This window comes from Curtobacterium sp. AC273 (genome assembly GCF_979253735.1).
This window is the reverse complement of the sequence record NZ_CEEDDU010000001.1, coordinates 110,213-165,451: the sequence shown is the minus strand read 5'-3', so window position 1 is coordinate 165,451 and position 55,239 is coordinate 110,213. Positions and strand designations below refer to the sequence as shown.

The window sequence follows — 55,239 nt, the reverse complement described above, 5'->3', positions numbered from 1 at the left end:
CGACGGTCTTGCGCACGGAGGGAGGGCGGGCGGTGATCCGGTGACGGGCGCGGTGCTGTTCGAGCTCGTCGGCACCGACCGGATGCGGGACGAAGGGGACGGAGGAGTGCGTGCGCGCTCGCACCGACCGGAGCGGTGCGGCTCCTGCGCTCGTGACATGGAGGGACGGGGAGCCCCGCTCGCCCGCCAGCGTTCGCGGAACGCCACCATGGCGCACGGCGAGGCGGCGAGGCGTTCCCCTCGCAGACGAAGAGCACGGTCGAGAGGCATCGTGCTCGTGCGGCGGACCCGCCTTCCGAGGCTCGGCGACGCGCGGCGCGGACTCTCGCTGGCCGGGGTCTTCTGCTCGTGCGCGTAGTACATCGACGGGCGGCGCTGCGCGGTGACCCTGATTCGCGACGACGCCGAGCACCCGGAGGTCGAGGGCATGCAGGGTCTCGAACGCGTGCTGCACCTCGCCGTTGGTCACACTGGCCGTCGACGGGGCTGACGAAGAGCACGCCGGACGCGTGTCCTTGCCAGCACGGTCGAGGTCCGTCACCGGCAGGACCGGCGGCGCGTCGATGATGACGTAGTCGTAGTCGACGGCGACGGTCTCCATCATCAGCGCCATGCCGCGCGAGGCCGAGGAGTTCGCTCAGGTTCGGCGGGACCCGGCCGGCGGAGAGCACGTGGAGCCCGTGGTCACCGACGACCTGGATCGCGTCCTCGAGCTCGACCTGGTGGGTGAGGACCGTCGACAGCCAGCCACGGCTCTCGATCCCGAGGGTGTCGCTCGTGGACGGTCGTCGCATGTCGGCGTCGAGGAGCACGGGACACGATGCTCGTTCTGCGCGAGCAGCTCCGGCGCGAGGTTCCACGGCGGTCGACGGCTTGCCCTCGCCCGGCACGCGCACTCGTGACCACGACCGTCTGCGACCCGCCTTCGATGTTCGTGAAGGTGAGGTGCGTGCGGAGCTGCCGGAATGCCTCGGCACGCACCGAGTAGCCGTTGTCGGGTGCGATCAGCGGCGACTGCTGCATGTCCTCGTCGACCGGGATCTCCGCGAGGACGGTGGCGTCGGTGAGCGCCTGCAGCTCCTCGACGGAGCGGATCTTCGTGTCGACCGTCTGGCGGATCAGCGCTGCGGCGATCCCGATCCCGAGTCCGCCGAGGAGCCCGAGCGCGACGTTCACCGGCACGCGAGGCGTCACCGGTGCAGCAGGGACGGATGCCTTCTGGAAGACGCTGAGCTTGACGAGCGTGTCCCCGGCTTCGTCGGTGCGCTCGATGCCGCCGACGACCGAGATCATCGTCTTCGCGACGGCGTCGGCGAGCGCGGCGGCGGCGGTGCGGTCGGCCTGGGTGGCGGTGATCGCGAGGATCACGGTGTCGGCGGTCGGGGTCGCGGGCCGACCGCTGCAGTTCCGTGACGGAGTCGTCGACGTGCGCTGCCCGGGCGGCGGCCCGCAGGACACTCGGACTCGTCGCGAGCTGCGCGTACGAGGCGACCCGCGCTTCCGAGAACGTCCCGCCCTGGCTCAGGTCGTTGACGGTCGAGCTGCCGCTGACCGAGACGAACACGGACGTCTCGGCACGGTACATCGGCGTCTGCACGAGCGAGATCGCGACCGCTGCGGAGACGCCGAGCAGCGTCATGGCGGCGACCCACCATCGGCGTCGCCGGATCACGGCGAAGAACTGCGTGAGCGTCATCGTACCTCCGGGTTGTTGACGTGTGAAATATAGCGTACCATCTTTTCATATCGGTTGAGAGAGAAGCATGACGCTCCTGGGGTTGCTGGCGCTGGCCTGTGCCGGGTACGGCCTGCTCACCCGCCGACCGGTCTTCGTCGCGGTCGCCCTGGGCTTCGGCGCCGGCGTTCCGGCATCCGCCGGGGTCCTCGTCGGCGGACTGGCCGTCCCCGTCTTCACCTGCGTCGCACTGCTCGCGGTCACGGCCGTGGTCGCGGGGGCGGCCCCGGCTCCCGGGCAGCGCCGGTGGCGGGCACCCGTCGCGGTCTCGTTCCTCGTCGCGTTCGCGGTCTGGTCCGTTGCCGTCACCGGGTTGGCACCGTGGGCGTTCGACGGCATCCCGGTGCTGTTAGCCGCGCCTCGGCATCGACGAACAGGTGGGTGCACCGTCCGCGCTGGCCTACTCGATCAGCAACCTCGTGCAGCCCGCCTACCTGTGCAGCGCGCTCGTGGCCGTCGTGTTCCTGGCGCGGACCGGCACGGCGCGCACGGCCCTGGTCGTGGCTGCGTGGACGGGCATCGGCCTGAGCGTCGTCCGCTCGGTGCTCACGATGCTCGGGCTCGACGTCTTCGGCGGTGTGTTCGACACGCTCGGCGTCGACTACAGCTCGGGCGGTGACGGGCGGTGGCGCGGCGTGTTCTCGGAGCCGAGCGAGCTGGCATCGTTCGCGCTGGCCGTGGCCGCACTCGCGATCGCCGGCGCGGTGACGTCGAGCGGTCGCCGGCGGACCGTCCGCATCTGGCTGGCGGTGTTCGCGGCGGTCGCGCTGCTGGCGTCGGCATCCGGCACGGCGGTGGTCGCCAGCGGGATCGCGATCGGGACGGCCGCGCTCGTCGCCGTCGTCCGGTTCCTGCTCAACGGAGGACGCCACGTGCCGTGGTTCGTCCTCGGTGCCATCGGCATCGCGTGCGTCGTCCTGGCCGGCGGCGAGACCCTCAACGGCCCCGATCGCCGACCTCGTCCGCGACAAGCTCGGCAGCCAGTCCTTCGACTCGCGATCGGCCGCCGATGCCATCGGACTGCACGTCTTCACCGACACCTGGGGGTTCGGAGCGGGACTGGGATCGAACCGTTCGTCGTCGTTCGCGGTCTCGCTGCTCGCCACGGTCGGCGCCGCCGGCGTGGTCCTGTTCGTCCTCGCGGTGCTCGCGCTCGTGCGGGACGCTGCCCGTGCACGGGCGACGGTGCCCGCGATGGTCGGGCTCCTCGCTCTCCTCGTCGCCAAGTCGGTCGCCACCCCGGACCTGTCGACGCCGATGCTCTGGCTGCTCGTGAGCGGCTGCGTGGTGATGCGCGAGGTCACGAAGGCGCCCGGCCCGCTCGGGGAACGCGAAGTTGTCCATCACGCCTGACATGCATGTGGAGAACTCCGTGATCCGGGGGATCGTGCGGTTCGCTGAGCCGCATGCACACCACGCACGCGGCCGGCACCTTCCTCGGCGTCCAGGCACTCCGGTTCGTCGCGGCGCTGCTCGTCGTGGCGTTCCACGTGCCGACGTACGTCGCCGATCGGCTGGGCGTCGACCTGCCGGTCGTCCCGACCGGTCAGATCGGCGTCGCGGTGTTCTTCGCGATCGGCGGGTTCGTCGCGGTCCTGGTGACGAGCCGCAGCCCGACGCCGACGTGGCAGGACTTCCTGCGACGCCGCCTGGTCCGGATCGTCCCGCTCGCCTGGCTGCTCACGGCGCTGAAGCTCGGGACGGCACTGCTCGCCCCCGGTGAACTCCAACGCGCGACCCTCGACCCGGGCTACGTCGCGGCGTCGTTCCTCTTCCTGCCGGCACGCGGTGAGGACGGCATCGTGCAACCGCTCTACACGGTCGAGTGGACGCTCGTGTTCGAGTTGGCGTTCTACCTGGTCATCACGATCGCGCTGCTGTGCCGACGGTCGCCGTCCGTCGTCGCCACGGTGGCGCTCGGCGCACTCGCCGTCGCCTCGGTGTTCGACCGGACGACCACCCCGCGTGGCAGTTCTACGCCGACCCGATCGTGCTCTGCTTCCTCGCCGGCATGGTGGTGGCGCACTGGGCGGCCGACCGTCGCACGGGCACCGCGCTGGCACGGCTGGGTGCGCTCGTCGCGTTCTCCGCGGTGGTCGGTTCGCTCGGGGGCGAGCCCGTCGACCGCTGGTACTCTGCCGATCGCCGCGACGACGATCGGCGTGGTCATCGCGGCGGAACCCGCGCTGCGCCGTGTCATCGGTCCGGCGGTGGTCACCCTCGGCGACGCCTCCTACGCGCTCTACCTCACCCACCCGGTGATCGCGCCGGTCACCGTGGCTGCGGTCGGCTTCGTCGTCGACGGCGTCTCCCCCGTCACGGCCGCCCTCGTCGCGGTCGTCGCCGGCTCGGTGGCGGTCGGTGCCGCCGTCGTCGTGTGGTTCGCGGTGGACCGCCCGTTGCTCCGGACCTGAACCGCTCGCCCGGCGGACGGCGGGCTCCTGCCCGGTAGGGTCGACCCGTGCGGTGGAGTCGAGTGAACTGGCCCTCGGTGGGCTACGTGTCCCTCGAGGACTTCGAGGGACACACGGAACACCTCACCCGACTGCTCGAGGACGCTCCCCGTGGATCGCCGCCCTCGCGACCGTCCGGTGGACGGACTCGCGCATCGCCACGTGGCGCGTCGAGGCCAGCAGACGCCACGCCTCGGAGCCGAGTGACGACACCGCAGCGCTTCCCGACCACGGCGAACCCGACCCGGTGGTCCTGCACGCGCAGGTCGTGGTGCGGAACGACGAGGCTCGACACCCCGGAGGGCCTCTGGCGGCGGTGGAACCACGCACGCGTGAGCCTCCGCTTCGCCGACGCCGTACTCGACCCCGCCTCGATCGACCCCGGGTCACTGCTCGCTGGCGACGCCCACGTCCTGCGGGGCGAGGTCGAACACGCCGGTCGACGGCTGGGAGCTCCGGCTGCTGGTCTCCCCCGTCGGCGAGGTCACGATCCGCTTCACGGACGTCAGCGTCGAGGTCCGGAGCGTCGACGAGGACTCCTTCACCACGCTCGACGCGCGCCCGCCCCGCGGCTGGCACGGCCCCGTGCCGGACGGCTGGGTGGAGTGGGCCGACGAGGTGGTCCGAGGCCGCCGCGTACGGCGACCTGGGCGGCCTGCACCTGGCCGACGACGCCAGCGACGTCGACGACCTCGACCCACGGTGGGGTTCGCCCCGCTGCACGCCGCCGCCTGGTTCGACCGCCCAGAGATGCTCGAGGAACTCGTCCGCCGAGGGCGTCCTCGAGCTCCACGACGTGGACGGACGGACGCCCCTGACGCTGGCGATCGACCGCGACGCGCGACGCGCCCTCGCTGTCCTGCTCGGTGCGGGTGCGGACCTGGAGGCGCGTGACAGCGACGGCAACACCCCGATCGTCCGCGCGGCGTGGGGCGGCCACGCGGCGATCGTGCGCGCCCTCGCCGAAGCGGGTGCGGACACCAGGGCACGCGGGTCGCGCGGCGCGACGCTGCTGATCGCGGCGGTCGACTCCGGCGACGTCGACACGGTGCGGGTCGCGCTCACCCTCGACGTCGACGTGTCCGCCGCGGACGACGAGTGGATCGACCGCGACCGACCGCGCGGAACTGCTCCGCGACGGAGCCGTCGCGGAGCAGTTGACGCAGTACCGCGGGGGAGCTGAGCCCCGGCGGTGTCGAGGGCGTTCGCCCGCGCGACGCCGCCGTACCAGTGCGCGGACGGCTTCGGCGTGCGCTCGAACGTCACCGGGTCCACGACACGAGCCCGAACGTCGGACGGAAGCCCGACGCCCACTCGTAGTTGTCGAGCAGCGACCAGTGCTGGTACCCGAGGACCTCGATGCCGTCCTCGATGCAGCGGTGGATGCCCTCGAGGGCGCCCTGCGTGTACGCCTGCCGACGAGTGTCGTCCGCGGTGGCGATGCCGTTCTCGGTGATCATCAGCGGGACGCCGCCGGAGAGCTCCCACGCGCTGCGGAGTCCGTCGGCGGAGGCCTCGGGGTAGAACTCCCAGCCGGTCAGGGTCGTCTCGACGTCGTCGGCGACCGGCAGGGGCCCGTCCGGCCCGATGAAGGTCCGGGTGTAGGCCTGCACACCGAGGAAGTCGTCGCCGGCGGCGTTCTCGAGGTACCAGTCGTCGCGCGGGTACCCGTACTCGCGGAGCATCGCGTCGGCGCCGGGCTCGCCGGTCGACTTGAAGGCCTGGGTCGCGATCGTCCACCCGGACTGGAGGCCCGACACCTGTGACAGGACCTCGCGCGACCGCTTGTGGCTGGCCAGCAGGGCGTCGGCCACGCCGAGGTCCGGGTTCGGCAGCCCGTACGCCACCAGGTTCGCCGCGTCCTCGCCGCCCGCGAGCATCGCCGCGATGTTCAGTTCGTTGATCGTACACAACCCATTTCATCCCACACATTCAACCCCCTTCTAGACGTAGCGGACGCCGTCCTGCACCACGGGGAGCGCAGCCTCGGTGTACCGGGCGAACAGGTCGGCGGCGTCGGGTGCCCGCCAGAAGCCGTCGCGTTCGAACCATCGCGGCACGGTGAAGTGCATGAGCGTGACGATCGGCTCGATGCCGAACTCGTGGCAGGCGTCAACCATGCGGCGGTAGTGGTCGACCTCGGCACGGCTGACGAACCCGCGCTCCGGCTCGATGCGGGCCCACTCGATGCTGAAGCGGTACGAGTTCAGGCCGAGCTCGGCGGCGATGCGGATGTCCTCGCGGTACCGGTGGTAGCTGTCCGCGGCGTCGCCGGAGGGTTCGACGATCGTCGTGTCCGGCTCGTGCTCGTGCACCCACCAGTTCGAGTTGACGTTGTTGCCCTCGATCTGGTGGGCGGCGGTGGCGGCACCCCAGAGGAAGCCGTCGGGGAACTGCAGTGTGCTGATGATGGTGCCTTTCGGTGGGCGGACAAGAACGCGTCGAAGACCTCGACCGTCGCCTGCGGGTTCTCGACCTGGGGGCCGTGGTAGCTCGTCGGGATGACCTCGTACGAGGCCCCGGTGCGCTCGGCCATCTCGCGCTGCCACGGGATCGGCCAGGCCGCGTCCCACTCCCCGTGCGTGACGAGGACCGGCAGGCCGGTGGCGCGGAGCTCGTCGGACGCGTCGGTGTGGTCCTCGAGGATGTGCGCTCCGGCGATGACGCTGAGCGGGCTCGTCGCGTCGAAGCGATCGCGGACCATCCGGACGTCGTCGGGCAGCTCCTCGTCCGGCCGGTACGCCCAGAGCGGGTTGGTCGAGTCGAACAGCTGCCGGTTGTTCCCGCCGGTGTCGCGCATGATCGTCAGCTCGGTGACCTTGCGGTACGGCCAGCCGTACGGCCCGGAGCAGAACTGCACGACGTCGCGGAAGGAGGACGGCGAAGCGATGGCGGCCGCGCGCACGATCACGCCACCGAGCGAGTGCCCGATGAGGTGCACGGGGGCGCCGTCGTCGAGCAGTGCGGCGACCCGGACGACGTCCGCTGCCTCTTCGTCGAGCGAGTAGTCGCGCGGTTCCGTCGGTGCTGCCGAACCGGGCCTGGCCGCGGCGGCTGATCGCGACCGCGGTCCACCCGGCGTCGCGGAGGACGGGCAGGAAGGTCCGCCAGTCCTCCTTCGAGCCGGTGTAGCCGGGGACGATCAGCACCGTGCCCTTCGACGCCCCGGTCGGGACGACGCGGTAGGCGGTGAGCCGCGCCGACCGGCAGGTCGATGCCGACGACGTCGACGCCGTCCGGGGTCGGCAGGTGTCCGAACGCGGGAACGAGGGGGAATTCGTGCAGGGTGGTCACAGTCGTCCTTCCGCCAGTGCCCGCCGCGGGTTCGGCACCGCGTCGAGCAGGTCGATCGTGTACGGGTCCTGCGGGTTCTGCAGCACCTCGGCCGTGCGGCCCCGCTCCACCACGGCGCCGTCGTGCAGCACCATGATGTCGTCGGTGATGAGCCGGGCACTCAGCAGGTCGTGCGTGATGTAGAGGAGCGAGACGCCCCACTGCTCGCGGAGGTCCTCGAGCAGCGCGAGCACGCCGGCTCGCAGGGTCACGTCGAGCATCGAGACCGGCTCGTCGGCGATGATCACCTGCGGGTCGGACGCCAGCGCGCGGGCGATGACCACGCGCTGCCGCTGCCCACCGGACAACTGGTGCGGGAGCTTCTGCGCGAACTGCTCCACCGGGGTCAGGCCCACGGTGTCGAGGAGCTCGAGGACGCGACGGCGGGCGTCACGCCCCGTCAGGCCGGTGTAGTTCACGACAGGCCGGGTGAGCGTGTACTCGACCGTGTGCAGCGGGTTGAGCGCGGCGTACGGGTCCTGGAAGACCATCTGCACCTCGGACCGGAGGTCACGCAGACCGCGTCGGCCGAGTCGCGCCACGTCGAGGTCGCCGAACCGGACGGTGCCCGAGGTCGGCTTCTCGACGCCGGTGAGCATCTTCGCGATGGTCGACTTGCCCGACCCGGACTGTCCGACGAGCGCGAGGGACTGCCCGGGCTCGAGGGTGAACGACACGTCGCGCACCGCACGGACCGGGTCCTCACCGCGGCGCGGCGGGGCGTAGGTCTTCACCAGGTCGTCCACCACGATCGGGTTCTTCGCGGCGGAGCGCTCGCGGGACCCGACGGTGGCGAACGACGACGTCGTCTCCTGACGGGAGACCGAGCGCTGCGAGCGGTCCGGGAAGCCCGGCAGGCTGACCACTTCGGCGCGCGGGTCGGCGTAGTGCGACAGCAGCATCTGCGTGTACTCGTCCTGCGGGTCGCGCAGGATCGACTTCGAGTCGTTGTCCTCGACGATGCGCCCCTCGTGCATGACGAGCACGCGCTCGGTGGCCTCGAGCACGATGCCGAGGTCGTGGCTGATGAGGACTGCGGTGAACCCCTCGGTCCGCTGCAGCTCGATGATGGTGTCCATCACCGCGTGCTGCACGAGGACGTCGAGCGCCGTGGTCGGTTCGTCGAAGACCATGAGACGCGGCTCGAGCGAGAGCGCCAGGGCGATCGACACCCGCTGTCGCATGCCGCCGGAGAGCTCGCCGGGGTAGCGCGCCAGCATCGAGACGGGGAGCTTCACCTTGCCGATGAGCTCCTTCATCCGGGCGTCCCAGCGGTCACGCGGCACGTGGCCGTGGGCCTTGAAGATGTCGATGAAGTGGTTCCGGATGGTCCGCACCGGGTTCAGCGCGTTCATGCCGGACTGCAGCACCATCGCGAAGCCGCCCTGACGCTGCTGCCGCAGCGCCTCGTCGTCGAGGTCGCGGATGTCGTGCCCGGCGAAGACGATGTTGCCGCCGTTGGTGCGCGCCGGCGGCTTCTGCAGCCGGGTGAGCGCGTAGCCGAGGGTCGACTTGCCCGAGCCGGACTCGCCGACCAGGCCGACGAACTCGCCCTTCTTGAGCTGGAAGGACACGTGGTCGACGGCCTGGACGGCCGTCTGACCGGCCGATTCGTACACGACCGACAGGTCGCGGACGTCGAGCAGGACGTCACCGTCTGCAACCTGGAGGCGCGTGGCGGCGCCGTCCCGCGCCTCCAGGCCGTCTGCTGCCTGCGATCGCGAGCCGCTCATGCGGTCTTCTCCTTCTTGCGACGCGCGCCCTCGCGCAGTCGCGGGTTGGACACGGCGTCGACGCCGAAGTTGATGAGGGTCAGGCTCATCGCGAGGAGCGCGATGCAGAGGCCCGGGGCGAACAGCAGGATCCACTGGCCGGTGAGCAGCGCGTTCGAGTTCTGCGCCCAGTAGAGGATCGTGCCCCAGCTGACGATCGACGAGTCGCCGAGTCCGAGGAACTCGAGGCCCGCCTCGGCGAGGATCGCACTCGTCGCCGCACCGAAGAACGACCCGACGATGAGGCTCGTCATGTTGGGCAGGATCTCGCGGAAGACGATGCGGGTCGCGCCCTCACCGGAGAACTGTGCGGCGGTGACGAAGTCCCGACCACGGAGCGACTGCGTCTGGCTGCGCAGGACGCGAGCGCCCCACGCCCAGCCGGTCACGACGATGACCGCGATGATGACCGCGATGCCGCCGTTCTGCAGGTACGCGGCGATGACGATCATGAGCGGCAGGCCCGGGATCACGAGGAAGAGGTTCACGATGAAGCCGATGACCTCGGCGATCCAGCCGCGGACGTAGCCCCAGCTGGAGGCCGATCGCGACGGCGACGAGCGTGGACAGGATGCCGGCGACCGCGCCGACCATGACCGAGATGCGGGCGCCGTAGATGATCTGGGACAGCACGTCCTCGCCGGCGGCGGTGGTGCCCATCCAGTGCGCGCCGGTGGCGTCCTGACTCCTCGGGGAAGCCGTTCTGGCTGGCGCCGTACGGCGCGAGGAGCGGGGCTGCGATCGCGATGAGGACGAACACGGCGAGGATGATGATGCCGATCCGGGCCTTGGTGTTCGACCAGACGACGCCGAGCTGGCGGCCGATGCTGCGCCAGCGGGACGGTGTCTGCTGCTCGGGGGCGTCTTGAGTGCGTACTGCGACTGTGCTCATCGTCGTGTCCTCGAGGTCCAGGACGCCGTAGAGGACGTCCACGATGAAGTTGGCGATGAGCACCGACACGGTGATCATCAGGAAGAGGGCCTGCATGAGCGGGTAGTCCTGCCCGATCACGGCGTTGAACAGCAGGTAGCCGATGCCCGGGTAGCCGAACACCTGCTCGACCAGCACGGAACCGCCGACCACGCCACCGAGCGCCAGCCCGAAGCCGGTCAGGTTCGGCAGGATCGCGTTGCGTGCCGCGTAGCGGATCGCGACGGTGCGCCCCCCGAGGCCGTTCGCCTCGGCGAAGGTCACGTAGTCGTCGCCGAGCGTGTTGATCATCGCGTTGCGCATGCCGATGATCCAGCCGCCGAGGCTCGTCACCAGGATCGTGACGGCCGGCAGGACCGCGTGCTGCGAGGCGTCGCCGATGAACGCGCCACTCAGTCCGGGCGTCGTCGTCGCCGAGTAGGCGCCCGTGGTCGGGAACCAGTGCGCCACGTACCCGAGGAAGAACAGCAGCAGGAGCGCCGTCCAGAAGTACGGGAACGTCGACATGAACGAGCCCGACAGGGTGGGCAGCGAGTCGAGCCAGGTGCCGCGCTTCCACGCCGCCCCGACGCCGATGAGGGTGCCGAGCACGAACGCGAGGATCGTCACGACGCCGACGAGGATCAGCGTGTACGGCAGCGCCCGGGCGACGAGGTCACCGACCGGCTGCGGGTAGAACGTGTAGCTCGTCCCGAAGTCCAGCGTGATGACCTGGTGCAGGTAGCTGACGTACTGGTCCCAGAGGTTGCCGCTCGGTACACCGAGCTGCGCCTCGATGGCCTTCTTGGTGGCGTCGGTGACCGGGCCGTTCTGGCTGAGCTTCGCCAGGGCGGCGTCGGTCGGGCTGCCCGGCATGAGGCGCGGCAGCACGAAGTTCAGCGTGACCGCGGCCCAGAGGGTCAGGACGAAGAGGACGAGTTTCTGGAGGATGTACTTCACTTCTGGTCCTCTTCGGCCGTGATGATCGCCCGGCCGGCTGCGCTGTCACGGAGCCGGAGCTTCGAGAAGATCAGCAGCGGTGCCGAGTCGTAGTTCTGCGGCGCCATGTATGGGTCCTTCGCGCTCGGCCACCCGACGAACTTGCCGGTGTTGAACAGGCCCCAGAGCCCGCCGTAGTACATGCCGATCACGGGCAGGTCGTTGTAGACGACCTCCTGCAGCTGGTCGAGGATCTCCTGCTGCTCCGCCGTGTCCGTGGTGGCCTTGTACTCGTCGAGCAGCTTCTGGGTGTCGGCGTTCTTGTAGCGCTCGTAGTTGTTCACCGTCGACTTGCCGACCGGCTGGTAGAAGTCGGAGCTCAGCAGGGAGTTGAACGCCTGGAAGACGTCGCCGTTGCCCATGCCGCCCATCGCCATGTCGAACGTGCCGTTGTTGATGGCCTGCTGGTAGCCGGCGGGCTGCGGCGCACTGATCGTGACCTTGACGCCGATGGCGGTGAGGTCGCGACGGACCTCCTGCGCGGCGCGGAGCCAGTCGGAGTAGCCGTTCGCCGTGGTGATCGTGATCGACAGCTGCTTGCCGTCCTTCACGATCTTGCCGTCCTGCTCCACCCAGCCGGACTTCGCGAAGGCGGCCTTCGCGGCGGAGACGTCCTGCGTGATGACGCCCTTGTCCGGGATGTCGGGGTTCACGTACTGCTCCTGGTTCGGCAGGATCAGCCCGGTCTGCGCCGCGGCCTTCAGGTTGCCCTCGGTCGCGGTCTCGGCGATGTCGTCACGGTCGAGCGCGAGGGAGATGCCCCGGCGGACGTTGACGTCGTTGTACGGCGCCTTCGTGAGGTTCGGGATGAGGCCGATCACGCCGCCCGGTGGGAACCAGTACGTGTTCGTCTTCGATGCAGCACCCCAGGTGCCCTGCACGTCGGAGATGAAGGAGTACGCCCAGTCGTAGCCGCGCGTGACGGTGTCGAGCTGCGTGTTCGTCGCGGGCAGGATGAGGTGCTTGATGGCGATCTTGTCCGCCTGCCAGTACCGCTTGTTCTTGTCCATCGAGTACTGCTGGTCGGTGTAGTTGCCGAGCACGAACGGGCCCGTGCCGACCGGGTTCGGGTCGCGCCACGTGGTCGGGTCCTTGACCTTGCCCCAGTGCTGCTCGCCGAGGATGTACGTCTGGCCGATGATCGTCAGGCTCGGGACGTCGTCGCTCTTCAGGTGGAAGACGACGTGGTCGCCCTGCCGCTCGATCGTGTCGATGTGCTGCCAGGCACCCTTGACGTCCATGGCCGGGAACTTCTTCAGCAGGTCGAAGGTGAAGACGACGTCCTTCGCGCTGAACGCGTCGCCGTTCGACCACTCGACGCCGCTGCGGATCGTCATGTCGATCGTCTTCGCGTCGGGCTGCGACCACGAGCTCGCGAGCCACGGGTTGCGCTTGCCGTCGAGGGGGTTCACCTCGATGAGGGGCTCGTACATCCACTTCGACGCCGTGCGGGCGTTCGCGATGTACGGGTTGAAGTTGCGGTCGAACAGCGGGTTGCCGTGGTCCGCGTTGATGAGCATCGTGTCCTTGCCGATGCTCGGGTCCGGCTGGGAGCGGACCTGGATGCTGCAGCCGGTGGCCACGAGGGCCACGACCGCCATGCTGGCGATCGCCGCGATGATGCGGCTGCGCCGACCGCGGCGGGTGGCCGGGGTGCGGGTCAAGCTGCCCGCGCGTGCGCTGTGGGGGAAGCGTCATTGCTCGGTCGACCTCCGTGTCGAGTGGGTACCGGGACAATGTATGCGCTACATCGCGTTCTGCAAGCGGGTGTCGGGTCGGGGATTCTTTCCCGGGGCGGCACAAGGAGGGCACGCGGGGAGGGCGGGCGCGGCGAAGTGGCACAACACGCCGCTCACGTCCGGCGAGGTCGCACGAAGTGCCGCCCATCGGCCACGAGCGTGACGCATTGTGCGATCTCGGCGGGGCGTGCGGCGCGGGCGCGACGAAGTGGCGCAACACGCCGCTCACGTCCGGTGAGGTCGCACGAAGTGCCGCCCGCCGGCCACGAACGCGACGCATTGTGCGATCTCGGCGGCCCGCCGGTCGCGGTGCCGGCGCCGTCGGCTAGAGAGACGGCGGGCAGCTCTCGCGGAGGAGCACCTCGACGGGCAGGCGCATCGCGCGCGGAGGACCCTCGCGCCGCTCGAGCCGGTCCACGATCGCCCGGACGGCCGCCCGCCCGAGCGCACCCATCGGCTGGTGCACGGTGGTCAGCGGCGGCGCCGAGAACCGTCCGGCGTCGATGCCGTCGAAGCCGGTGACGACGAGGTCCTCCGGGACGCGCACCCCGCGGGCCCCGGCGGCGTCGAGCACCCCGAGCGCGGACTGGTCGTTCGAGCAGACGATCGCCCGCGGCACCTCGGCACCCTCGAGCAGCTGCGCGGCGAGCTCGCGCGCCCTGACCCGTCCGAAGTCGCCGTGCACGACCCGGACGGAGGACGCGGGCACCCCGTGGTCGTCGAGCGCCTGTCGGAACCCCGCCGACCGCTCCATGTCGTCCGGCGAGTCGATCGGCCCGGCCAGGTACACGAGGGACCGGATGCCGAGCCGCCCGATCACGTGGGCGCCGATCGTGCGCATGCCCGCGGCGTTGTCGACGCTCACGGAGTCGAAGCCGTGCGAGCGCCGGTCGTCCGCGAGCACCACGACGGGGATGCGCCGGGCGACGTGCTCGAGCAGGTCGTCCGGCACGGTCTGCGCGAGGACCGCGAGTCCGTCGACCCGGCCGGCGACGTCGTTGACGATGACGTCGCGGGACGAACCACGACCGGCGGCGACCATGAGCGCCAGGCCGCGCTGCCACGCCTCGGTCTCGGCGCCGCGCAGGACCTCGTCGAAGTACAGGTTGGACGAGAACGGCTGCGTCACGTGACGACGGTCGTCGACGACCCGGACACCACCGTCGGTGACGAGGTCGGGCCGCTCGTCGGGCACGACGTCGAACCCGGGCAGTAGCAGTCCGACCACGCCGGTGCGCTTGCCGGCGAGGGCGCGGGCGTTCCCCGAGGGGACGTAGCCGAGCGTCCGGATCGCCGCCTGCACGCGGTCTCGCGTGCCCTCGCGGACCGCGTCCGGCGTCCGCAGCACGCGCGAGACCGTGGCGATCGACACCCCGGCCGCGGACGCGACGTCGTAGACCGTGGGAGGCGCCGTGCGCTGCTCGGCCAAGCCGTGCCTCCCGTCCGACGCCTGCGTGACGTCCGCTGCCCTCGCGCCGCGAGCCGGCGGCCGCACCATCCTAGGCAGGCGCCGGGGACGACTTCTCCACACCTGGCGGAAACCCCTTGCGTTCTGCGGATGAGCGGCGGGACACTGTGACGACCTCAGTACGTCCCGTGAGGAAGCGCATCGGCGGGCAGCATGCCCGCGTGGATCACGATGCCCACACACGCAGGGAAGGACAGTCCATGTCACAGTCGACACGTTCCGGGAGCAAGCTCTCCCAGCGACAGAACACCGACGAGCAAGAGGTCAAGGACGCACTGCTCGACCACTCCGACGGCAGCACGGCGTGGATCTTCGACCAGATCGACGCCGCTGAGGACGGCGCGTCGAGACCGTAAGTCCGGTCAGCGCTCGGTCGCGCCGACGATCGCCATGCCCGCTCCTCGGAGCCGGCGGCGTTCCTGCGCGATCCAGGCGAGCAACCGGTCGTTCGTCCCCGCGACGTGTGCGGCGAGCAGGTCGGCAGCGCGGTCGCCGTCGCCGGCGCGCATCGCGTCGATGATGGCGCTGTGCTCGTCCCAGGCGGCGTCGCGGGCCTCCGGCGTGCGCACCTCGATCCACCGCGTGCGCTCGAGGCGCGTGAGCGCGTCGGCGATCGCGTCGGTGATGAACCGGTTGCCGCCGAGCGCTGCTAGGTCGAGGTGGAACGTCGAGCCCATCCGGATGCCGGCCTGCTGGTCCGGCGTCGGGCGGAGGGTGTCGAGGTGTGCCCGAACCTCGGCGAGCTGGTCCTCCGACGCGCGCTCGACCGCAAGGCGGGCGGCTGCGGGTTCCAGCACGCCACGGAGTTCGGCGAGCGAGGCGATCTCGTCGAGGTCGATCGGGGTGACCGTCCACGAGCGGCCCTCGTGCAGGATGAGCCCTTCGCGCTCGAGCCGTGAGAGCGCCGCACGGACGGGCGTACGGGACGCGTGGAAGCGCGCCTCGAGACCCCGCTCGGAGATCCGTTCCCCGGGGGCGATCTCGAGCGTCAGGATCGCGGACCGCAGGTTGTCGTAGAGCTGGCTCGTCTGCGACACGGGCGGTTCGTCGGTCGTCTCGCTCACGGCGCACCAGCCTAGTGGCGGACGTCGCGGAATGGTATACCGTTTTGGTATACCAATCAGTTCCGCGACGAAACGACTCCGATGACCACCACGGCTCCACGCGCAACCACCACTCCCCCGATCCCCGGCAGGGCGTGGACGATGCTCGCGCTCGGGGTCGCCGCCCAGGCAGCAGGGACGCTCGTCGTCTCGGCGCCCGCGCTCCTCATCCCGTACCTGCACGCGCAGGGGACTCTCGCTCACGCTCGCGGGCGTCCTCGCCGCAGCACCGACGTTCGGCATGGTCCTGACACTGATCGCCTGGGGTGCGATCACCGACCGCTTCGGCGAGCGCCTCGTGATCGCCGGCGGGCTCGTGCTCACGACCCTCGCGGTCGCCGCCGCGTGGACGGCCGCGGGGAACCCGGTGCTGCTCGGGCTGGCGTTCCTGGCGGGCGGCATGACGAGTGCCTCGACGAACGCCGCGAGCGGGCGCGTCGTGGTGGGCTGGTTCCCGAAGGAGCGCCGCGGCCTGGCGATGGGGATCCGGCAGATGTCGCAGCCGCTCGGGGTGACGCTGGCCGCGGTCACGGTCCCGCAGCTCGCCGAGGCGTCCGGCATCCGGGCGGCGCTCGTCCTGCCGATCGTCCTCTGCGCGGTGCTGGCGGTGTGCTGCGCGATCGGCATCGCCAACCCGCCGCGCCCCCGCACGATCGGCCGCGCCGACTGCGCGGTCACGGACAACCCGTACCGGACGAACGGCTTCCTGTGGCGGGTCCACGCGGTGTCGATCCTGCTGGTCGTGCCGCAGTTCACGCTGTCGACCTACGGGCTGGTGTGGCTCGTCGGGTTGGGGTGGTCGACACCGGCGGCCGGTCTGCTCGTGGGAGCGTCGCAGTTCGTCGGGGCGATCGGTCGGATCCTGGTGGGGGTCTGGAGCGACCGCGCGGGCTCGCGGGTGGGACCGTTGCGGATCGTCGCCGTGAGTGCAGCCGTGGTGATGGGCCTGTTGACGCTCGTCGACGTGACACACCTCGCCGGGGCCGCGGTGTTCCTGGTCATCGCGACGAGCGTGACGGTCGCCGACAACGGCCTGGCCTACATCGTCGGTCGCCGAGGCGGCTGGGCCGTTCTGGTCGGGTCGGGCACTCGGGGCCCAGAACACGGGGCAGTTCATCGCGGCGAGCGCCGTCGGCCCGGGGATCGGTGCACTCCGTCGGGGCCCTCGGCTTCGCGGCGTCGTTCGGGATCGTGGCGGTGCTGCCCGTGCTGGCGCTGCCCCTGGTGCCACGCCACGACCGCTCGCACGACTGACCCGCGGGACCGCGCACGCCGACGCCGAGTGCGCCCGGGGAGCAGGAATCGTCGGGTCGCGAGCTGCGACCCGACGATTCCTGCTCCATGAAGCATGCGGCGGGCGGGCGGACGGACGGACGCACGGACGGGGTGCGCCTCGCATGCGTCTCAGGCCGGGACGGCGGGTCCCACCGGCCACCGCAGCAGCGCCGTCGCGGCAGCACCGCTCGGCAGCGACGCGGCGTTCACCAGGACGAGCTCGGCGTCGGTGAGCACGATCGCCCGGACGAGCGCGCACACGGCCGGCACCTGCCCGAGCACACCGGCACCCGCTGCCTGCTCGGGAGCGGTGGCGACCCACGGCGCGGCGTCGAGCGCGTAGAGCGTCCGGTCGCCGAGCGCCCCGGCGTCGAGGGCGACGACGGCCGCCTGGGCCTGCTGCAGTGCACTGACGACGGCGCCGATCCCGCTGACGCTCTCGTTGTCGCCGCGGCCCTCGTGCGTGCGGATGAGGTCCTGCACGTCGTGGCGCCTGGAGGCCAGGACGCGGGCGAGCGCGAGGTTGACGTGCTGCACGAGCGCCTTCTCGGACGCGTCGTCGGCGCGGGGGTCCACGGCGACCTCGGTCACGAGCGAACGGGTGGACGACGAGAGTTCGCCGCGGAGCAGTTCACGGGCGCGGATGTCCCCGGCGATGACGATCAACCGCGGGGACGTCGCACGGACGGTCTCCTCGAGCGCTGCCGCGACCTCGCCGGCGGTCTGCTTCCAGATCTCCTCGGTGTGCGCCTGCCAGTGCGGCTGCTTCCACCCGGTGCCCGCCTTCGCGTAGTGCAACGTGTCGGTGCGGCCCTGGATGCGCTGTTCGTCCTCGGGGTCACCTGAGGGTGCGTGTCCGAGTCGGTAGCCACGGAACCCCCGCCCTCGCGTCCGACGACGGCCACCAGGAACGGCAGGTCGAACGGCCGGTGGGCGAGCAGCGGCAGGAGGTCGGGGACCGCCCCGGTGCCGATCGACTCCTGGCCGCGGAGGTGCCCGGGCAGGACCTCGCTCAGGACGAGCTCGTCGTCCCGCACGAGCACGTACCGTGCGACCGGCGCCGGGACCCCGGGCTGCTCGACGAGTTCCTCCTCGATGATCTCGATCGCCCGCGCGGACCCACCCTGTTCCTTCAGCCCGTCGGAGACGGACCGGCGCTGGAGCGCGGCGATGCGACGCGGGTCCTCACGGTTGCCCGACGCGTCGACGTACGCCCACGTCCAGGTGCCCGGTTCCTGCAGGGCGCGGACGAGATCGTGCTGCAGTGCCGTGGTCTCACGCGTCGTCTGCGCCATGGTCCACCACCTTCCCCTCGGAGACCTGGTCGGTCTCGGTCGTGTAGACCGGCGTTCCCGCGCCGTCGGCGTCGTCCTCGGCGACGGTGCTCGTGGTGTCGTCCAGCAGCTCACCCTCGACGGCACCGTCGTAGCCCGAGGCCGCGACGGTCTCGGCGTCGTCGGTGTCGTCGGGGACCGGCTCGGACTGTCGGAACTCCTCGACGTGACTGTTGCTGCCGTGCCCCTGGACGATGCTCTGCGCTTCGTGCGCGAGCTGCTCGTCGAGTTCGGGCCGGTGGGTGGTGTTCCCGCGATCGGTCATCGCTTCTCCTCCCGTTCGTGCCGGAGGTGGCGTTCGTCGCCGGTCCGGCTGTCGTGGTCCCCCACCTTCCACCGCCGCTCCGATGCGCGTTCGCAGGTCGGAGCGAACGTTCAGACCGAAGTCGAAACTGCACCAGCGCTCGGTTTTGTGGTTGGGTGTGCTCAACCCCGCTCGACGACGAACCGAGGTGCAGGCAATGACGCCATCGAACCCACGACGACCACTCACGAGACGACAGCTGTTCGGATTCGGGATCGGAGCGGCCGCCACCGGCCTGCTCGCCGGATGCGCGGTCCCCGGCTCGACGAACGTGAACAAGGCGGCGGTCATCCCCGCCGCCGCGAGCGGCCAGAAGGTCACGCTGACCTACTGGGCCTGGCTCAAGGACCTGCAGAAGGTCTGCGACGTCTGGAACGCCTCGCACCCGGACATCCAGGTGAACGCGAACTGGATCCCCGGCGGCAACAGCGGCGGGTACCAGAAGATGTACTCCGCGCTGGCGGCCGGCGGTGGCCCGGACATCGGGCAGGTCGAGCTCCGGCAGATCCCGGAGTTCATGCTCGCGAACGGCCTGGTGGACCTCGCCCGCTACGGCGCGAAGGACGTGCAGGCGAAGTACGACGACGCCGCCTGGGCGCAGGTCTCGTTCGTCGACGGTGTCTACGGTATCCCGCAGGACACCGGCCCGATGGGGTTCTACTACCAGACGGCCCTGCTCGAGCAGGCCGGCGGTGAGCCCCCGGCGACGTGGGACGAGTGGCGCGAGCTCGCCGAGAAGGTCCGCAAGACCGGGCCGCAGAACTACCTCGAGGTGTTCCCGGTCGCCGACGCGTCGCCCTTCGCCGCGTACGCGCAGCAGGCCGGCGCCCGGTGGTTCAAGGTCGACGGCGACGAGTGGGTCGTGGACATGACGGACGACAAGACCCTGATGGTCGCCGAGTTCTTCGACGGCGTCATCGACGACAAGCTCGTCGACACCAGCGCCGGCGCGTACTCGCCCGGTTGGTACGCCTCGGCGGCGAGCGGCAAGATCGCGGCCGTCACGAGCGCGAGCTGGGGTGACGCACTCATCGAGTCGGTGCAGGGCGGCGAGGGCAAGTGGAAGGTCGCGCCGATGCAGAAGTGGGGCGACACCGGCTTCGGCTCGAGTGCGATCGGCGGGTCGACCGCCGCGGTCCTCGCGAACTCGCAGCACCCGAAGGAGGCGCTCGAGTTCATCACGTGGATGACCACCTCGAAGGCGGGCATCGACGCGATGATCAAGTACTGCGGCATCGGCTGGTCGCCCGCGAAGGACTACATCGGCAAGCAACGCGAGAAGCCGAGCCCGTGGTTCTCCGGCCAGAACTACAACGAGGACGTCTTCGTCCCCGCCGCCAAGGAGCAGAACATCGACTGGTCGTGGTCGCCGGTGACGCAGTCGGCCTTCACGAGCCTGCAGAACCAGTTCCGCCGCAAGCTCACCAGCGGGCTCAAGCTCACCGACGCGGTGGAGCTCGCGCAGAAGGAGATCGTCCAGTCCTTCAAGGACAAGGGCCTCAGCGTCAGGACGGCACGATGAGCCAGCAGACCAGCACGAAGCCCGGCCAGTCGACCAGCACGAAGACCGGGTTCCGCACGAGCACGAAGGCCACGGTCGCGCAGAAGCGTGCGCCGTGGATGCTGCTCGCCCCGTTCCTCGCCCTGTTCGTGCTGACGTTCATCATCCCGATCATCAGCGCCCTGTTCCAGTCGTTCACGACCGTCGACCGGCAGGGACTCTTCGGCGAGGACGGCGTCACCGGCCGGTTCGCCGGCTTCGACAACTACGTCACCGCGCTGAACGACAGCGGCTTCGTCGCGTCGATCGGCCGGATGCTGCTGTTCGGCGTCGTGCAGGTGCCCGTGATGATCATCGCGTGCACGATCCTCGCGCTGCTCCTCGAGTCGGCGAGCGCCCGCTGGCCGGGCTTCTTCCGTGCGGTCTACTTCATGCCGTACGGCGTCCCCGGGGTCATCGCGACGATCCTCTGGTCGTTCCTGTACGTGCCGGGGCTGTCGCCGATCGTGTCGATGCTGCAGGCCGTCGGGTTGCAGCCGGACTTCCTCGGCGCGAACAGCGTGCTCTGGTCGATCGCGAACATCGTCACGTGGACGTACACCGGCTACAACATGCTCATCATCGTGGCGCAGTTGAAGTCGATCCCCGGCGAGGTCTACGAGGCCGCGAGGGTGGACGGCGCGAACGCGTTCCAGGTCGCGTGGCGGATCCAGATCCCGCTCATCGCGCCGGCCCTGGTGCTCACGACGGTCTTCTCGATCATCGGCACGCTGCAGCTCTTCGCAGAGCCGCAGATCCTGTCGACGGTCGCGCCCGCCATCGACTCCGAGTACACGCCGAACTACGCCGCCTACACGAACGCGTTCGCGTTCAACGAGTACGGCGTCGCCAGCGCACAGGCCGTCATCATCGCGCTGGCCGCGTTCATCCTGTCGTTCGCGTTCCTCGCGCTGACGAACCGGCCGCCGAAGGACGAACGGGACAACCGTAAGCGGGCACGGCGAGACGGCCTGGAGGCGCAGCGCGCGCTCCAGACGCGCGCGTCGGCCCGACCGGTGGTCACCACCCAAGCCGCACCGGGCCTCCAGGGCCCGTCCGGTCTGCAGAACGGAACGAAGGGAGCGGACGCATGACCAGCGAAGCCATCGAAGCGCCGGCGAGCGCGAAGACCGCCGTCCCCGTCGACACCACGTCGATCAGGTGCGCACCAGCGGCGGAAGCTCGACCGGTCCGGCAAGTCGCAGATCGTGGTGACGGGCATCCTCGTCATCGTCGCGATCTACTTCCTCGTGCCGCTCTACTGGGTCGTCATCGCGGCGACGAAGACCACGGGGGCCCTGTTCGCCACGAACGGGTTCTGGTTCGGCGGCGACTTCGCCCTGTTCAGCAACATCCAGCAGGTGTTCACCTACGACGGCGGGATCTTCGTCCGCTGGATCGCGAACAGCATCCTGTACTCGGGCGTGGGCGCCGTCCTCGCGACGTACTTCGCCGCCGCCGGCGGGTACGCGCTCGCGAAGTACGAGTTCCGGGGCCGGCAGCTCGTGTTCGGCACGATCCTCGGCGGCGTGCTCGTGCCCGGGACCGCGACGGCACTGCCGCTGTTCCTGCTGTTCTCGACCATGGGACTGACGGACACGTACTGGAGCGTGCTCATCCCGAGCCTCGTCTCCCCGTTCGGCCTGTTCCTCTGCCGGGTGTACGCCGCGGCGTCGGTGGACACGGCGCTCCTCGAACAGGCCCGCATCGACGGGGCCGGGGAGCTCCGGATCTTCCACACGATCGTGCTCCGGCAGATGACGCCGGCGCTCGTCACGGTGTTCCTGTTCCAGGTCGTCGGCATCTGGAACAACTTCTTCCTGCCGCTCATCATGCTGGCAGACCAGAAGCTGTACCCGATCACACTGGGACTCAACAACTGGCGGTCCCAGGTGGACCGGCTGCCGGAGTTCTACCAGCTCACCACCGGCGGGGTGCTCGTCTCGGTCATCCCGCTCGTCATCGCCATCATCGTCCTCCAGCGCTTCTGGCGCGGAGGCCTCACGGAAGGATCGGTCAAGGGTTGACCATCGCCGCACTCGTCTCTCCTGCTCCCGGCTCGGACACCCGGCGCGCCCCTCGGGCCTGGTTGCACACCGACGCTCCGTCCCTGTCACTGAACGGGGAGTGGGACTTCCCGGTGGTCCCCCGTCGCGGACGTCCCGCTGCCGGGGCCGGAGGACGAGTGGGGCACCCTCCCGGTGCCGGCGCACTGGGTCCTGCACGGGCACGGCTCGCCGAGCTACACGAACCTGCAGTACCCGTTCCCGATCGACCCGCCGCACCCGCCGGAGGAGAACCCCACCGGCGACTACCGCCGCACCTTCGACCTGCCGAGCACCTTCGACGCGGCGGCCCGGGTGCTGCTGCGCTTCGACGGGGTGGAGTCGCACTTCACGGTCTGGGTGAACGACACGGAGCTGGGCTGGTCGACCGGGTCCCGGCTGGCGACCGAGTTCGACGTCACGTCGCTGCTGCGGCCGGGCGCGAACGAGGTCCGGGTGCGGGTGCACCAGTGGTCGGCGGCGTCCTACCTGGAGGACCAGGACCAGTGGTGGCTGCCGGGCATCTTCCGTGACGTCACGCTGCTCGCCCGGCCGACGGCCCCGCTCGACGACGTGTTCGTCCGGGCGTCGTGGGCGGCATCGCTCGGATCCGCGGCGACGGCGGGCACCGCGGCGTCCGGGCGACCGTCGACGGGTACCGGGACGATCTCGTTCCCGACGCTCGACGCGGCGTTCCCGGTGCGTTTCGTCGTGCCCGACCTGGGCGTCGACGTCGTGTGGCAGTCCGCCGACGACGTCGCGCCGATCGAGGTCGAGGGCGTCGAACCGTGGAGCGCTGAGCTGCCGAAACTGTACGACGCCACGCTGTCCACGGGCACGAAGGCGGGCGGGTCCGCGGGTGGGGAGACCGTCTCGCTGCGGCTCGGGTTCCGGACCGTGGCGATCGACGGCGACCGGTTCACGGTGAACGGCGAGCGCGTGGTGTTCCACGGCGTCAACCGGCACGAGACCCACCCGACGCGCGGCCGTGTCTTCGACGAGGAGCACGCGCGCGCGGACATGGCGCTCATGAAGCGGCACAACGTCAACGCCATCCGCACCTCGCACTACCCGCCGCACCCCCGCGTGCTCGACCTCGCCGACGAGCTCGGGTTCTGGGTGATCCTGGAGTGCGACCTCGAGACGCACGGGTTCGTGTTCCTCGACTGGCAGGGCAACCCGTCCGACGACCCCGCGTGGCGCGAGGCGTACCTCGACCGCATCGCGCGGACCGTCGAGCGGGACAAGAACCACGCGTCGATCGTGATGTGGTCGCTCGGCAACGAGTCCGGCACCGGCCGGAACCTGGCCGCGATGGCGCAGTGGGTGCACGACCGCGACGACGAACGCCCGGTCCACTACGAGGGCGACTACACGGGCGAGTACACCGACGTGTACTCGCGGATGTACCCGAGCCTGCAAGGAGACCGAGTCCATCGGCGGCGGCACGGCCACGCCCCTGCTCGGCTGCGGCCCCGCCGAGGCCGCACGGCAGCGCTCGAAGCCGTTCATCCACTGCGAGTACGTGCACGCGATGGGCAACGGACCCGGCCAGATCGCCGAGTACGAAGCCCTCGTCGACCGCTACCCGCGCCTGCACGGCGGGTTCGTGTGGGAGTGGCGCGACCACGGGCTGCTCGCCCACACGGCGTCCGGCGAGGCGTACTACGCCTACGGCGGCGACTTCCACGAGGTCGTGCACGACGGGAACTTCGTGATGGACGGCCTCGTGCTGCCCGACGACTCCCCGACGCCCGGGCTCGCCGAGTTCGCGGCCGTCGTGGCCCCGATCCGGTTCGCCGTGTCGGACCGCACCGTGCTCGTCGAGAACCGCTTCCACTCCGCGTCGACCGCCGGGCTCCGGTTCCACTGGACGCTCACGCGGAACGGCGTCGTCGAGCAGGAGGGCCGGTTCACGCCCGGCGTCGTCGCGGCCCGCGAGTCGGCGACGATCCCGGTCCCGGACGCCGTGCTCGACGCGGCCGGCGCAGCCCTCGCCCCCGGCGAGGAACTGTGGTTCGACGTCGTCGCGGAACTCGCCGGGCCGACGGCCTGGGCGGACACCGGCCACGTCATCGCTCGCACCCAGACGCTCGTCGCGGGCCGTCCAGCGGAGGCCCCACGGGCCTCCGGTCAGGGCTGGGAGGGCGACCGTCTCGGCGACGGGACCTTCAGCGCCCGCGGGGACCTGGTGTCCTGGAAGGGCCACGAGGTCGCCGGCCCCCGGCTCGAGCTCTGGCGCGCGCCGACCGACAACGACCGTGGAGCATCGCAGGGCGGCTACGAGACCGCTGATCCGGTGCTCACGCACGGTGTCGGGGACCCGGCCGCACCGTCGTCAGCATCGAAGTGGGAGGCCCGCGGGCTCGCCCGGCTGACGCACCGCCTCGTGTCGGTGTCGCGGACGTCGCACGGGCTGGAGCAGCGGGTGCGTGTCGCCGCGGCGAACAGCGGATGGGGTCTCGACGTCACGCACCGCTGGACCCTGACGGACTCCGGGCTGCTGCTGCAGACCGACGCGGTGCCGTTCGGGGCGTGGGACGTCACGTGGCCGCGCATCGGCGTGCGGTTCGACCTGCCGCCTGGGCTGGCGGACGGTGACGCGACGTGGTTCGGCACCGGGCCGCTCGAGTCGTACGCCGACTCGTCGCACGCCGCCCGGGTCGGTCGGTTCACTGCGCCGGTCCGGTCGCTCGGCGTGGACTACTCGATGCCGCAGGAGACCGGGCACCGGCCCGCGCTGCGCTCGTTGTCGGTCGCGGACCTGACGGTGAGAACCGTGGGGTCGCACCGCGCCGGGTTCACCCTGTCGCCGTGGACGGCGCAGCAGATCGGCCGTGCCGGACACCCGTACGAGCTGCCGGCGTCGGAGCACCTGTACCTGTACCTCGATGCGGCGCAGCACGGGCTCGGGTCGCGAGCGTGCGGCCTCGACGTCCTGCCCGAGCACCAGCTGTGGCCGCAGGCGTTCTCGTGGAGCGTGGTGCTGGCGTAGGGGCGGGGCGCCACCGCTGTGTGTCGAACCACCGAACCGACGTCGAACCGGGCAATCGTGCTGGTTCGACGTCGGTTCCGTGGTTCGACGCGCCTACGCGCTGAGCGCCGGGATCGCCGCCGGGTCGGACGCGTCGAGGAACTCCGTCAGCCGCTCCGGCTCGCCGGCCTCGCCGATCGCCTCGGCCGCCCGACGCAGCGCGAACAGCGCCCGGAGCACGCCGCGGTTCGGCTCGTGCGACCACGGCACCGGCCCGGCGCCCCGCCACCCCGCCTTGCGCAGGGCGTCGAGCCCGCGGTGGTACCCGACGCGGGCGTAGGCGTAGGACTCGAGCGTCGCGCCGCGCGCCCACGCCTCGTCGGCGAGGAGCGCCCACGCCAGGCTCGACGACGGGTGCGACACGACGACGCTCGCGACGGGGGCGTCGGCCTCGAGCGCAGCGGTCACCTCCGGCTCGGCGGGGAGGAGGGTCTCGGGGTTCGCGGTCGGGTTCGGCAGCAGGTTCTCCGGCATGCCCCCAGCCTGTCACCTCTTGCGCTCGCTCGGCCCCGGCCCTAGCGTGGGAGACCTCCTCGTCGTCATCACGAGGCACCCGGGGCGGGACGACCGACCGGCGGCACGGATGGCGGTCACGGGGACTCCCCGACGGAAGAAGACGGATTGCTGTCGATCACCGGTTCTGCTCAGCCCACGCGCTGACACCGTGATCGCGCGCCCTCCGTCGGGCGCCCCACCGCCCGTGCTCCGTGCCGTGCGTGGTGGATGCGGTGTCGTGCGCCCAGCATCGATCACCGGGGAGGCACCTCCGTGCCCAGCAGTCCATCCGTCGTCCTGAACGACGTCAGCTTCACCTGGCCCGACGGCACCGTCGCGCTCAGTCACCTCACCACCGCCTTCGGTCGGGGCCGGACCGGCCTGGTCGGGAGGAACGGGGCCGGCAAGTCCACGCTCGTCCGGCTGGTGACCGGTCGGCTCCACCCCACGTCGGGCACCGTCACGACGTCGGGTCCCGTCGACCACCTGCCGCAACGCCTGCAGACGGTGAACGACGACACCGTCGCCGACCTGCTCGGCGTCCGTCGGTCGCTCACGGCGCTCCGCGCGGTGCTCGGCGGTGACGCCTCCCCCGGTCACTTCGACGTGATCGGCGACGACTGGGACCTCGAGGAGCGTGCCGCAGCGGCGCTCGACTCGATCGGTCTCGGCCCGACCCTCGGCACCGGCCACGGCGACGTCCACGGCGACGTCCTCGACCGACCGGCGTCGACGCTGTCCGGCGGGCAGGCCGTCCTGGTGGCGGTGGCCGGCATCCGGCTGCGCGGACTGCCGATCGCGTTCCTCGACGAACCGACGAACAACCTCGACCGACGGGGCCGCGGGCTCCTGCTCGACATGGTCGACGACTGGCCGGGCACCCTCGTCGTCGTCAGCCACGACCGCGAGCTCCTCGAGCACGTGGACGAGACCGCCGAGCTCCGCGCGGGCGGCATGACCGTGTTCGGCGGGACGTTCAGCGCGTTCGAGGAGCACCTCGCCGTGCAGCAGGCGGCCGTCGAGCGCGAGGTCCGTGTCGCCGAGCAACGCCACCGCGCCGAGAAACGGCAGCGGATCGAGGCGGAGACGAAGATCGCCCGCCGGGCCAAGGCGGGCGAGAAGGCCGGACGGTCGATGCCGAAGATCCTGGCGAACGAGCAGCGGAAGAAGGCGCAGGAGACCGCCGGACGCCTCCGAGTCGCGCACGGCTCCGCCGAGCAGGAGGCGCTCGCCACCGCCCGCGAGGCCGAACTCCGGCTGCGCGACGACGAGTCCATCCACGTCGCCCTGCCCGACCCGGACGTGCCGGCCGCACGACGGATCGCCACCGTCACCGTCCGTGGCCGCGAGACCGTGGTGCAGGGACCGGAGCGGATCGCCGTCGTCGGGGACAACGGCGTCGGCAAGACGACGTTGCTCGAACAGCTCGTCGGCACGCCGGACGCGCGGGAGCACCCGCTGCCGGACACGCACGCGACACCGCACGTCGACCGGATCGCGTACCTGCCGCAGCGGAAGGACTCGCTCGACGACACCGCGACCGTGCTCGACAACGTGCGACGGGACGCACCGCACGTGGCTCCGGGCGAGGTGCGGAACCGGCTCGCGCGGTTCCTGGTCCGCGGGGACACCGTCGACCGGCCGGCCGGGGCGCTGTCCGGCGGCGAGCGGTTCCGGGTGGCACTCGCCAGCCTGGTGCTCGCCGACCCGCCGCCGCAGCTCCTGGTGCTCGACGAGCCGACGAACGACCTCGACCTGACGAGCGTCGACCAGCTCGTGGACGCGCTCCGGGCCTACCGCGGGGCCCTCGTGGTGGTCAGCCACGACGAGACGTTCCTCGACCGGCTCGACCTCACCACCCGGCTCGACCTCGGGTGAGGGAGGGCCCGGGTCGGGTCAGCGCCGCTTCGTCGGACGGATCGCCAGGGACTCGATCGTGCCGCGCTCCGGCAGGTCGACGACGGTGCGGACGGCGTCCGCCACGTCCTCCGGCGCGAGGTAGTACGCGGTGTCGTAGTCCTCGCCGAGCTTCTCGGTCAGCGCACGCTGCATGTCCGAGTCCGTCCGGCCGGGGTGCACGCTCGACACCCGGACGCCGTTCGCCCGCTCCTCGTCGCGGAGGGCGTCGGCGAACGCCCGGAGCGCGAACTTCGACGCTGCGTACACGCCGCCGCCGGGGCCGGAGTGGAAACCCGAGCCGCTGTTGATCGGCACGACGATGCCCCGGGCGGCCCGGAGCGCGGGGAGGGCGAGCCGGGTGAGCTCTGCGACGGCGAAGAGGTTCGTCGCGAACACCGACTCCCACACGGCGCGCGGGGTGTCGGCGACCGTGGTGCCCTGCTCGACGCCGGCACTGTGCACGAGCACGTCGAGCCGGTCGGGCAGCGCCGGGACGTCACCGGCGCCGAGGTCGCCGACGAACGGCGACGCGTGCGGCAGCAGGGCCACGAGCTCGTCGACGGCGTCGGCGGTCCGACCGCCGACCAGGACGTGGTGCGTGCGGCCGAGGTCGAGGGCGATGGCCCGGCCGATCCCACGGGTCGCGCCCGTCACGAGGGCGGTGGGCAGGACGGGAGGCTGTTCTGTCGTCACGCAGGCCAGCCTACGGAACGCGAGCCGTGCCTCCCGGGCGTCAGGCGGACGTCGACGAGGTGGGCCGACGTCGACGACGCACCGACCAGGTGCCGAAACCGGCCGCGACGACCAGGGCGACCAGCACCACCACGCCCCAGGGCGAGCCGGCGAAGGTGGCCAGGACGGCCCAGAACAGGGCGATGCCGACGGTGGCGTAGATGAACGCCCAGGCCACGCACCCGGGCAGCATCGCGAGCGTGTACCGCCACCACGGCACCCGGGCGATCCCGGCGGCGGCGTTCATGATCGTCTGCAGGCCCACCGTGAGGAAGCTCAGCGTGACGACCGGCAGTCCCCAGCGGTCCAGGAGCGCCGACCCGCGACGGACCGCGGCCGAATCGAGCCAGCGACCCCAGCGTGACCGGGACGCCCCCGCGACCGCCCCGCGCGCCAGCCAGTACGTCGCCTGCGCGCGGCAGAGCACCACGGCGAAGAGCGCGAGGACGAGCCACCAGAACGGGAGCCCCTCGAGGAAGGACGGCACGGGCGCACCGTAGCGGTCCGGGCCGGGAGGAGGCCGTCAGTCGTCGGATCGACCCGCGTTCTGCCGGATCTTGATCCCCTCGAGGACGTCCTTCGCGCGCTGCTCGTCCTGCTTCTCGATCTGCCGGGTGTCACGCTCGGGCAGCTGGATGTCCTCCTCGGCGCGGATGCCCGCCTGGAGCTCCCGCCCGCGTTCCAGCTCGGCGTCGAACTCCGCGCCGAAGAGCAGGGCGTTGTTCGTGATCCAGATCCACAGCAGGAACACGATGACCCCACCGAGCGACCCGTACGTGGCGTTGTAGTTCGAGAAGTTGCCGACGTAGAAGCCGAAGCCGACGCTCGCGATGATCCAGATGCCGATGGCGAGCAGCGCACCGCCGCTCACCCACTTGAACTTCGACTGCTTGACGTTCGGCGCCCAGTAGTACAGCACCGCCACCACGATGATCATGATCGCGAGCAGGATCGGCCACTGCACGATGGACAGCACGAGCGCCGCCACGTCGCCGAGCCCGATCACGTCGCCGAACGCCCGGGCCAGCGGACCGGACACGAGCGCGAGGAGGCCGAGGACGAGCAGCACGACCGTGAACAGGGTCACGCCGAGCATCGTCGGACGGAGCTTCCAGATCGGTCGGCCCTCGCGGACGTTGTAGATGCGGTTCATGGCCCGGCCGAACGCGCCGACGTAGCCGGATGCCGACCACAGCGCACCGACGAGACCGACGATGAACGTGACCGGGGCGGCCGGCGACCGGACGAGTCCCTCGATCGGCTTCTGCAGCAGGTCGGCGACCTGCCCGCCGCCGACGTTGCGGACGACGTCGAGCAGGGTGTCGATGGTCTTCGCCGGGTCCGAGACGAGCCCGAGGATCGACACGACGGCGAGCAGCCCGGGGAAGAGGGCGAGCACCGTGTAGTACGTCAGGCTCGCGGCGAGGTCGGTGCACTGGTCGCTCGAGAACTCGCGCAGCGTCTTCTTGAGCGTGTAGACGAACGTGGGCTTCGTGAGGTCGGCGGGGCTGTCCGGCTTCCGGGCGTCGTCCGGTGCCGGCTTCTGCTGGTCCTGTGCCACGGGTCTACCCCCTCGCCTTCACGGCCTGCTTCGATCGCTTGACCGCTTGCTTGCGGTTCTTGTCCGCCCGGCGCTGCACCGCGGCGATGCCGACCTGCTGCTTCACGCGGGCCTTGTGCATCGGGTCACGCTCGAGGGCGTCCTCGGCGGCCTGCTTCCGGGCCTTGCGGCCCTTCCGGCCGGACTGGTTCTGCTCCTGCGCGGAGGGGCCGCCGCGCGCACCGAAGGGCAGCAGCGCGGTGAACGCCGAGCTCGCCGGCGGGTCGGCCAGGTGCCCCGCGGGGCTGTTCCGGAGCGCGATGCCGGTGACGATCGCCGCGATCCCGGCGGCCGCGGTGATGCCCATCGCCACGAGCGGCGTCGGGTCACGGTGCCAGCGCTGCCGGGTCTTCGCGATCGCCAGCCGGGTGCGGGCGGGCAGGTCCGCACGACGCCGGATCTCGGTCACGGTGTCGGTGATGTGCTCACGCGTGCGGACGTTCGCGAGTTCGAGCTCGGGGAGACTGTCCTTGGCCATTCCCCATTTCCTACACGTCGACCCCGGAACGCCGCACAGTGTGACGTGGCTACCGTGCGCATCATGCTCTTCCGAGACGTCGCCGAGGGGATCCACCGCCTCGAGATCGCACACACCAACACGTACCTCGTCGAGACCGGCGACCAGCTGCTCGTGGTCGACGCCGGCCTGCCCGCCGCGTGGCCGCACCTGCAGCTCGCCGTCCGGGACCTCGGGTACAGCCACTCCCAGGTGGAGGGGCTCCTGCTCACCCACGGGCACTTCGACCACGTCGGCACCGCCGCCCGCATGCACCGGGAGTGGGGCACGCCCGTGTACGTGCACCCGGGCGACCGGGACCTCGCCGCGCACCCGTACTCGTACCGGCCGCAGACGAACCGGTTCGGCTTCGTGGCGCTGCACCCCGGCGGGCTCGTGCCGCTCGGGCAGATGCTCCTCGCCGGTGCGCTGACCGTCGACGGCATCGCGGACACCCTGCCGATGGAGTCCCGCGCGGACGTCCCCGGCAACCCGTGGATCATCGAGACGCCGGGGCACACCGACGGGCACGTGGCGCTGCACTTCGCCGACCGCGACGCCGTCATCGCCGGCGATGCGCTGGTGACCCTCGACCCGTACACCGGCGGGATCGGGCCGCGGATCGTCGCCCCCGCGGCCACCGCCGACGTGGACACCCGCGGTCGCGTCGCTCGACCGGCTCGTGGACACCGAGGCGAAGCACGTGCTGCCGGGGCACGGCCCGGGGTGGTCGCTCGGCGTGCGGGCCGCTGTGGCGCAGGCGCGGCGGGCGGCCGGCGTCGCCTGACCGGCGGCGCGTCCGTCCGGCTGTGGGGGGCCGGTCGTGCCCCGAGTTTCGCGGTGAGCGACAGTTCTCGCGGGTTCGAGCGCGAGAACTGTCGCTCAGCCCGAAACTCGGCCCGCGCGGCCGCGTCAGGACGGGACGACGACGTCCTCGGGGCGACCCGACGCCGCGGAACGGCCCGCCGCCTCCATGAGCGCGAGGCTCCGCAGGTTGTCGCGGCCGCTCGTCGCCGGGGGCCGGACCGCCGGCGACCGAGCGTGCGAAGGCCTGCAGCCCGCCCTGCCGGTCGGTGTGCTCCAGCGCGGGGAGCTCCACCGCGGCCGCCTCGTCGTCCTGCGTGCGGCGGATCGTGACGCGGTCACCCTCGACGGCGTTCGGCGCACCGCTCCGGCTCGTGAACCAGAGTTCGCCGTCCTCGCCCTGGATGCTCCACTCGCCGGCCCAGGCCGTCCGGGGAGCGCGCGAGAGCCAACTGCCGCGGTAGCTCACGACCAGGCCGTCGTCGAGCTCGATGATCATCGACGCGACCGCTTCGTCCTGGTACTTGCTGTACGACGGGTAGGACGCCTTCGCGAAGACGCGGACGGCCTCGCGACCGGTGACCATCCGCAGCAGGTCGAAGTGGTGGATGGCCATGTCGTTGATCATCGCGTGCGGGAACGCGTAGTGCGGGTACTCCCCCGCGGGCTGGTCGTTGTCCCACTGGCGGAAGTCGATGGTGATCGCCGAGACCTCGCCGACGGTGTCCTTCGCCAGCAGCTCCTGCACGACCCGGGGCGCCGGGTACCAGCGGTAGTTCTGGCTGACCTGCAGCACGAGGCCGAGCTCCTCGGCACGACGCACGGCGGTCACGGCCTCGTCGGTGGTGTTCGCGAACGGCTTCTCGACGAGCACGTGCTTGCCGGCCTCGAGCGCCTCGAGCGCGAGCGGCACGTGCGTCACGGCCGGGGCGGTGATGACGACGGCGTCGGCCTCGACCCCGGCGAGCGCCTCGGTGAGGGACGCGAACGTCGCGGACGCCGGCAGGCCGAGGTCCTTCCGGACGGCCTCGAGCGTGGCCGGCACCGGGTCGACGATCCCCACCACCTCGACTTCGGTGACCTCCGGGATGGCGGTGCGGGCCCAGTTGCCGCCCCACCCTCCGAGACCGACGTGGATGATCCGGACCGTCATGCGTGCACTCCCTCGTGGCTGGTGTCGCACCACGGACGCCGCGGTGCGTCCGTCCAGTCTGTCAGGGACCGACGCCAGCACGCACAGCGCGGCCGCGTCGGCTCAGTGCGTGAAGGCGTACGCGATGAGCGCCATCGTGACAATGAACCCGGCCAGGTAGTTGATCCAGAGGAACCGCTTCCACCCGGCGTTCGCGGCCTCCGCGCCCTGATCCGTGATGTTCCACCACGGCAGCACGTTGAGGGCGTACGGGATCACCACGACGGCGGCGATGGGCCCCGGGAACGCCGAGAACAGCAGCGCGACCCCGGCGACCAGGTACGCCACGAACGCGAGTCGCACGGTCGCCCGCGCCCCGATGACGGTCGCCACGGACCCGATGCCCCCGGCCCGGTCGGCGAGGACGTCCTGCACCGCGCCGAACGCGTGCGAGGCCACGCCCCACAGGAAGAACGCGATGCAGACGGCGACGAGTTGCCCCGTCCAGTGCGGCCCCGCGAGCGCGAGACCGTAGATCGCCGGCGACACGAAGTGCGTCGACGAGGTGAGCGAGTCGAGGAACGGCTTCTCCTTGAACCGCAGCCCCGGCGCGGAGTAGGCGAGCACCGCGAACACGCTGATCGCGAGGACGAGCCACGACCACGGTCCGTTGCCGCTCAGCGCCCCGAGCACGACGAGTGCGACGAGGAACGGCACGTTCGTGACGACGACGGCCCACAGCGTGGCGCGGTGGACGCTCTTGTCGAGCAGGGCGCCCTCGACACCGCCCTTCCGCGGGTTCCGCAGGTCGGACTCGTAGTCGAAGACGTCGTTGATGCCGTACATCGCCAGGTTGTACGGCACGAGGAAGTACACGACCCCGAGCAGGAACGCGACGAGGGAGAACCCGCCGCCACCGTCGACGCCGACCCCGCTGCCGAGCAGGTAGGCGGCGCCGAACGGGTAGGCGGTGTTCACCCAGCTGATCGGGCGCGACGAGACGAAGAGGGCGCGCAGGGTCGACGGCCTGGAGGCGGTGCTCGCGTTCACGGTGTGTCCTCCGGTGGGGCGGTGGTCGGGTCGGGCGCGGGGCGCGAGACGGCCGGGCCGCGCGGGCCCGTCCGGTCGAACAGGACCCACAGGCTCGGCAGCAGCACGATCGCCGCCATCGCGTACGCCAGGTCCTCGACCGGGATCGCTCCGATCTTCGCACCACTGATGAGCGCGGGGTCGTACGCCACGATCCGCAGCGTGACGATGACGTTGTCGAACACGATCGTCATGACGAGCAATGCGATCCCGGCGACCAACGACGTCAGCAGCGCGATCCGGCGCCCGGAGCCCGGTGCACGTCCCGCGCGGCGTGCACGGCGCGCGGCCACGATCCCCGCGATCACGGCGACGACCACCACGACGGCGAAGAACGGCAGCGCGAGCAGGGCGTACGCGCCCGCGCCGGTCATGCGCGCCGCCGCTCGGAACGCCGGATCCGCCGGGCGACGAGGGGCCGCACGAACCCGGTCAGGTTCATCGTCGTGTAGCAGAGCAGCAGCAGGAAGAAGAGCTCCTCGAGCGGGACGTCCGGTGCGAGCAGCACCCCGGTGAGCAGGTTCTGCGGCCCGATGAAGAAGATGCCGAACGCGACGCCGAGCGCGTCCCACAGCAGGAAGAACGCGACGCCGACCACCATCACGGCGGTCGCACGCCACGGCGCCCGCCAGAAGAACAGCCGGAAGCGCGCGTCGAGCACCGTCATGCCGACGAGCGACACGAGCAGCCCGGCGAGGTACAGCCCGGGCATCAGACCGTGGCGCCCAGCGGCGTCGGCAGCGGCTCGGTGCTGGTGTCGCCGTGGATCCGCTTGAGCAGGACCTCGGCGCTGATGAGGCACATCGGCAACCCGATGCCCGGGATCGTCGAGGCACCGACGTAGTACAGGCCGTCGACCTTGGCGGACGCGTTCTTCTCGCGGAAGAACGCGCTCTGCTGCAGGGTGTGCGCCGGGCCGAGCATCGACCCGTTCCAGGCGTTGAGGTCGTCGGCGAAGTCGCGCGGTCCGATCGTGCGGCGGACCCGGATGCGGTCGCGGAGGTCGGGGATCCCCGCACGCTCGGCGACGACGTCGATCGCGCGGTCGGCGATCTGCTCCACCTGGTAGTCGCCGGCGCCGTCGATGCCGCCCTTGCCGATGGACAGGTCGGCCGGCAGCGGCACCAGGATGAACAGGTTGCTCGAACCCCGGGGCGCGACCGACGGGTCGGTCTCCGAGGGTGCGCAGACGTAGATCGAGGCGGGGTCCGGCACGTGCCGGTCCTTCCCGAAGATGGCGCCGAAGTTCGCCTTCCAGTCCTCGGTGAACACGAGGGTGTGGTGCAGGAGGCCCGGCGTGGGGCCGTCGACCCCGAGGTACACCAGGACCGCGCTCGGGCCCGGGTCGCGCTTCGTCCAGTGGTCTGCCCCGTGCGTGCGGTGCTCGCGGTCGAGCAGCTGCATCTCGGTGTGCTGCAGGTCGGCCGCGCTGACCACGAGGTCCGCCGGTGCGGTGTGCTGCACGCCGTCGCGGTCGCGGTGCACGACGCCGGTGGCGACGCCGTCCTCGACGACGATGCGCTCGACCTTGGCGCCGGCGATGATCTTCGCGCCCTCGCGTCGGGCGACCCGCTCGACGGCGGAGATGACCTCGGTGATGCCGCCCTTCGGGTAGAGGACCCCGTCGGCGAGGTCGAGGTGGCTCATCAGGTGGTACATGCTCGGCGCCGCGTACGGGCTGGTGCCGAGGAAGACCGCCGGGTACCCGAGGACCTGCCAGAGCCTGCGGTCCCGCACGGCCGAGCTCGCGAACGCGGACAGCGGCTGCAGCAGCAGGCGGGCGAGCTTGGGCAGTCGGCGGAGGACGTCCGGCGCCGCGAGCTTCGTGAGGTCCTGGAAGGTCGTGTAGAGGAACCGTCGCACGGCCATGGCGTAGGTGTCCTCGGCCGAGGCGAGGTACTTCCGCATCCGGTCGCCCGCGCCGGGTTCGACGGACTCGAAGAGCGCGATGTTCGCCTCGCGGTCGGCACGCAGGTCGATCGGGTCGTCGTACCCCTCGCTGTAGACGCGGTAGCCGGGGTCGAGCCGGACGAGGTCGAGCTCGGCGTCGGCCGAGGTGCCGAGCAGCTGGAAGAAGTGGTCGAACACCTCGGGCATGAGGTACCAGGAGGGACCGGTGTCGAAGCGGAAGCCGTCCTGCTCCCACGAGCCGGCACGGCCGCCGAGCTGCGTCCGCTGCTCGAGCACGGTCACCGAGAAGCCGTCCCGCGCGAGCAGGGCGGCGGCCGCGAGGCCGCTGATGCCGCCGCCGATGACGACGGCGCGACGAGCCGGCACCTTGCGTCGGAACGCGGGTGCCTTCGGACCGGAGGCGCGGGGCGGGGTCATGACGTGCCTCCAGGCCGGTGGTGGGTCGCCCGCGAACGCAACGGTGCGCGTCCGGCGAGGACCTGCGCGGCGAGCCGCGCCTTCACCGGGTTCGGCACGCGCACCCGGGTCGTGATGAGGCGGTCCGCCGGCGTCGCCGCGATGCGGTCGTTGAGTTCCTGGAAGAGCCCGTGCGCCAGCCCGACGGCCTTCTGTGCGTCGGCGGGGAGCAGGCGGATGGTCAGTGCGGCACGGTCGAGGTCGGACTGGACGTCGGTGACGAGTCGGTCCTTCGTGGCCTCGTCGAAGGTGCGCACCTCGACGCCCGGGAAGTACGAGCGACCGAGCACCTCGAAGTCGGCGTGCAGGTCGCGCAGGAAGTTGACCTTCTGGAACGCGGCGCCGAGTGCCCGCGCCCCGTCGACGAGGACGGAGTCGTCGAAGGTGGGTCGGCCGGCGCGGTACACGAACGCGCGGAGGCACATCAGGCCCACCACCTCGGCCGAGCCGTACACGTACGCGGTGAACGAGGCCTCGTCGTGCTCGGTCTGCTCGAGGTCCATCCGCATCGACGCGAAGAACGGACGGGTGAGTTCCGGACCGAAGCCGGTGGCCCGGGCCGTGCGGGCGAAGGCGTGCACCACCGGGTTCACGGAGAACCCGAGGGCGATCGCGCGTTCGGTGTCCGCCTCGAGCTCGTCGAGGACCGTGCGGGCCAGCGCGGGATCGAGCCCGGCTTCGGTCGCGGGACCGTCGACGACCTCGTCGGCGACCCGGACGAGCGCGTAGACGTTGCGGATGTGCTCGCGGGTGTCCTTCGCGAGCAGACGGCTGGCCAGCCCGAACGACGTGGAGTAGCGGTCGATGACGACTCCGGAGGCGGCTTCGGCCGTGGCGTCGTAGAGTCCGAGCCGCGTCGTCGTGGGACGTGGCTCGGCCTTGCTGTGCGTCACCGCGCGCTCCACGAGTTCGGTCACGAAGGCCCTCCAGGCGGTCGGCGAGGTCGTACGGCAGTGCGGCGAGCTCGGCACGGGCCAGGGCGGCGTGTTCGGCGACCCGCGACTCCGCGGCCGCACGGGCACCGCAGGACACCAGGGTCGCACGGACCTCGTCCGCACGCTCCTCGGTGAGGTGCGGGTCGCCGAGGTACGGCTCGAGCTCGGGCCAGCAGTCGGTGGTGGCGGCGTGGGCGATGAGCATGGTGCGCTTGCCCTCGCGCAGGTCGCCGAGGACGGACTTGCCCGTCATCGTCTCGTCGCCGAAGACCCCGAGGAGGTCGTCGACGATCTGGTACGCGATCCCGATCTCGCGGCCGAAGTCGCCGAGGGCGGCGACGACCTGTTCGGTGGCGCCGGCGAGCACGGCGCCGGACTGCAGCGGGGCCTCGAACGAGTACACGCTGGTCTTCGCCCGCTCCATCGCGAGGACCTCGTCGACGGTCGGCATCACACCGAGGGCGAGGTCGACGTCGGTCATCTCACCCGCGGCGCTGGCGAACACCGCCTCGTCGAGGATCTCGAGCAGGCGGGAGCGACGGTCGCCGGTGACGCCGGCGGCCTCGATGAAGCGCGGGGCCGCGGCGAGCGCGAGGTCCCCGCGATGACCGCGGCGCTCATGCCGCGGTGCTCGGCCGTCGGCAGGGGCAGACCACCGGTCGTGCCGGTGTCGCGGAAGGACCCGGCGACGTTCGGCTGCCCGCGGCGCGACCAGTCGCGGTCGATGACGTCGTCGTGCACGACGAGGGCGGTGTGCAGGAGTTCGTACGCGGCGGCGACGTGCGCGGCGGCGTGGGCGTCCCGCCCGCCGAGCCCGGCGTACGCGGTGAGGACCATGCGCGGCCGGAAGCGCTTGCCGCCCATGCTCGCCTTGCGGAGCACGCGCCAGAGTTCCTCGGAGGGCCGGCCGTAGCGCTCGGCGCGGGCCGACGACACGGCGAAGAAGCGCTCGAGGCAGTCGTCGACGAGCGCGAGGTCGATGTGCGCCACGGTGGCCGCTTCCTCGCTCATTGGCCTAACCTATCGGTGCAGATGAGCACTTTCCCTGAAACCGTGGTGCTTCTGGCCGACGACCGTACCCCGATCGGCACGGCGGACAAGTTCACGGTGCACACAGACCACACGCCCCTCCACCTGGCGTTCTCCTGCCATGTCCGGAACACCGACGGCGACGTCCTGGTGACCCGGCGTGCGCTGTCGAAGAAGACCTGGCCGGGGGTGTGGACGAACACGTTCTGCGGCCACCCCGGTCCGGACGAGTCCTTCGAGGACGCCATCGCCCGACGGGCCTCCCGCGAGCTCGGCATCACCGTGCGTGACGTCGAGCTCGTGCTGCCGGACTTCCGGTACCGCGCGGTCGACGCGTCCGGCATCGTCGAGAACGAGGTCTGCCCGGTGTACCGCGCGGTGACGGACGACGTGCCGGCCCCCGCCGACGACGAGGTCGCCGAGTACGCCTGGGTGTCCGAGGACGCCCTCCGCGCCTCGGTCGAGGGATCGCCGTTCGCCTGGAGCCCGTGGCTCGGGTGGCAGCTCACCGCACTGGCGTCCGAGGGCCTCCGCATCACCCGCTGACACTCGCCGTCGTCCGGCCCGTCACCGTCCGGCGAGGCGTCCGGCCCGTTGCCAGGGCAGGACATCGACAATGGGCTGCATGACCACCACGGATCGCGATGTCGCGCGCAGCACCACCGCGGACTCCGTGCTCGAAGCGCTCCGCGACGACCCGGTGATCGCCAGCGTGAAGGACGCCTCGGCGCTCGACGAGGTCCTGGCCTCCGACCGGGGCGTCGTGTTCGTCCTGTACGGCAGCGTGCTCGACGTGGCGGACGTCGTCGACCGGGCGAAGGACGCCGGCAAGACGGTCTTCGTGGACGTCGACCTGCTCGACGGGTTCTCCTCGCGTGAGGTCGTGGTGACCTGGATCGCCGAGCACACCCGCGCCGACGGGGTGCTCTCCACCAAGTCGAACCTCGTCCGCGCCGCCAAGCGCGCCGGGCTCGTGGCCGTCCAGCGCTTCTTCCTGGTCGACTCGTTCTCGTACCACCAGCTGCCCCGGGTGGTCGAACAGGCGAAGCCCGACGCGATCGAGGTCCTCCCCGAGGTGCATGCCCCGCGTCATCACCTGGCTGCGCGACGACACCTCCGTACCGGTCATCGCTGGCGGCCTGGTGTGCGACAAGGCCGACGTCGTGGCGGCGCTCGGCGCGGGCGCGATCGCCGTGGCCTCGTCGAACCGCGACGTCTGGGGCATGTGAGCCCTCGCAGGTCCGCGTCGCCACCCTTGGCACGTCCTCGGCGGCTGAGTAGTGTCGGACGTCGGCCACGGGTGTGGCCGAGTCGGCTGCGCGCAGCGGCCGCGACGGACCAGAAGGGCAGGTGAGGCGCGATGTCGGGTGACCATCCTCGATCGGGCCGGCCGCCCCTGACGGTCGTCGCCGTGCCCGTTCGCTGAACCACGCCCTCGCCCCGGATCCGTCCGGGACGGCTTCGCGCCTGCCTGCTCCCGACCGAAGGAGCACAGCATGGCACTGATCGACAACGCGGTCTACATCGACGGACGTCGCGTCGATTCGTCGTCGACCCTGTCGCTCGACGCGCGACGTGACTGCGACCTCGCGTGGATCGGGCTGCTCCGACCCGACCCGTCCGAGCTCGAGGCGGTGGCCGCCGAGTTCGACCTGCACGAGCAGGCCGTCGAGGACGCCCGCAAGGGGCACCAGCGCGCCAAGCTCGAGCGGTACGGGGACACGCTCTTCCTGGTGCTCCGGCCGGCGTGGTTCGACGCTGCGGCCGAGACGGTCGAGTTCGGCGAGGTCCACCTCTTCGTCGGTGACCGCTTCGTGGTGAGCGTCCGGCACGCCGAGCGTCCCGACCTGGCAGCGCTCCGGGCGCAGGTCGAGGCCGACCCGGACTTCCTCGCCCGCGGCTCCGAGGCCGTCACCGCCGCGGTGCTCGACGAGGTGGTGGACGGCTACGCCCCCGTCGTCGAGATCCTGCAGGACCAGGTCGACGCCATCGAGGACCAGCTCTTCGCCGGGCATGTCGACCCGGCCGTCTCGAAGCGCATCTACCAGCTCCTCAGCGAGGTGCTCGGCTTCCAGCGGGCGACGAAGCCGGTGCCGGCGATGGTGAAGGGACTCCTCCGCGGCGCCGACAAGTACGGGGTCGACGACGAGGTGCAGCACCGCCTGCGGAACGTCCTCGACCACGCGCTGCGGGTCACCGAGCGGGTCGACTCGTTCCGGGCGCTGCTCGAGAACGCACTGACCCTGCACGCCACGCTCGTCTCCCAGGAGCAGAACGAGGCGATGCGCCGGATGACCAGTGCGAGCCTCGCGCAGGGCGAGGAGAGCCGCCAGCTCGCCCGTGCCGCCCACCGGCAGGGCGAAGAGGTGAAGAAGATCTCGTCGTGGGCCGCCATCCTGTTCGCGCCGGGACTCATCGCGGGTGTCTACGGGATGAACTTCGACCACATGCCCGAGCTGCACTGGCGGTACGGCTACCCCGTCGCGATCGTCGGGATGCTCGTCCTGATGGGCGTGCTGTGGGCGGTCTTCCGCAAGCGCAACTGGCTGTAGGGGCGACCGCCTGGAGGCCCGGTGCCGGTCTCGTGGACCGGCACCGGGCCTCCAGGCCGTCGCGTCCGACGTCCGCGGCCGTCAGCCGACGATCGCTGCGGTCCGGCGGTACAGGTCGTCGGTGTGGGCGGTGACGTCGGCGTGCACCGCGCGCAGTGCGTCGTAGACCGTCGCGGTCGACGGGTCCGGCGTGAACCGGTCGCGCTCGACGACCATCGCCTCGGCCGCTGCCGCGAACGACGGGTGCACGCCCGTCGCGACGGCCGCGCAGATCGCGGCCCCGCGCCCGGCGGCGCTGTCGCCGACCATCCGGACGGCCGGTGTCTGGAACACGTCCGCCATCACCCGCATCATGAGGTCCGACGACGAACCGCCGCCCGAGACGACCACGCGCTCGTACGGCGTGCCGAGCTCCGCGGCCATCGCGTCGCTGCGGTCGCGCATCGTCATCGCGATGCCCTCGAGGACCGACCGGTAGACGTGCGCTCGGCCCTGCCGTCCGTCGAAGCCGAGGATCGAGCCCTTCCGGAACGCGGCGTCCGCCGGTGCGAGCCAGTCGAGCACGGTGAGGAGCCCGTCCGACCCTGCCGGGACAGCGGCGGCCTCGCGGTTCAGCCGGTCCTCGGCCCGCTCCCCCGCGGACTCGGCCGCTGCGGCGTAGTCCGGTCCGAGCAGGTCGCGGAACCAGCTCACCGTCCACATGCCCCGCCGGATGCCGCCCGACTCGTACAGGTACCGGCCCGGTTCGGCTCCGAAGTTGGTCCAGAAGTCGGTCCCGCCGGCGGTGTTCCGCTCGCCGACGGACATGCCTGCGATGTACGTGCCGAGCGACACGAGCAGGGTGGTCGGGTCGAGGAGCCCGCAGCCGAGGGCCTCCACCGCCTTGTCGTTGGCCGTCGCGATCACCGGCAGGCCGACCGGGAGGCCCGTGGCCGCGGCCGCCGCGTCGGTCACGGTGCCGAGCCGGTCGCCCGGGTCCACGAGTTCGAACAGCTGCTCGGGGCGCATGCCGGTCGCGGTGTACGCGGCGGCGTCGGTGCTCCAGCGCCACGTGCCGGTGTCGATCGGCCACGTGCCCTGGTAGTTCGCGGCGGTGTCCCGGAACGCCCCGGTCAGCCGGTGCGTGACGTACCCGGACGAGGTCGTCACGTAGGCGACGTCGTCGTGCTCGGCGACGAACGGAGCGCCGACCCGGGCGTCCATCCAGCTCATCACGGGCTGGGCGAGCGACCCGTCGGCGCGGAGCACCGCACGGCAGAACCGGATCGTGCAGAGCCCGACGCCGACGATGTCGGACGGGTCCCCGGGGAACGCCGCCATCGCGATCCGGCACGCCGCCGCGACGGAGTCCCAGAGGTCGTCGTCCGGATGCTGCACCACGCCGGGGGCGGGCGTGTGGTTCGGCCGCAGCGGCACACGCCCCTCGGCGACGACGCCGCCCCGCTCGTCGAAGACCGTGACCTTCGACGACTGCGAGCCGTTGTCGATGCCGACGAGGTACCGGGTCATGCGCCCGTGGCTCCGAACCGCGTGTCGGGGTGCTCGGCGGCGGGCTGGATCGCGCCCGGTGCCGGGAAGACCGTGCCCTTGTTCATGATGCCCTTCGGGTCGAACTGCGCCTTGAGCCCCTGCATGATCGCGAACGCGGAGCCGTGCTCCTCCTCGACCCACGGAGTGCGGTACTTGCCGACGCCGTGGTGGTGGACCATCGAGCCGCCGTGGCGCAGGGCCTCTTCCACGATGATCGCGTTGAGGGGGATGTGGTACTTCTCGATCTCCTCCTCCGGGGAGCAGTCGATCCGGTAGTCGTACACGAAGTACATGTTCGTGCCGGTCTGGTAGCTGTGCGACGAGTGGCCGCCGAGCATCGTGAGGTCCCCGGCGTGCGGGTACTCGTCGCGGATGCGCGCGATGACCGCGTCGTACACGTCGCCGACGGCGGACCAGTCGGCGGAGATCTCGGTCGTGTAGCCGAGCTGCTGGTCGCGCAGCATCACGGCCTTCTCGGCGTCGATCTTGTCCTGGCCCCAGTTGAGGTTGTCGAACCAGGCCTCGATGAGCGCCGGGTCGACCTTCTCGTGCTGGTGCTGGTCGAGGACGCGCTGGATCTCCTCGGAGGTGGCGCGGACGATGCCGGCCGGACCCTCGGCGACGAACACCACGACGCACTTGTCCTTCGAGAAGTGCGAGAAGTGCTGGTTGGCGTCCTCCGGCGAGTAGAGGCGGACGACCGACGGGTGGAAGCCGTTCGTGATGACCTCGCGCAGGATCGCGATGCCGGTCCGCATGTCGTCGACGAGCGCGCCGTGGAACTCGTTGTTCTCCGGCTGGTACTTGAACACCTTGACCGTGACCTCGGTGATGACGCAGAGCGCGCCCTCGTTGCCGATCACCACGTGGCGGATGTCCGGGCCGGCGGAGCGGCGAGGCACGGCCTGGATGCGACGGACCGCGCCGCCGGGGAAGACCGCCTCGAGCCCGACGACCATGTCCTCGATCGCACCGTAGAGCGTCGAGAACTGCCCGATCGAACGGGTCGCGACGAGGCCGCCGTACTGGGCGAGCGGCTTGGACTGCGGCGAGTGGCCGGTGGTGAGGCCCTGCAGACGGAGTTCGTCCTCGAGGCGCTGGAGCGGCACGCCCGCCTGCACCGTCACCTGCATGTTCTCCTCGTCGACCTTCAGGACGGCGTCCATCCGCGAGCAGTCGAGCACGATCGTGTCGACGACGCTGGTCTCGAGGCCGCCCTCGGTGCCGGTGCGACCGGTGCGCGGGACGATGTTGACCAGGTTGTCGTTCGCGAAGGCGAGGATCGCGGAGACGTCCTCGGTGGACTCGGCGTGCACGATGGCGACCGGGACGGGCGCGTCGTAGATCCCGTGCACGGACTGGTACTTCTTGAACCGGTCGACGCTGGCGTCCTTCAGGTGCTGGTCGTCCGTGTCGACCTGCTCGGGTCGGACGATCTCGGCGAGGCGCGCGAGGATCTCGGAGCGGTCGAGGGTGGCGATCGAGTCGATCATGCGGAGGGTTGCCTTTCGTTGGAGTGGTTCGGTGCGCTGGTCGGGTGACTAGCGGACGAGGTAGCCGCCGTCGACGGTCAGGGTGTGGCCGTTCACGTAGTCGGAGGCCCGCGATGCGAGGAAGACCGTCGCCCCCATCAGGTCGGCGACGTCGCCCCAGCGCCCGGCCGGGATGTGGTCGAGCACGCGCTGGTTCGTCTCCGGGTTCGACCGGGTCTGCTCGGTGATCTTCGTGGCGAAGTACCCCGGAGCGATCGCGTTCACCTGCACGTTGTGCTGCGCGAGTTCGTCGCAGTACGCCTTCGTGAAGCCGACGATGCCGTGCTTCGTCGCGGCGTAGGCGGGCGACCACTGGCCGCCGAGGAAGGCGAACAGCGACGCGATGTTCACGATCTTCCCCGAGCCCTGCGCGACGAAGTGCTTCGCGACCGCGTGGCCGAGGGCGAACGGCGCGGTGAGGTTGACCGCCACCATCGGGTCCCACTTCGCGCGGTCGAACGCGTCGACCTCGTCGAGCAGGCAGATGCCGGCCGAGTTCACCAGCACGTCGACCCCGCCGAGTCGCTCCACGCAGGCGTCCACGATCCGTGCCGGGGCGTCCGCCGCGGTGAGGTCGACCTCGAGGAACTCGTACCGCCGGCCCTCGCCCTCGACGAGCGCCCGGGTCGTGCCGTCGTCGTCGACCACGCTCGGCACGAAGACGTCGGCGCCGGCCTTGGCGAGGGCCAGCGAGAACGCCTGCCCGAGGCCGGAGTTGCCGCCGGTGACGATCGCCCGCTTGCCGGCGAGGCTGAACAGGTCCATCGAGAAGTCGCGGATGTCCATGGGTGTGGGGTCCTTTCGTGGTGGTTCAGGCGACGACGGCGACGTCGGGCGCCGTGCGGTTCCGGAGGTCTCGCGCGCGGACGCGCATCGTCACGGTGGTGAGCAGGAAGCCGAGGACGGCTGCGCCGAGGAGGACGGCGAACATGGTCGTGTACCCGCCGCCCTGCGAGGGGACGCCGTTCGCCGGGTCACCGACCCACCAGGCGCCGAGGGCGGGCAGGAACGCATCCGGCAGGTAGGCGAGGCCCGAGGCCAGCCCGATCACGCCACCGCGCTGGGCGAGCGGGACCTCGACCTCGCCGATCTGGGCCCAGTAGACGCCGCGCGAGGTGAACACCGCGAGGCACATCACGATCATGAGCGTGACGGCGACCCACACGAGGGCGGGGTCCTGCGGCAGGACCAGGAACCCGACGGCGCTGACCGCCGCGACGACGAACGTCCATCGGAGGAACGCGGGCGAGGACTTCGTCCACCGGTCGACGAGCACGCCCCCGACCGGGCCCCCGACGATCTGGAACACGTACGTGCGGACGACGCCGATCGCGCCGAGGAGCACGACGGGCACCGCGAACCCGTTCTGCAGCAGTGGCGTGAGGTAGCCGAGCAGCGTGTAGAAGCAGTACATCAGCATGATCGAGGAGCCGATGAGCCAGGTGTACTTGTTGCGGGCGGCGGCGCCGAGCTCGCGGAGCGAGACCGTCTGCCGGCCGACCTGGCCCAGGGCGTCGCGGTCGGTGCGGACGACGAGCAGGACGAGGCCGGCGAACACGAGGCAGAGCACGCCGTAGATCCGCATCACCCAGAGCACCCCGCCGGTGTCGGCGATCGCCGCGGCGACGATGCCGGCGCCGATGAAGCCGATGACCGTGGACGTGATGCCGCGGACGCCTTCGAGCCAGCCGAACAGCTTGCCCTGCTCGTCCGCCGTCCCGAGCATCGAGATGAGCTTGACGAGCGACGACCAGTACAGGCCCATGCCGAGCACGGCCATGAGCACGTGCGCGACGACGATCCCGGTCTCGTCCGGCACCGTGGCGAGCCAGAGGTCGACGACGCCCATGCCGGCCAGCGCGACCACGATGAGGGCCTTCGGCGAGAAGCGGTCGGCGAACCACCCGCCGCAGAAGTACATGAGCACGGCGACGGCGCCGAACACCGACGTGATCTCGCCGTAGCGCTGGATCGTGAGGCCGAGCGCATGCGCCGTGTCGGCGAGGAACACGAACCGGATGTACGCGACCTGGAAGATCACGCCGCCGGTCATGGACAGGACGATGAAGCTCAGCAGTCTGCGGGACTTGGTCAAGACCACTCCTTCGTGGTGGGTGGGATCTGGGCGGGGCTCTGGTCCGGGGTTCCGGGCACAAAAAGAACAGCGACACCCCAGCGCTGGTGCGCTGCGGGTGTCGCTGTTCTCTGAGGTCTGGAGCGACTGCCGTCCCTCGGGCGGGACGGCCGATCTGCAGTTGTGGGATCCGGCCCATGCGATATGCCGGATACGACGTGAACCGTAGCTCATGAGCCTCCGGGAGCACAACTCAGGTGGCGCGGATGCTCCGGACGTGCATAATGATCTGGCTCGGAATGTGAACGTGCACATCGACGTGCCACGACCCCGAGCAGGAAACGAGTAGCAATGGCGTCGACGCGGACCCAACAACCGCGGTCGCCCAGCATCCGCGACGTGGCGCGGGTCGCAGGCGTGTCCCACCAGACGGTGTCCCGGGTGCTCAACAACTCCGACGCGATCCGCGCCGAGACCCGCGACAAGGTCCTGGCCGCGATGGAGCAGCTGCAGTACCGGCCGAACCGTGCCGCTCGTGCGCTGGTCACGAGCCGCACCCACACGATCGGCGTCCTGACCGCCCGCCGCGCCCACTACGGCCCGGCGGTCGCGCTGCAGGCGATCGAGGACGCGGCGATGCTCCGCGGGTACTCGGTGACGACCGCGAACATCGCCGAGGCCACCGACACCGCCGTCCGCGAGGGCCTCGGGCACCTGCTCGACCTGGACGTCGAGGGCATCGTGGTGATCGCGCCGCAGCAACGGGTGTTCGACCTCATCGAGGAACTCGGCATCCGGACGCCCTACGTCACGATGCGCTCGAGTGTCGGCGAGGACCCGACGGCGCTCTGGGTGGACCAGATGGAGGGCGCGCGGCTCGCCACCGAGCACCTGCTCGACCTCGGCCACGAGTACATCCGGCACATCGCGGGACCGCAGGACTGGATCGAGGCCGACGCGCGGATGCAGGGCTTCCTCCGCGCCATGTCCGATCGCGACATGCCCGTGGTCGCGCCGATCCTGGGCGACTGGACGGCGGACTTCGGCTACCAGGCCGGCCGAGAGCTCCTGCGGTGGCGGGACTGCACCGCGGTCTTCTGCTCGAACGACCAGATGGCGCTCGGCGTCATGCACGCCGCTCGGTCGTACGGGCTCGACGTCCCGGGGGACCTGTCCGTGGTGGGCTACGACGACATCCCGGAGGCCGAAGCACTTCTGGCCGCCGCTCACCACCGTGCAGGTCGACTTCGCCGAGCTCGGGCGGCGTTGCGTGGACCTGCTCCTGCCCGGCGAGGGCGACGAGTTGCTCCGGCCGATCGACATCGTCCCCCAGCTCGTCGTGCGCGGTTCGACGAGCGCCCCGCGCAAGCGCTGACGCGCACCTCCCCGCCCTCCTCGTCTCGCCTTCCGTCGAGGGAGCAGGAATCGTCGGGTTGCGTCACGCGACCCGACGATTCCTGCTCCCACGACGGGGTGGAACGTGACCAGAGGGCGGGCCTGGAGGCGCGTGGCGGGGCCGCCACGCGCCTCCAGGCCGGTGGGTGCGGACCTGCGGGACCCCGCACGATCCCCCCAACGCGGGGGACGTGTCGGGCCCCGTTCCGCCGGATCACGCGGCCCGTTACGAAACCGCGACCAATCCGAATTGACAGGCGCGCCGATCCCGTGCGTAGTATTACCTCCGTTCCGCCGATGTGAACGGTCACATGACCGTCACCAAGCAGGACACCGGACACGACAACGAGGTCCGCACAGACTCCCTGTGCTCCCGCGTTGCCGCAGCAGAACCACCCGAACAAACTGCCGCATCGCAGCGGCAGAAGGAGATGCACCGTGGCGTCAACCCCGATCGACACCGGACTCGAGACCCGGTCGATCACCGCACCCGAGACGATCCTCGAGATGCGCTCGATCACCAAGGAGTTCCCTGGTGTGAAGGCGCTGTCCGACGTCTCGCTCAGCGTCCGAGCCGGCGAGATCCACGCGATCTGCGGCGAGAACGGCGCCGGCAAGTCGACCCTGATGAAGGTCCTCTCCGGCGTCTACCCCTACGGCACCTACGAGGGCGAGATCGTCTTCGAGGGCGAAGAGGTCCGCTTCAAAGACATCAAGCAGTCCGAGCAGTCCGGTATCGTCATCATCCACCAGGAGCTCGCGCTCATCCCGGAGCTGTCGATCACCGAGAACCTGTTCCTCGGCAACGAGCCCGGCAAGTTCGGCGTCATCGACTGGACCTCGGCCCAGCTCCGCGCCCAGGACCTGCTCGCCCGCGTCGGCCTGAACGACGACCCGGACACGCAGATCAAGAGCATCGGCGTCGGCAAGCAGCAGCTCGTCGAGATCGCCAAGGCCCTGCACAAGGACGTCAAGCTCCTCATCCTCGACGAGCCGACCGCGGCGCTCAACGAGAACGACTCGCAGCACCTCCTCGACCTCATCGTCGGCCTGAAGGCCAAGGGCATCTCGAGCATCATCATCAGCCACAAACTGAACGAGATCGAGCAGATCGCCGACGAGATCACGATCATCCGCGACGGCAAGACCATCGAGACGCTGAACGTCAAGGGCGACGGCGTCAACGAGGACCGCATCATCCGCGGCATGGTCGGCCGCTCGCTCGAGTCCGGTTCCCGGACCGCACCCCGAAGATCGGCGAGACCTTCTTCGAGGTCCGCGACTGGACCGTGCAGCACCCGCTCGACTCGTCGCGCCTGGTGTGCAGGGCTCGAACTTCCACGTGAAGCGCGGCGAGATCGTCGGCTTCGCGGGCCTGATGGGTGCCGGACGCACCGAACTCGCGATGAGCCTGTTCGGTCGCTCCTACGGCACCTGGCTCGGTGGCCAGATCTTCAAGGACGGCCACGAGATCAAGGTCACGAACGTCCAGCAGGCGATCGACAACGGCATGGGCTACGTCTCCGAGGACCGCAAGGCGCTCGGGCTCAACCTGCTCGACTCGGTGAAGCGGTCCACGGTGTCCGCCGACCTGCAGAAGATCTCCAAGGCCGGCGTCGTCGACTCCCTCGAGGAGTACGACATCGCGGAGAAGTACCGGAAGCTGCTCCGCACGAAGGTGCCGACGGTGGAGGAGAACGTCGGGAAGCTCTCCGGCGGGAACCAGCAGAAGGTCGTCCTGTCGAAGTGGATGTTCACCGACCCGGACATCCTCATCCTCGACGAACCGACCCGCGGCATCGACGTGGGCGCGAAGTTCGAGATCTACGGCATCATCCAGCAGCTCGCAGCACAGGGGAAGGGCATCATCCTCATCTCCTCCGAGCTCCCCGAACTCCTCGGCCTCTCCGATCGCATCTACACGATCTTCGAGGGCCAGATCACGGCCGACGTCCCCGCGGACCAGGCCGATCCAGAAACGCTCATGCGCAGCATGACCTCCGCGCGGAAGGGCGCTCCCGTCTCATGAAGAACCTGAAACTGCTCTTCGGCAAGGGCAACTCCATCGGCCAGTACGGCATGATCATCGCGTTGATCGCGATCCTGATCATCTTCTCGATCGCCACGAACGGGCTCATCCTCGAGCCCACGAACATCATCAACGTGTTCCTGCGAGTACTCCTACATCCTCATCCTGGCGTTGGGGATGGTCATGGTGATCATCGCCGGCCACATCGACCTGTCGGTCGGTTCGGTCGCGGCGTTCACCGGCATCATCGTGGCGCAGTCGATGTCCGAGTGGAACTTCCCGGCCTGGCTCGCGATCGTCCTCGGCCTCGCCGTCGGCGCCGCGGTCGGCGCCTGGCAGGGCTTCTGGGTCGCGTTCGTGAAGGTCCCGGCGTTCATCGTGACGCTCGCCGGCCAGCTCATCTTCCGCGGCGCCAACCAGATCATCGGCAACTCGACGTCCGTCCCGACGCCGAACGACTACAACACCATCGGCAACGGGTTCCTGCCCGACTTCGGTCCGGACTTCGGCGTTCTCGAACGGCACGCTTCATCCTCGGGCTCGTCACCTGCCTCGTCCTGGTCTTCATGGAGGTCCGCGGGCGCCAGCGTCGCAAGAAGATGCAGGCCGAAGTCGTCCCGCTCTGGGTCTCGATCGTCCGGACCGGTGTCCTCGTGGTCGTCACCCTCGTCGCCACCTACTTGTTCGCCGCCGGCCCCGCCGGGACCTCGATCCCGATCGTCGCGATCATCCTCGGCGTCCTGACCATCGTCTACGGCTTCATCACCAAGAACACGATCTTCGGCCGCCAGGTCTACGCCGTCGGTGGCAACGCGAACGCCGCGATCCTCTCCGGTGTCAGCGCTCGCAAGGTCAACTTCTTCGTCATGATGAACATGTCGGTCCTCGCCGCGATCGCCGGCATGGTGTTCGTCGGCTACTCGGGTGCCTCGGGCCCCGCAGACGGCACCGGCTGGGAGCTCGACGCGATCGCCGCCGTGTTCGTCGGTGGCGCCGCGGTCGCGGGTGGCATCGGCACCATCTCCGGCTCCATCATCGGTGGCCTCGTGATGGCCCTGCTCTCCAACGGTCTCTCGCTGGTCGGCCTCGAGTCGAACCGCGTCCAGATCATCCGCGGTCTGGTCCTGCTGGTGGCCGTCGCCTTCGACGTCTACTCGAAGTCGCAGGGTCGTCCATCGCTGATCGGCGGCATGATGCGGCAGTTCCAGCGGAAGGACACGGAACAGAACACCGTGTCCGCGCAGCAGCCGCAGTCCATCCAGGACCAGCCGGAGAAGGTCAACACCCAGTAAAAACGTCGCGGTCGGTCGTCCCCGACGGCCGGCCTGCACGAACCCCTCACCACAGCAACTCCCCTCAACGAAGAAAGCAATCTCATGCGCAAGAAGCTCATCGCCGGTATCGGCCTGGCACTCGTCGCGGGCCTCGCCCTCAAGCGGCTGCTCGGCTCGCGGCACCGACTCGGGTTCCGACTCCGGCATCAAGAAGGGCGACCTCATCGGTGTCGCCCTGCCGGCCAAGACCTCGCAGAACTGGGTGCTCGCGGGCGCCGCGTTCAAGAAGTCGATCGAGGACGCCGGCTTCAAGGCCGACATCCAGTACGCGAACGCCGGCAACCCGGTTCCGGACCAGCAGGGCCAGATCCAGTCGATGGTGACCAAGGGTGCGAAGGCGATCATCGTCGGCGCGGCCGACGGCTCGCAGCTCGGCACGCAGGTCACCGCGGCGAAGAAGTCCGGCGCGACCGTCATCGCCTGGGACCGCAACATCCTGAACACGAAGAACGTCGACTACTACGTCGCGTTCAACAACTTCAAGGTCGGCCAGCTGCAGGCCAGGCCCTCCTCGACGGCATGAAGGCCAAGAAGTCGAGCGGCCCGTACAACGTCGAGCTCTTCGCCGGTTCGCCGGACGACGCCAACGCCTCCGTGTTCTTCAACGGTGCGATGGACGTCCTCACAGGCCGAAGATCGACGACGGCACGGTCAAGGTCGTCTCGGGTCAGACCTCGTTCTCGAAGGTCACCACGCAGGGCTGGCTCGCGCAGAACGCCCAGTCGCGCATGACCGACATCCTGACGAAGTCGTACACGAGCACCGACCTGGACGGCGTCCTCTCGCCGAACGACACGCTCGCCCGTGCGATCCTCACCGCGACGAAGGCGGCCGGCAAGCCGAACCCCATCGTCACCGGTCAGGACTCCGAGACCGCGTCGATCCCGCTCATCATGAACGGCACGCAGTACTCGACGATCTACAAGAACACGACGGAAGAGGCCCAGGCGGCCATCGACCTGGTGGCCGACCTCGCTGACGGCAAGACGCCGAAGACGACGAAGGACAAGAACAACGACAACGGCGTGAAGGTGGTCCCGGCGGTCGAGCTGACCCCGATCCTCGTCACGAAGGAGAACGCGGTCGAGGCCTACAAGGGCAACGACACCCTCGAGGCGCTCGCCAAGAAGGGCTGATCTCCCCCGCTCCACGAACGGCCCCGTCTCGCTCTGCGAGGCGGGGCCGTTCCGCGTCCGCCCGGCGGACGCGCGTCGGGGCGCGGACGCGCGCCGGGTTGCGGACGCGCGTCCGGCGCCGTGGACGCGAGCGGCTGCCGGCCTGGAGGCGCGGTGCCGTCCCGCCCCGCGCCTCCAGTCCGTCTACCCGTCCGCCCGTCTGCCCGAAAGCGACACGTGCACCCGGAGTCCCACGGACGTGTCCGGCAGAGCGACGGACGGACGCGCGATGTTCGCGGCCATCTGTCGCTCTTGCGGGTGGCCCGGCACCTACGGCTGGGCGGCGCGCATGCGGCGGACCGCGGCGCAGAGGGACGGCACGTCCACGCGGGCGGTGCCGAACACCACGGCGGGCGTGGTGTCGAAGTACCGGCGGGTCAGGCGCTCCCCGAGGAGCGAGACGCGCGACCACGGGATCCCCGGCTCGGTCGAGGTGACCGCGTTCGGCAGCATGCGGACAGCCTCCCCGATCTCGACGAGCCGCATCCGGACCGCGTCGTACACCAGGTCCTCGGGCAGCGCGGCGTCGTCGACGTAGCGCGCGATGACACCGCACGCCTGCAGGACGTCGTCGAGGCGGTCGCGGTTCACAGCGGCACCGCGTCGCGCACGGCGTCGACGCCCATCCCCGCGGCGTCCACCACGTCCACCCGCACGCCCAGGAGCTGCTCCGCTGCGTCCTGGATCCGCATCAGCGCGAAGATGCCGAGTCCGGGGTCGAGGTCCACCATGAGGTCGACGTCGCTCGTCGGGCCGTCCTCGCCGCGGGCGACGCTGCCGAAGAGCCGGGGGTTCCGCCCGCCGTACCGGTGCACGATCGCCGTGAGGTCCTGCCGCACCGAGGCCACCCGTTCGCGGAGCGGCGGCGGGTCCTCGACCGGCTGCAGGTCGATCGCCGTGGTGAAGCCCGCGGCCAGGCAGCAGACGCTGCAGTGCGGCGAGGGACGGTTCGCGACGGCCGTTCTCGTAGGTGCTGATGACGCTCTGCGTGACACCGGCGCGGACGGCCAGCTGCACCTGGGTCAGCTCGGCGCGGAGTCGGGCGTCCCGGATGAGCGCGGCAGCCGACACCAGCGTCGCGGACCGTGGGAGAACTGCGGACATGCCGCAACGATACACAGAATGCGAAATTTCGCAGCATGCATTGCGGCGTCGCAGCCGGTCTGCTCAGAAGATGCTGCTGCGCGATATCGCGGGGCGCGCTATCAGCGCTGCGAGACGTCCGTCCGCAGGAAGTTCTGGGCCGACCGCGAGGCCGTCGGACCGCGCTGCCCCTGGTACCGCGACTGGTACTCGGCGGACCCGTACGGCTTCTGTGCCGGGCTCGACAGTTGGAAGAAGCAGAGCTGCCCGATCTTCATCCCCGGCCAGAGCTTGATCGGCAGCGTCGCGACGTTCGACAGCTCGAGCGTCACGTGGCCCGAGAAGCCCGGGTCGATGAAGCCCGCGGTCGAGTGCGTCAGGAGCCCGAGGCGCCCGAGCGAGCCTCTTGCCCTCGAGGCGGGCGGCGATGTCGTCGGGCAGGGTCACGACCTCGTACGTGGAGCCGAGGACGAACTCTCCCGGGTGCAGCACGAACGCCTCGTCCGGGTCGGTCTCGACCAGGCGGGTGAGGTCGGGCTGGTCCACCGCGGGGTCGATGTGCGGGTACTTGTGGTTGTCGAACAGCCGGAAGAACTTGTCGAGCCGGACGTCGATGCTCGAGGGCTGGACGAGCGAGGCGTCGTACGGGTCGAGGCCGATCCGGCCCTCGGCGAGCTGGGCGGTGATGTCGCGGTCGGAGAGCAGCACGCGCAGCAGCCTAGCGGCACGGCCCCCGTTCACCGATGTGGAGTCTGGCGGCCCCGCGCGGTCCCCGGTAGGCTGCGAGGCTGCCCAGCGTCGGGCAGCGTGACACCGCCGGGAGGCTCGACATGACCGCGTACACCGTGCACGAGCTCGACGTCCCCGCGACGATGGCGGACGACCCCGCGAAGGTGCGGGCGTTCCGCGAGTGGGTGGCCGTGCAGAACGCGGCAGAGGTGGACGTCACCGGGTTGCCGGAGATCCTCTGGACGCCCGAGGAACAGCTCCCCTACCTGCTCTCGATCCCGAGGCGCCGAGTCGTCTCTTCGCGGTGCGTGACGCCGACGGGACCGCCGTGGCCGCCGGCTCCTACGACACGAAAGTCGCACCGGACACCCCGAACTGCTGGATCGCGGTGGCCGTCGCGCCCGGGCACCAGCGCCGCGGTGTCGGCACGCTGCTCGCCGACCACGTCGAGGGGATCGCACGCGCCGAGGGTCGCACGCATGGAAGACGTACTCCGTCTCACGGCAGGTCGGCTCGGCATCCGGGCCCGGGTACATGGTCCCGCCGACCGGCTACGGGGCGGTGCCGTCGGACGAGGCCGGAGCGTGCTTCCTCACCGCCCGCGGTTGGCGGTTCGGCCAGGTCAACCGGATCAGCCGCCTCGGACTGCCGGCCGACCACTCCGTCGTGCGTGAGCTCCGAGACCGGGCGGCGGTCGCGGCCGGGCCCGACTACCGGGTGCACGCCTGGGCCGGTCCGACGCCGGAGCGGTGGCTCGACGGTGTCGCGCTGCTCGAGACGAGGATGAGCACCGATGCGCCCGAGGGGGACATGGAGGAGCCCGAGGACGTCTGGACGCGGGAACGTCTGCGAGAGCACGAGGCACAGCTCGCGCGATCGCCGCGCGCCATGGTCACGGTCGCCATCGAGCACCTCCCGAGCACCACCTTGGCTGGTTTCACGCAACTCGCAGTGCCGCACAACAGCGGTCAGCCGGTAATGCAAGGGGACACGCTCGTGCTGCGCGAGCACCGCGGGCACCGGCTCGGGTGGCTCCTCAAGGTGGCCGGGATCGAGTGCGTCGAACGCGACTTCCCGGGGCGGCCGTCGATCATCACCTTCAACGCCGAGGAGAACCGTCCGATGCTCGACGTCAACGAGGCGGTCGGTTTCGTCCGCGTCGGCTGCGAGGGGATCTGGGAGCGACGCGTCTGACGACGCGACCCGACGCGGTGGACGCACCCTGTGGCGGACCGCAGCCGGTCTGCGAGACGCACGTCGCGCCTCCAGAATGGACGCCTACGATTGGACGGTCATGACCGTCACCCCCACCGCAACCCAGCCCGGAGGCACGGCACCGGAATCCGCGCCCGTCACCGCGCGCACGTCCACCGTCGCGACGGTCCTCGTCATCGCGATCCCGCTCGCGGTCGCCTGCTCGATCCTCGGGATGACGCTCACCGGCGCGTTCACCGCGAACCAGCAGCTGGTGTCCGCCGGCGACCTCGTCGAGTACGGCCTGCCCGTCGCCCGTGTCGTGCACGACACGATGGCCGCCCTCACCATCGGCCTGCTCGTCGTCGCGGCGTTCGCGCTCCCCGCCCAGAAGAAGGACCACGGCGCGATGTCGAGCGTCCAGCACCGGGCCTCGCGGTGGGCGGCGGTGACCGGTGCGGTCTGGTTCCTCGCCGCCGTCGTCAGCATCGTCTTCACCGGGGCGAACACCCTCGGCGTCCCGCTCACCAGCCCGGTGTTCGCGCGGAACTTCATGCTGTTCGCGTTCCAGGTCGAGATCGGGCAGGCGCTCGTCGTGTCGGCCGTCGCCATCCTCGTCGCCACCGTCGTCGCGGCGTTCGCCACCCGGGTGACGACCCTCGCCGTGGGCACGGTCGCCGGCCTCTTCGCGCTCCTCCTCGCGCTGTCCGGCCACGCGGCCGGGTCGCTCGAGCACGCCAACGCCGTGAACTCGCTCGCCGTGCACCTCGTCGCGGTGTGTGTCTGGGCTGGCGGCCTCGTCGCTGTGCTGGTCCTCCGCACCCGGATGAAGGGTGCCACCGGTCGGGTCGTCTCGCGGTACTCCACGCTCGCCGGCTGGGCCTTCGCCCGCGGTAGCGTTCTCCGGCATCGTCAACGCCTCGCTCCGGCTGACCGGGCCGCTCGACCTGTTCACGACGACGTACGGCTGGCTCATCACGGTCAAGGCGG

Annotated in this window: 49 protein-coding genes and 13 pseudogenes (2 of these 62 only partly in view); 24 read left to right on the top strand and 38 right to left on the bottom strand. The window is 70.7% G+C overall.

Annotated features, from left to right (window positions below):
• From ACZ8AI_RS01025 to ACZ8AI_RS01015, 3 genes and pseudogenes are all read right to left on the bottom strand, one after another.
• Positions 1-604 carry the 5' portion of a hypothetical protein gene (locus ACZ8AI_RS01025; protein WP_464855813.1) on the bottom strand. It extends 29 nt beyond the left edge of the window, so only the first 604 of its 633 coding nucleotides appear in the window; it begins with the start codon at positions 602-604; its stop codon lies beyond the left edge, outside the window.
• An 80-nt stretch (positions 605-684) separates the two neighbouring features.
• Positions 685-1,368, bottom strand: coding sequence for a YveK family protein (locus tag ACZ8AI_RS01020; protein WP_464856404.1), 684 nt, complete (start codon positions 1,366-1,368; stop codon positions 685-687).
• A gap of 130 nt (positions 1,369-1,498) precedes the next feature.
• Positions 1,499-1,639 (bottom strand): annotated as a pseudogene (locus ACZ8AI_RS01015) (hypothetical protein); the annotation flags it as partial.
• A gap of 124 nt (positions 1,640-1,763) precedes the next feature.
• Here ACZ8AI_RS01015 and ACZ8AI_RS01010 point away from each other — a divergent pair.
• Positions 1,764-2,354, top strand: a complete 591-nt coding sequence (locus ACZ8AI_RS01010; RefSeq protein WP_464855811.1) for a hypothetical protein — start codon at positions 1,764-1,766, stop codon at positions 2,352-2,354.
• On the opposite strand, the gene ACZ8AI_RS01005 is transcribed toward ACZ8AI_RS01010, so the two are convergent.
• On the bottom strand, positions 2,337-2,594 hold the full coding sequence (locus tag ACZ8AI_RS01005; RefSeq protein WP_464855809.1) for a hypothetical protein: 258 nt from the start codon (positions 2,592-2,594) through the stop codon (positions 2,337-2,339). The two genes, ACZ8AI_RS01010 and ACZ8AI_RS01005, sit on opposite strands and share 18 nt — an antisense overlap.
• Before the next feature lie 32 nt (positions 2,595-2,626).
• On the opposite strand from ACZ8AI_RS01005, the gene ACZ8AI_RS01000 reads away from it, so the two are divergent.
• The gene (locus ACZ8AI_RS01000; protein ID WP_464855807.1) at positions 2,627-3,088 is read left to right on the top strand and encodes a hypothetical protein; all 462 of its coding nucleotides are present in this window, start codon (positions 2,627-2,629) and stop codon (positions 3,086-3,088) included.
• 53 nt (positions 3,089-3,141) lie between these two features.
• Complete coding sequence (locus tag ACZ8AI_RS00995) at positions 3,142-4,149, top strand: acyltransferase family protein (protein WP_464855805.1); 1,008 nt, start codon at positions 3,142-3,144, stop codon at positions 4,147-4,149.
• 425 nt (positions 4,150-4,574) lie between these two features.
• On the opposite strand, the gene ACZ8AI_RS00990 is transcribed toward ACZ8AI_RS00995, so the two are convergent.
• Together ACZ8AI_RS00990 and ACZ8AI_RS00985 are read right to left on the bottom strand one after the other, a co-directional pair.
• A complete protein-coding gene (locus ACZ8AI_RS00990; RefSeq protein WP_464855803.1) occupies positions 4,575-4,733 on the bottom strand; it encodes a hypothetical protein in 159 nt (52 codons plus the stop codon).
• Entirely contained in the window at positions 4,730-4,981 is a 252-nt protein-coding gene (locus tag ACZ8AI_RS00985; RefSeq protein WP_464855801.1) for a hypothetical protein, read from the bottom strand. The genes ACZ8AI_RS00990 and ACZ8AI_RS00985 overlap by 4 nt, the downstream gene beginning before the upstream one ends.
• Positions 4,982-4,984: 3 nt before the next feature.
• On the opposite strand from ACZ8AI_RS00985, the gene ACZ8AI_RS00980 reads away from it, so the two are divergent.
• Positions 4,985-5,371 carry an ankyrin repeat domain-containing protein gene (locus ACZ8AI_RS00980; RefSeq protein ID WP_464855799.1) on the top strand — a complete coding sequence of 129 codons (387 nt, stop codon included), beginning with the start codon at positions 4,985-4,987 and terminating at the stop codon, positions 5,369-5,371.
• A gap of 79 nt (positions 5,372-5,450) precedes the next feature.
• Here the strand turns inward: ACZ8AI_RS00980 and ACZ8AI_RS00975 are convergent, their stop codons facing one another.
• The 9 genes and pseudogenes from ACZ8AI_RS00975 to ACZ8AI_RS00935 all read right to left on the bottom strand — a co-directional run bounded on the left by ACZ8AI_RS00975 (position 5,451) and on the right by ACZ8AI_RS00935 (position 14,370).
• Positions 5,451-6,068 carry a family 1 glycosylhydrolase gene (locus ACZ8AI_RS00975; RefSeq protein WP_464855797.1) on the bottom strand — a complete coding sequence of 206 codons (618 nt, stop codon included), beginning with the start codon at positions 6,066-6,068 and terminating at the stop codon, positions 5,451-5,453.
• 63 nt (positions 6,069-6,131) lie between these two features.
• Positions 6,132-6,737: a family 1 glycosylhydrolase gene (locus ACZ8AI_RS00970; protein ID WP_464856356.1), complete on the bottom strand. Its 606-nt coding sequence runs from the start codon at positions 6,735-6,737 to the stop codon at positions 6,132-6,134.
• Positions 6,698-7,171: pseudogene (locus ACZ8AI_RS00965) on the bottom strand (alpha/beta fold hydrolase); the annotation flags it as partial. The gene ACZ8AI_RS00970 and the pseudogene ACZ8AI_RS00965, both read right to left, overlap by 40 nt.
• A complete protein-coding gene (locus ACZ8AI_RS00960) occupies positions 7,096-7,482 on the bottom strand; it encodes a hypothetical protein (RefSeq protein ID WP_464856402.1) in 387 nt (128 codons plus the stop codon). The pseudogene ACZ8AI_RS00965 and the gene ACZ8AI_RS00960, both read right to left, overlap by 76 nt.
• Positions 7,479-9,254, bottom strand: coding sequence for an ABC transporter ATP-binding protein (locus ACZ8AI_RS00955; protein WP_464855795.1), 1,776 nt, complete (start codon positions 9,252-9,254; stop codon positions 7,479-7,481). The genes ACZ8AI_RS00960 and ACZ8AI_RS00955 overlap by 4 nt, the downstream gene beginning before the upstream one ends.
• Entirely contained in the window at positions 9,251-9,781 is a 531-nt protein-coding gene (locus ACZ8AI_RS00950; protein ID WP_464855793.1) for an ABC transporter permease, read from the bottom strand. Before ACZ8AI_RS00950 ends, ACZ8AI_RS00955 begins: the two co-directional genes overlap by 4 nt.
• Positions 9,778-11,163 carry an ABC transporter permease gene (locus tag ACZ8AI_RS00945; RefSeq protein WP_464855791.1) on the bottom strand — a complete coding sequence of 462 codons (1,386 nt, stop codon included), beginning with the start codon at positions 11,161-11,163 and terminating at the stop codon, positions 9,778-9,780. Before ACZ8AI_RS00945 ends, ACZ8AI_RS00950 begins: the two co-directional genes overlap by 4 nt.
• Positions 11,160-12,866: an ABC transporter substrate-binding protein gene (locus tag ACZ8AI_RS00940; RefSeq protein WP_464855789.1), complete on the bottom strand. Its 1,707-nt coding sequence runs from the start codon at positions 12,864-12,866 to the stop codon at positions 11,160-11,162. The genes ACZ8AI_RS00945 and ACZ8AI_RS00940 overlap by 4 nt, the downstream gene beginning before the upstream one ends.
• 400 nt (positions 12,867-13,266) lie before the next feature.
• Positions 13,267-14,370: a LacI family DNA-binding transcriptional regulator gene (locus ACZ8AI_RS00935; protein WP_464855786.1), complete on the bottom strand. Its 1,104-nt coding sequence runs from the start codon at positions 14,368-14,370 to the stop codon at positions 13,267-13,269.
• Between the two features lie 239 nt (positions 14,371-14,609).
• Here ACZ8AI_RS00935 and ACZ8AI_RS00930 point away from each other — a divergent pair, with 239 nt between their 5' ends.
• The gene (locus ACZ8AI_RS00930; RefSeq protein ID WP_175477557.1) at positions 14,610-14,765 is read left to right on the top strand and encodes a hypothetical protein; all 156 of its coding nucleotides are present in this window, start codon (positions 14,610-14,612) and stop codon (positions 14,763-14,765) included.
• A gap of 6 nt (positions 14,766-14,771) precedes the next feature.
• On the opposite strand, the gene ACZ8AI_RS00925 is transcribed toward ACZ8AI_RS00930, so the two are convergent.
• Entirely contained in the window at positions 14,772-15,473 is a 702-nt protein-coding gene (locus tag ACZ8AI_RS00925; protein WP_464855784.1) for a GntR family transcriptional regulator, read from the bottom strand.
• Between the two features lie 280 nt (positions 15,474-15,753).
• On the opposite strand from ACZ8AI_RS00925, the gene ACZ8AI_RS00920 reads away from it, so the two are divergent.
• The gene (locus ACZ8AI_RS00920) at positions 15,754-16,857 is read left to right on the top strand and encodes an MFS transporter (RefSeq protein ID WP_464855782.1); all 1,104 of its coding nucleotides are present in this window, start codon (positions 15,754-15,756) and stop codon (positions 16,855-16,857) included.
• Positions 16,858-16,916: 59 nt separating this feature from the next.
• Here ACZ8AI_RS00920 and ACZ8AI_RS00915 read toward each other — a convergent pair whose 3' ends face one another.
• On the bottom strand, positions 16,917-17,585 hold the full coding sequence (locus ACZ8AI_RS00915) for a baeRF2 domain-containing protein (RefSeq protein ID WP_464855780.1): 669 nt from the start codon (positions 17,583-17,585) through the stop codon (positions 16,917-16,919).
• A gap of 477 nt (positions 17,586-18,062) precedes the next feature.
• A complete protein-coding gene (locus ACZ8AI_RS00910) occupies positions 18,063-18,386 on the bottom strand; it encodes a hypothetical protein (RefSeq protein WP_464855778.1) in 324 nt (107 codons plus the stop codon).
• 196 nt (positions 18,387-18,582) lie between these two features.
• On the opposite strand from ACZ8AI_RS00910, the gene ACZ8AI_RS00905 reads away from it, so the two are divergent.
• From ACZ8AI_RS00905 to ACZ8AI_RS00885, 5 genes and pseudogenes are all read left to right on the top strand, one after another.
• Positions 18,583-19,947, top strand: a complete 1,365-nt coding sequence (locus ACZ8AI_RS00905; RefSeq protein ID WP_071293135.1) for an ABC transporter substrate-binding protein — start codon at positions 18,583-18,585, stop codon at positions 19,945-19,947.
• A gap of 77 nt (positions 19,948-20,024) precedes the next feature.
• Positions 20,025-20,888: pseudogene (locus ACZ8AI_RS00900) on the top strand (carbohydrate ABC transporter permease); the annotation flags it as partial.
• Positions 20,889-21,170: 282 nt separating this feature from the next.
• Positions 21,171-21,992, top strand: a complete 822-nt coding sequence (locus tag ACZ8AI_RS00895; protein WP_464856354.1) for a carbohydrate ABC transporter permease — start codon at positions 21,171-21,173, stop codon at positions 21,990-21,992.
• A 174-nt stretch (positions 21,993-22,166) separates the two neighbouring features.
• Positions 22,167-23,366, top strand: a pseudogene (locus tag ACZ8AI_RS00890) (glycoside hydrolase family 2 protein); the annotation flags it as partial.
• Between the two features lie 178 nt (positions 23,367-23,544).
• Entirely contained in the window at positions 23,545-25,005 is a 1,461-nt protein-coding gene (locus tag ACZ8AI_RS00885) for a beta-galactosidase small subunit-related protein (RefSeq protein WP_464855776.1), read from the top strand.
• A 93-nt stretch (positions 25,006-25,098) separates the two neighbouring features.
• Here ACZ8AI_RS00885 and ACZ8AI_RS00880 read toward each other — a convergent pair whose 3' ends face one another.
• Positions 25,099-25,518, bottom strand: a complete 420-nt coding sequence (locus ACZ8AI_RS00880) for a DUF3151 domain-containing protein (protein WP_464855774.1) — start codon at positions 25,516-25,518, stop codon at positions 25,099-25,101.
• A 249-nt stretch (positions 25,519-25,767) separates the two neighbouring features.
• Between ACZ8AI_RS00880 and ACZ8AI_RS00875 the strand changes: the two genes are divergently transcribed.
• Positions 25,768-27,417 carry an ABC-F family ATP-binding cassette domain-containing protein gene (locus ACZ8AI_RS00875; protein WP_464855772.1) on the top strand — a complete coding sequence of 550 codons (1,650 nt, stop codon included), beginning with the start codon at positions 25,768-25,770 and terminating at the stop codon, positions 27,415-27,417.
• 18 nt (positions 27,418-27,435) lie between these two features.
• On the opposite strand, the gene ACZ8AI_RS00870 is transcribed toward ACZ8AI_RS00875, so the two are convergent.
• The 3 genes from ACZ8AI_RS00870 to ACZ8AI_RS00860 are packed head-to-tail and all read right to left on the bottom strand — an operon-like array spanning position 27,436 to position 29,731.
• On the bottom strand, positions 27,436-28,131 hold the full coding sequence (locus ACZ8AI_RS00870) for an SDR family oxidoreductase (protein WP_464855770.1): 696 nt from the start codon (positions 28,129-28,131) through the stop codon (positions 27,436-27,438).
• 40 nt (positions 28,132-28,171) lie between these two features.
• Positions 28,172-28,657, bottom strand: a complete 486-nt coding sequence (locus ACZ8AI_RS00865) for a DedA family protein (RefSeq protein ID WP_464855768.1) — start codon at positions 28,655-28,657, stop codon at positions 28,172-28,174.
• A gap of 36 nt (positions 28,658-28,693) precedes the next feature.
• The gene (locus tag ACZ8AI_RS00860) at positions 28,694-29,731 is read right to left on the bottom strand and encodes a YihY/virulence factor BrkB family protein (RefSeq protein WP_464855766.1); all 1,038 of its coding nucleotides are present in this window, start codon (positions 29,729-29,731) and stop codon (positions 28,694-28,696) included.
• Between the two features lie 580 nt (positions 29,732-30,311).
• On the opposite strand from ACZ8AI_RS00860, the pseudogene ACZ8AI_RS00855 reads away from it, so the two are divergent.
• A pseudogene (locus ACZ8AI_RS00855) lies at positions 30,312-30,818 on the top strand (MBL fold metallo-hydrolase); the annotation flags it as partial.
• Between the two features lie 10 nt (positions 30,819-30,828).
• Here ACZ8AI_RS00855 and ACZ8AI_RS00850 read toward each other — a convergent pair.
• The 8 genes and pseudogenes from ACZ8AI_RS00850 to ACZ8AI_RS00815 all read right to left on the bottom strand — a co-directional run bounded on the left by ACZ8AI_RS00850 (position 30,829) and on the right by ACZ8AI_RS00815 (position 37,604).
• Positions 30,829-32,223, bottom strand: a complete 1,395-nt coding sequence (locus ACZ8AI_RS00850) for a Gfo/Idh/MocA family protein (RefSeq protein ID WP_464855764.1) — start codon at positions 32,221-32,223, stop codon at positions 30,829-30,831.
• Positions 32,224-32,325: 102 nt separating this feature from the next.
• Entirely contained in the window at positions 32,326-33,252 is a 927-nt protein-coding gene (locus ACZ8AI_RS00845) for a prenyltransferase (protein ID WP_464855762.1), read from the bottom strand.
• On the bottom strand, positions 33,249-33,665 hold the full coding sequence (locus ACZ8AI_RS00840) for a lycopene cyclase domain-containing protein (RefSeq protein ID WP_464855760.1): 417 nt from the start codon (positions 33,663-33,665) through the stop codon (positions 33,249-33,251). The genes ACZ8AI_RS00845 and ACZ8AI_RS00840 overlap by 4 nt, the downstream gene beginning before the upstream one ends.
• Positions 33,662-34,003 (bottom strand): lycopene cyclase domain-containing protein, encoded by a 342-nt coding sequence (locus tag ACZ8AI_RS00835; RefSeq protein ID WP_071293151.1) that lies wholly within the window; start codon positions 34,001-34,003, stop codon positions 33,662-33,664. Before ACZ8AI_RS00835 ends, ACZ8AI_RS00840 begins: the two co-directional genes overlap by 4 nt.
• Positions 34,003-35,619 (bottom strand): phytoene desaturase family protein, encoded by a 1,617-nt coding sequence (gene crtI, locus ACZ8AI_RS00830; protein ID WP_464855758.1) that lies wholly within the window; start codon positions 35,617-35,619, stop codon positions 34,003-34,005. The genes ACZ8AI_RS00835 and crtI overlap by 1 nt, the downstream gene beginning before the upstream one ends.
• Complete coding sequence (locus tag ACZ8AI_RS00825; protein ID WP_464855756.1) at positions 35,616-36,575, bottom strand: phytoene/squalene synthase family protein; 960 nt, start codon at positions 36,573-36,575, stop codon at positions 35,616-35,618. Before ACZ8AI_RS00825 ends, crtI begins: the two co-directional genes overlap by 4 nt.
• 259 nt (positions 36,576-36,834) lie before the next feature.
• Positions 36,835-37,161: pseudogene (locus tag ACZ8AI_RS00820) on the bottom strand (polyprenyl synthetase family protein); the annotation flags it as partial.
• Positions 37,071-37,604 (bottom strand): polyprenyl synthetase family protein, encoded by a 534-nt coding sequence (locus tag ACZ8AI_RS00815; RefSeq protein WP_464855754.1) that lies wholly within the window; start codon positions 37,602-37,604, stop codon positions 37,071-37,073. The pseudogene ACZ8AI_RS00820 and the gene ACZ8AI_RS00815, both read right to left, overlap by 91 nt.
• Positions 37,605-37,625: 21 nt before the next feature.
• Here ACZ8AI_RS00815 and idi point away from each other — a divergent pair, with 21 nt between their 5' ends.
• From idi to ACZ8AI_RS00800, 3 genes are all read left to right on the top strand, one after another.
• The gene (idi, locus tag ACZ8AI_RS00810; protein WP_420369678.1) at positions 37,626-38,168 is read left to right on the top strand and encodes an isopentenyl-diphosphate Delta-isomerase; all 543 of its coding nucleotides are present in this window, start codon (positions 37,626-37,628) and stop codon (positions 38,166-38,168) included.
• Positions 38,169-38,247: 79 nt separating this feature from the next.
• Positions 38,248-38,976 carry a glycerol-3-phosphate responsive antiterminator gene (locus tag ACZ8AI_RS00805; protein ID WP_464855752.1) on the top strand — a complete coding sequence of 243 codons (729 nt, stop codon included), beginning with the start codon at positions 38,248-38,250 and terminating at the stop codon, positions 38,974-38,976.
• Between the two features lie 142 nt (positions 38,977-39,118).
• On the top strand, positions 39,119-40,174 hold the full coding sequence (locus tag ACZ8AI_RS00800) for a magnesium and cobalt transport protein CorA (protein WP_464855750.1): 1,056 nt from the start codon (positions 39,119-39,121) through the stop codon (positions 40,172-40,174).
• An 81-nt stretch (positions 40,175-40,255) separates the two neighbouring features.
• On the opposite strand, the gene ACZ8AI_RS00795 is transcribed toward ACZ8AI_RS00800, so the two are convergent.
• Genes ACZ8AI_RS00795 through ACZ8AI_RS00780 form a run of 4 tightly spaced genes read right to left on the bottom strand, consistent with a single transcriptional unit; the run spans position 40,256 to position 45,331 of the window.
• Positions 40,256-41,683, bottom strand: a complete 1,428-nt coding sequence (locus ACZ8AI_RS00795) for an FGGY-family carbohydrate kinase (protein ID WP_464855748.1) — start codon at positions 41,681-41,683, stop codon at positions 40,256-40,258.
• The gene (locus ACZ8AI_RS00790; protein ID WP_464855746.1) at positions 41,680-43,197 is read right to left on the bottom strand and encodes an FAD-binding oxidoreductase; all 1,518 of its coding nucleotides are present in this window, start codon (positions 43,195-43,197) and stop codon (positions 41,680-41,682) included. Before ACZ8AI_RS00790 ends, ACZ8AI_RS00795 begins: the two co-directional genes overlap by 4 nt.
• A 48-nt stretch (positions 43,198-43,245) precedes the next feature.
• Positions 43,246-44,022 (bottom strand): SDR family oxidoreductase, encoded by a 777-nt coding sequence (locus tag ACZ8AI_RS00785; RefSeq protein WP_071293158.1) that lies wholly within the window; start codon positions 44,020-44,022, stop codon positions 43,246-43,248.
• Positions 44,023-44,047: 25 nt separating this feature from the next.
• Complete coding sequence (locus ACZ8AI_RS00780) at positions 44,048-45,331, bottom strand: MFS transporter (protein WP_464855744.1); 1,284 nt, start codon at positions 45,329-45,331, stop codon at positions 44,048-44,050.
• A 330-nt stretch (positions 45,332-45,661) separates the two neighbouring features.
• On the opposite strand from ACZ8AI_RS00780, the pseudogene ACZ8AI_RS00775 reads away from it, so the two are divergent.
• The 5 genes and pseudogenes from ACZ8AI_RS00775 (at position 45,662) to ACZ8AI_RS00755 (ending at position 51,204) form a co-directional block, all read left to right on the top strand.
• A pseudogene (locus tag ACZ8AI_RS00775) lies at positions 45,662-46,685 on the top strand (LacI family DNA-binding transcriptional regulator).
• 527 nt (positions 46,686-47,212) lie between these two features.
• A pseudogene (mmsA, locus tag ACZ8AI_RS00770) lies at positions 47,213-48,734 on the top strand (multiple monosaccharide ABC transporter ATP-binding protein).
• A gap of 177 nt (positions 48,735-48,911) precedes the next feature.
• Positions 48,912-49,478: an ABC transporter permease subunit gene (locus tag ACZ8AI_RS00765; protein WP_464855742.1), complete on the top strand. Its 567-nt coding sequence runs from the start codon at positions 48,912-48,914 to the stop codon at positions 49,476-49,478.
• Positions 49,388-50,026 (top strand): ABC transporter permease subunit, encoded by a 639-nt coding sequence (locus ACZ8AI_RS00760; protein ID WP_464856352.1) that lies wholly within the window; start codon positions 49,388-49,390, stop codon positions 50,024-50,026. Before ACZ8AI_RS00765 ends, ACZ8AI_RS00760 begins: the two co-directional genes overlap by 91 nt.
• An 84-nt stretch (positions 50,027-50,110) precedes the next feature.
• Positions 50,111-51,204: pseudogene (locus ACZ8AI_RS00755) on the top strand (substrate-binding domain-containing protein).
• A 309-nt stretch (positions 51,205-51,513) separates the two neighbouring features.
• Here ACZ8AI_RS00755 and ACZ8AI_RS00750 read toward each other — a convergent pair.
• The 4 genes and pseudogenes from ACZ8AI_RS00750 to dcd form a co-directional block, all read right to left on the bottom strand.
• A complete protein-coding gene (locus ACZ8AI_RS00750; RefSeq protein WP_464856350.1) occupies positions 51,514-51,834 on the bottom strand; it encodes a HepT-like ribonuclease domain-containing protein in 321 nt (106 codons plus the stop codon).
• Positions 51,831-52,058: a nucleotidyltransferase family protein gene (locus tag ACZ8AI_RS00745; RefSeq protein WP_464856348.1), complete on the bottom strand. Its 228-nt coding sequence runs from the start codon at positions 52,056-52,058 to the stop codon at positions 51,831-51,833. Before ACZ8AI_RS00745 ends, ACZ8AI_RS00750 begins: the two co-directional genes overlap by 4 nt.
• 148 nt (positions 52,059-52,206) lie before the next feature.
• Positions 52,207-52,347, bottom strand: a pseudogene (locus ACZ8AI_RS00740) (helix-turn-helix domain-containing protein); the annotation flags it as partial.
• A gap of 101 nt (positions 52,348-52,448) precedes the next feature.
• Positions 52,449-53,034 (bottom strand): annotated as a pseudogene (gene dcd / locus ACZ8AI_RS00735) (dCTP deaminase).
• Positions 53,035-53,236: 202 nt separating this feature from the next.
• On the opposite strand from dcd, the pseudogene ACZ8AI_RS00730 reads away from it, so the two are divergent.
• The 3 genes and pseudogenes from ACZ8AI_RS00730 to ACZ8AI_RS00720 all read left to right on the top strand — a co-directional run.
• Positions 53,237-53,467, top strand: a pseudogene (locus ACZ8AI_RS00730) (hypothetical protein); the annotation flags it as partial.
• Positions 53,468-53,589: 122 nt separating this feature from the next.
• On the top strand, positions 53,590-54,249 hold the full coding sequence (locus ACZ8AI_RS00725; RefSeq protein ID WP_464856400.1) for a hypothetical protein: 660 nt from the start codon (positions 53,590-53,592) through the stop codon (positions 54,247-54,249).
• Between the two features lie 833 nt (positions 54,250-55,082).
• Positions 55,083-55,239, top strand: a pseudogene (locus ACZ8AI_RS00720) (CopD family protein) (its annotated part continues 23 nt past the right edge of the window); the annotation flags it as partial.

What these genes read in the sequence shown, in the direction of transcription:
- ACZ8AI_RS01010 (WP_464855811.1), top strand. Translation starts at nt 1,764, where the DNA reads ATGACGCTCCTGGGGTTGCTGGCGCTGGCCTGTGCCGGGTACGGCCTG.
- ACZ8AI_RS00835 (WP_071293151.1), bottom strand. Translation starts at nt 34,003, where the DNA reads ATGCCCGGGCTGTACCTCGCCGGGCTGCTCGTGTCGCTCGTCGGCATG.
- ACZ8AI_RS00815 (WP_464855754.1), bottom strand. Translation starts at nt 37,604, where the DNA reads ATGAGCGAGGAAGCGGCCACCGTGGCGCACATCGACCTCGCGCTCGTC.
- ACZ8AI_RS00955 (WP_464855795.1), bottom strand. Translation starts at nt 9,254, where the DNA reads ATGAGCGGCTCGCGATCGCAGGCAGCAGACGGCCTGGAGGCGCGGGAC.
- ACZ8AI_RS00875 (WP_464855772.1), top strand. Translation starts at nt 25,768, where the DNA reads ATGCGGTGTCGTGCGCCCAGCATCGATCACCGGGGAGGCACCTCCGTG.
- ACZ8AI_RS00805 (WP_464855752.1), top strand. Translation starts at nt 38,248, where the DNA reads ATGACCACCACGGATCGCGATGTCGCGCGCAGCACCACCGCGGACTCC.
- ACZ8AI_RS00995 (WP_464855805.1), top strand. Translation starts at nt 3,142, where the DNA reads ATGCACACCACGCACGCGGCCGGCACCTTCCTCGGCGTCCAGGCACTC.
- crtI (WP_464855758.1), bottom strand. Translation starts at nt 35,619, where the DNA reads ATGACCCCGCCCCGCGCCTCCGGTCCGAAGGCACCCGCGTTCCGACGC.
- idi (WP_420369678.1), top strand. Translation starts at nt 37,626, where the DNA reads ATGAGCACTTTCCCTGAAACCGTGGTGCTTCTGGCCGACGACCGTACC.
- ACZ8AI_RS00725 (WP_464856400.1), top strand. Translation starts at nt 53,590, where the DNA reads ATGGTCCCGCCGACCGGCTACGGGGCGGTGCCGTCGGACGAGGCCGGA.
- ACZ8AI_RS00975 (WP_464855797.1), bottom strand. Translation starts at nt 6,068, where the DNA reads ATGCTCGCGGGCGGCGAGGACGCGGCGAACCTGGTGGCGTACGGGCTG.
- ACZ8AI_RS00785 (WP_071293158.1), bottom strand. Translation starts at nt 44,022, where the DNA reads ATGGACATCCGCGACTTCTCGATGGACCTGTTCAGCCTCGCCGGCAAG.
- ACZ8AI_RS00765 (WP_464855742.1), top strand. Translation starts at nt 48,912, where the DNA reads ATGGTCATGGTGATCATCGCCGGCCACATCGACCTGTCGGTCGGTTCG.
- ACZ8AI_RS00905 (WP_071293135.1), top strand. Translation starts at nt 18,583, where the DNA reads ATGACGCCATCGAACCCACGACGACCACTCACGAGACGACAGCTGTTC.
- ACZ8AI_RS00910 (WP_464855778.1), bottom strand. Translation starts at nt 18,386, where the DNA reads ATGACCGATCGCGGGAACACCACCCACCGGCCCGAACTCGACGAGCAG.
- ACZ8AI_RS00840 (WP_464855760.1), bottom strand. Translation starts at nt 33,665, where the DNA reads ATGACCGGCGCGGGCGCGTACGCCCTGCTCGCGCTGCCGTTCTTCGCC.
- ACZ8AI_RS00795 (WP_464855748.1), bottom strand. Translation starts at nt 41,683, where the DNA reads ATGACCCGGTACCTCGTCGGCATCGACAACGGCTCGCAGTCGTCGAAG.
- ACZ8AI_RS00930 (WP_175477557.1), top strand. Translation starts at nt 14,610, where the DNA reads ATGTCACAGTCGACACGTTCCGGGAGCAAGCTCTCCCAGCGACAGAAC.
- ACZ8AI_RS00880 (WP_464855774.1), bottom strand. Translation starts at nt 25,518, where the DNA reads ATGCCGGAGAACCTGCTGCCGAACCCGACCGCGAACCCCGAGACCCTC.
- ACZ8AI_RS00850 (WP_464855764.1), bottom strand. Translation starts at nt 32,223, where the DNA reads ATGACGGTCCGGATCATCCACGTCGGTCTCGGAGGGTGGGGCGGCAAC.
- ACZ8AI_RS00920 (WP_464855782.1), top strand. Translation starts at nt 15,754, where the DNA reads ATGGTCCTGACACTGATCGCCTGGGGTGCGATCACCGACCGCTTCGGC.
- ACZ8AI_RS00885 (WP_464855776.1), top strand. Translation starts at nt 23,545, where the DNA reads ATGGGCAACGGACCCGGCCAGATCGCCGAGTACGAAGCCCTCGTCGAC.
- ACZ8AI_RS00800 (WP_464855750.1), top strand. Translation starts at nt 39,119, where the DNA reads ATGGCACTGATCGACAACGCGGTCTACATCGACGGACGTCGCGTCGAT.
- ACZ8AI_RS00790 (WP_464855746.1), bottom strand. Translation starts at nt 43,197, where the DNA reads ATGATCGACTCGATCGCCACCCTCGACCGCTCCGAGATCCTCGCGCGC.